The sequence below is a fragment of the Vibrio sp. R15-SG3-ISO1B genome (assembly GCF_059833835.1).
Window position 1 is genome coordinate 1 of the sequence record NZ_JCBDGG010000004.1, and the last position, 54,065, is coordinate 54,065.

General features: G+C 49.8%; 51 protein-coding genes, 1 tRNA gene, 3 rRNA genes and 1 riboswitch. Of the genes, 38 read left to right on the top strand and 17 right to left on the bottom strand.

The genetic code is table 11. The annotated features are described in order from the left end of the window. The 3 genes from AC6R0S_RS00900 to AC6R0S_RS00910 all read left to right on the top strand — a co-directional run. Window positions 1-1,879 (top strand): 23S ribosomal RNA (locus AC6R0S_RS00900); the annotation flags it as partial. An 85-nt stretch (window positions 1,880-1,964) separates the two neighbouring features. Next, a 5S ribosomal RNA gene (gene rrf, locus AC6R0S_RS00905) occupies window positions 1,965-2,080 on the top strand. A gap of 56 nt (window positions 2,081-2,136) precedes the next feature. Then, window positions 2,137-2,213: transfer RNA gene (locus AC6R0S_RS00910), tRNA-Asp, on the top strand. A gap of 523 nt (window positions 2,214-2,736) precedes the next feature. Here AC6R0S_RS00910 and AC6R0S_RS00915 read toward each other — a convergent pair. The 4 genes from AC6R0S_RS00915 to hemC are packed head-to-tail and all read right to left on the bottom strand — an operon-like array spanning window position 2,737 to window position 6,833. Continuing rightward, window positions 2,737-3,915, bottom strand: a complete 1,179-nt coding sequence (locus AC6R0S_RS00915) for a heme biosynthesis protein HemY (RefSeq protein ID WP_500637032.1) — start codon at window positions 3,913-3,915, stop codon at window positions 2,737-2,739. Then, window positions 3,915-5,144, bottom strand: coding sequence for a uroporphyrinogen-III C-methyltransferase (locus AC6R0S_RS00920; protein WP_500637033.1), 1,230 nt, complete (start codon window positions 5,142-5,144; stop codon window positions 3,915-3,917). The genes AC6R0S_RS00915 and AC6R0S_RS00920 overlap by 1 nt, the downstream gene beginning before the upstream one ends. After that, the gene (locus AC6R0S_RS00925; RefSeq protein WP_500627796.1) at window positions 5,144-5,890 is read right to left on the bottom strand and encodes a uroporphyrinogen-III synthase; all 747 of its coding nucleotides are present in this window, start codon (window positions 5,888-5,890) and stop codon (window positions 5,144-5,146) included. The genes AC6R0S_RS00920 and AC6R0S_RS00925 overlap by 1 nt, the downstream gene beginning before the upstream one ends. A 4-nt stretch (window positions 5,891-5,894) precedes the next feature. Then, a complete protein-coding gene (gene hemC / locus AC6R0S_RS00930) occupies window positions 5,895-6,833 on the bottom strand; it encodes a hydroxymethylbilane synthase (protein WP_500637034.1) in 939 nt (312 codons plus the stop codon). A gap of 356 nt (window positions 6,834-7,189) precedes the next feature. Between hemC and AC6R0S_RS00935 the strand changes: the two genes are divergently transcribed. Beyond that, entirely contained in the window at window positions 7,190-9,718 is a 2,529-nt protein-coding gene (locus AC6R0S_RS00935; RefSeq protein WP_500637035.1) for a class I adenylate cyclase, read from the top strand. Between the two features lie 62 nt (window positions 9,719-9,780). On the opposite strand, the gene cyaY is transcribed toward AC6R0S_RS00935, so the two are convergent. Further along, window positions 9,781-10,095 (bottom strand): iron donor protein CyaY, encoded by a 315-nt coding sequence (gene cyaY, locus AC6R0S_RS00940; protein ID WP_500633494.1) that lies wholly within the window; start codon window positions 10,093-10,095, stop codon window positions 9,781-9,783. A gap of 75 nt (window positions 10,096-10,170) precedes the next feature. On the opposite strand from cyaY, the gene lptM reads away from it, so the two are divergent. From lptM to yigB, 6 genes are all read left to right on the top strand, one after another. After that, window positions 10,171-10,287, top strand: coding sequence for an LPS translocon maturation chaperone LptM (gene lptM / locus AC6R0S_RS00945; protein WP_420378243.1), 117 nt, complete (start codon window positions 10,171-10,173; stop codon window positions 10,285-10,287). A 67-nt stretch (window positions 10,288-10,354) separates the two neighbouring features. Then, entirely contained in the window at window positions 10,355-11,608 is a 1,254-nt protein-coding gene (lysA, locus tag AC6R0S_RS00950; protein ID WP_500632137.1) for a diaminopimelate decarboxylase, read from the top strand. A gap of 10 nt (window positions 11,609-11,618) precedes the next feature. Further along, window positions 11,619-12,449 carry a diaminopimelate epimerase gene (gene dapF, locus AC6R0S_RS00955; RefSeq protein WP_334555615.1) on the top strand — a complete coding sequence of 277 codons (831 nt, stop codon included), beginning with the start codon at window positions 11,619-11,621 and terminating at the stop codon, window positions 12,447-12,449. Between the two features lie 42 nt (window positions 12,450-12,491). After that, window positions 12,492-13,202 carry a DUF484 family protein gene (locus AC6R0S_RS00960; RefSeq protein ID WP_487902824.1) on the top strand — a complete coding sequence of 237 codons (711 nt, stop codon included), beginning with the start codon at window positions 12,492-12,494 and terminating at the stop codon, window positions 13,200-13,202. Beyond that, a complete protein-coding gene (gene xerC, locus AC6R0S_RS00965) occupies window positions 13,174-14,121 on the top strand; it encodes a tyrosine recombinase XerC (RefSeq protein WP_500628062.1) in 948 nt (315 codons plus the stop codon). The genes AC6R0S_RS00960 and xerC overlap by 29 nt, the downstream gene beginning before the upstream one ends. Then, a complete protein-coding gene (yigB, locus tag AC6R0S_RS00970) occupies window positions 14,118-14,837 on the top strand; it encodes a 5-amino-6-(5-phospho-D-ribitylamino)uracil phosphatase YigB (protein ID WP_500637036.1) in 720 nt (239 codons plus the stop codon). The genes xerC and yigB overlap by 4 nt, the downstream gene beginning before the upstream one ends. 46 nt (window positions 14,838-14,883) lie before the next feature. On the opposite strand, the gene AC6R0S_RS00975 is transcribed toward yigB, so the two are convergent. Together AC6R0S_RS00975 and AC6R0S_RS00980 are read right to left on the bottom strand one after the other, a co-directional pair. Continuing rightward, the gene (locus AC6R0S_RS00975) at window positions 14,884-15,498 is read right to left on the bottom strand and encodes a tRNA-uridine aminocarboxypropyltransferase (protein ID WP_500637037.1); all 615 of its coding nucleotides are present in this window, start codon (window positions 15,496-15,498) and stop codon (window positions 14,884-14,886) included. Beyond that, window positions 15,495-17,048 carry a COG3650 family protein gene (locus AC6R0S_RS00980; RefSeq protein ID WP_500637038.1) on the bottom strand — a complete coding sequence of 518 codons (1,554 nt, stop codon included), beginning with the start codon at window positions 17,046-17,048 and terminating at the stop codon, window positions 15,495-15,497. The genes AC6R0S_RS00975 and AC6R0S_RS00980 overlap by 4 nt, the downstream gene beginning before the upstream one ends. Before the next feature lie 38 nt (window positions 17,049-17,086). On the opposite strand from AC6R0S_RS00980, the gene AC6R0S_RS00985 reads away from it, so the two are divergent. Further along, the gene (locus AC6R0S_RS00985) at window positions 17,087-17,560 is read left to right on the top strand and encodes an EVE domain-containing protein (RefSeq protein WP_500637039.1); all 474 of its coding nucleotides are present in this window, start codon (window positions 17,087-17,089) and stop codon (window positions 17,558-17,560) included. Here the strand turns inward: AC6R0S_RS00985 and AC6R0S_RS00990 are convergent. Continuing rightward, entirely contained in the window at window positions 17,557-18,384 is an 828-nt protein-coding gene (locus tag AC6R0S_RS00990; protein WP_500637040.1) for a Cof-type HAD-IIB family hydrolase, read from the bottom strand. The genes AC6R0S_RS00985 and AC6R0S_RS00990 overlap by 4 nt on opposite strands. A gap of 182 nt (window positions 18,385-18,566) precedes the next feature. Further along, the gene (locus tag AC6R0S_RS00995; RefSeq protein WP_500637041.1) at window positions 18,567-19,577 is read right to left on the bottom strand and encodes an alpha/beta fold hydrolase; all 1,011 of its coding nucleotides are present in this window, start codon (window positions 19,575-19,577) and stop codon (window positions 18,567-18,569) included. Between the two features lie 79 nt (window positions 19,578-19,656). Here AC6R0S_RS00995 and rhtB point away from each other — a divergent pair, with 79 nt between their 5' ends. The 7 genes from rhtB (at window position 19,657) to AC6R0S_RS01030 (ending at window position 25,966) form a co-directional block, all read left to right on the top strand. Continuing rightward, complete coding sequence (rhtB, locus tag AC6R0S_RS01000) at window positions 19,657-20,274, top strand: homoserine/homoserine lactone efflux protein (protein ID WP_334555606.1); 618 nt, start codon at window positions 19,657-19,659, stop codon at window positions 20,272-20,274. 23 nt (window positions 20,275-20,297) lie between these two features. After that, window positions 20,298-21,524 (top strand): EAL and HDOD domain-containing protein, encoded by a 1,227-nt coding sequence (locus AC6R0S_RS01005; RefSeq protein WP_500632146.1) that lies wholly within the window; start codon window positions 20,298-20,300, stop codon window positions 21,522-21,524. 150 nt (window positions 21,525-21,674) lie between these two features. Then, the gene (locus AC6R0S_RS01010) at window positions 21,675-22,016 is read left to right on the top strand and encodes a metalloregulator ArsR/SmtB family transcription factor (RefSeq protein ID WP_487902831.1); all 342 of its coding nucleotides are present in this window, start codon (window positions 21,675-21,677) and stop codon (window positions 22,014-22,016) included. Window positions 22,017-22,065: 49 nt separating this feature from the next. Next, the gene (locus tag AC6R0S_RS01015) at window positions 22,066-23,067 is read left to right on the top strand and encodes an ArsJ-associated glyceraldehyde-3-phosphate dehydrogenase (RefSeq protein ID WP_500632147.1); all 1,002 of its coding nucleotides are present in this window, start codon (window positions 22,066-22,068) and stop codon (window positions 23,065-23,067) included. Between the two features lie 12 nt (window positions 23,068-23,079). Further along, window positions 23,080-23,568 carry a cyclin-dependent kinase inhibitor 3 family protein gene (locus AC6R0S_RS01020; RefSeq protein WP_500637042.1) on the top strand — a complete coding sequence of 163 codons (489 nt, stop codon included), beginning with the start codon at window positions 23,080-23,082 and terminating at the stop codon, window positions 23,566-23,568. 64 nt (window positions 23,569-23,632) lie between these two features. Next, window positions 23,633-24,853 (top strand): organoarsenical effux MFS transporter ArsJ, encoded by a 1,221-nt coding sequence (gene arsJ / locus AC6R0S_RS01025; RefSeq protein WP_500632149.1) that lies wholly within the window; start codon window positions 23,633-23,635, stop codon window positions 24,851-24,853. A 99-nt stretch (window positions 24,854-24,952) separates the two neighbouring features. After that, the gene (locus AC6R0S_RS01030; RefSeq protein ID WP_500637043.1) at window positions 24,953-25,966 is read left to right on the top strand and encodes an acyltransferase; all 1,014 of its coding nucleotides are present in this window, start codon (window positions 24,953-24,955) and stop codon (window positions 25,964-25,966) included. Here the strand turns inward: AC6R0S_RS01030 and AC6R0S_RS01035 are convergent. Continuing rightward, window positions 25,963-26,292, bottom strand: a complete 330-nt coding sequence (locus AC6R0S_RS01035) for a DUF2500 domain-containing protein (protein WP_334555599.1) — start codon at window positions 26,290-26,292, stop codon at window positions 25,963-25,965. The genes AC6R0S_RS01030 and AC6R0S_RS01035 overlap by 4 nt on opposite strands. Before the next feature lie 260 nt (window positions 26,293-26,552). Between AC6R0S_RS01035 and AC6R0S_RS01040 the strand changes: the two genes are divergently transcribed. The 3 genes from AC6R0S_RS01040 to AC6R0S_RS01050 all read left to right on the top strand — a co-directional run bounded on the left by AC6R0S_RS01040 (window position 26,553) and on the right by AC6R0S_RS01050 (window position 29,161). Then, window positions 26,553-26,921 (top strand): DUF4145 domain-containing protein, encoded by a 369-nt coding sequence (locus tag AC6R0S_RS01040; protein WP_487902836.1) that lies wholly within the window; start codon window positions 26,553-26,555, stop codon window positions 26,919-26,921. Window positions 26,922-27,859: 938 nt separating this feature from the next. Then, window positions 27,860-28,483 carry a lysoplasmalogenase gene (locus AC6R0S_RS01045; protein WP_500632151.1) on the top strand — a complete coding sequence of 208 codons (624 nt, stop codon included), beginning with the start codon at window positions 27,860-27,862 and terminating at the stop codon, window positions 28,481-28,483. A 93-nt stretch (window positions 28,484-28,576) separates the two neighbouring features. Further along, window positions 28,577-29,161, top strand: coding sequence for a YhgN family NAAT transporter (locus AC6R0S_RS01050; RefSeq protein ID WP_500637044.1), 585 nt, complete (start codon window positions 28,577-28,579; stop codon window positions 29,159-29,161). A gap of 94 nt (window positions 29,162-29,255) precedes the next feature. Here the strand turns inward: AC6R0S_RS01050 and AC6R0S_RS01055 are convergent, their stop codons facing one another. Beyond that, window positions 29,256-29,528, bottom strand: coding sequence for a DUF1145 domain-containing protein (locus AC6R0S_RS01055; RefSeq protein WP_334555595.1), 273 nt, complete (start codon window positions 29,526-29,528; stop codon window positions 29,256-29,258). 27 nt (window positions 29,529-29,555) lie between these two features. Next, on the bottom strand, window positions 29,556-30,161 hold the full coding sequence (gene rsmD, locus AC6R0S_RS01060) for a 16S rRNA (guanine(966)-N(2))-methyltransferase RsmD (protein ID WP_500633481.1): 606 nt from the start codon (window positions 30,159-30,161) through the stop codon (window positions 29,556-29,558). 207 nt (window positions 30,162-30,368) lie between these two features. Here rsmD and ftsY point away from each other — a divergent pair, with 207 nt between their 5' ends. From ftsY to glpG, 6 genes are all read left to right on the top strand, one after another. Further along, complete coding sequence (gene ftsY / locus AC6R0S_RS01065; RefSeq protein WP_500637045.1) at window positions 30,369-31,544, top strand: signal recognition particle-docking protein FtsY; 1,176 nt, start codon at window positions 30,369-30,371, stop codon at window positions 31,542-31,544. A gap of 30 nt (window positions 31,545-31,574) precedes the next feature. Next, window positions 31,575-32,252, top strand: a complete 678-nt coding sequence (gene ftsE, locus AC6R0S_RS01070) for a cell division ATP-binding protein FtsE (protein ID WP_500637046.1) — start codon at window positions 31,575-31,577, stop codon at window positions 32,250-32,252. Beyond that, window positions 32,239-33,207, top strand: coding sequence for a permease-like cell division protein FtsX (gene ftsX / locus AC6R0S_RS01075; RefSeq protein ID WP_500627814.1), 969 nt, complete (start codon window positions 32,239-32,241; stop codon window positions 33,205-33,207). Before ftsE ends, ftsX begins: the two co-directional genes overlap by 14 nt. A gap of 167 nt (window positions 33,208-33,374) precedes the next feature. Continuing rightward, window positions 33,375-34,232, top strand: coding sequence for an RNA polymerase sigma factor RpoH (rpoH, locus tag AC6R0S_RS01080; protein ID WP_334555590.1), 858 nt, complete (start codon window positions 33,375-33,377; stop codon window positions 34,230-34,232). A 419-nt stretch (window positions 34,233-34,651) separates the two neighbouring features. Continuing rightward, window positions 34,652-34,975, top strand: coding sequence for a thiosulfate sulfurtransferase GlpE (glpE, locus tag AC6R0S_RS01085; protein WP_334555589.1), 324 nt, complete (start codon window positions 34,652-34,654; stop codon window positions 34,973-34,975). Between the two features lie 42 nt (window positions 34,976-35,017). Then, a complete protein-coding gene (gene glpG, locus AC6R0S_RS01090) occupies window positions 35,018-35,857 on the top strand; it encodes a rhomboid family intramembrane serine protease GlpG (protein WP_500637047.1) in 840 nt (279 codons plus the stop codon). A 69-nt stretch (window positions 35,858-35,926) separates the two neighbouring features. On the opposite strand, the gene AC6R0S_RS01095 is transcribed toward glpG, so the two are convergent. Continuing rightward, window positions 35,927-36,334 carry a flagellar basal body-associated protein FliL gene (locus AC6R0S_RS01095; RefSeq protein WP_500632156.1) on the bottom strand — a complete coding sequence of 136 codons (408 nt, stop codon included), beginning with the start codon at window positions 36,332-36,334 and terminating at the stop codon, window positions 35,927-35,929. A 165-nt stretch (window positions 36,335-36,499) separates the two neighbouring features. On the opposite strand from AC6R0S_RS01095, the gene AC6R0S_RS01100 reads away from it, so the two are divergent. Then, entirely contained in the window at window positions 36,500-37,042 is a 543-nt protein-coding gene (locus tag AC6R0S_RS01100) for a chorismate lyase (protein ID WP_334555586.1), read from the top strand. Further along, the gene (gene ubiA, locus AC6R0S_RS01105; protein ID WP_500637048.1) at window positions 37,039-37,893 is read left to right on the top strand and encodes a 4-hydroxybenzoate octaprenyltransferase; all 855 of its coding nucleotides are present in this window, start codon (window positions 37,039-37,041) and stop codon (window positions 37,891-37,893) included. The genes AC6R0S_RS01100 and ubiA overlap by 4 nt, the downstream gene beginning before the upstream one ends. A gap of 92 nt (window positions 37,894-37,985) precedes the next feature. On the opposite strand, the gene plsB is transcribed toward ubiA, so the two are convergent. Continuing rightward, window positions 37,986-40,424, bottom strand: a complete 2,439-nt coding sequence (gene plsB / locus AC6R0S_RS01110; RefSeq protein WP_334555584.1) for a glycerol-3-phosphate 1-O-acyltransferase PlsB — start codon at window positions 40,422-40,424, stop codon at window positions 37,986-37,988. A gap of 307 nt (window positions 40,425-40,731) precedes the next feature. Here plsB and lexA point away from each other — a divergent pair, with 307 nt between their 5' ends. From lexA to dinF, 3 genes are all read left to right on the top strand, one after another. Next, on the top strand, window positions 40,732-41,352 hold the full coding sequence (lexA, locus tag AC6R0S_RS01115; protein ID WP_500632159.1) for a transcriptional repressor LexA: 621 nt from the start codon (window positions 40,732-40,734) through the stop codon (window positions 41,350-41,352). A gap of 125 nt (window positions 41,353-41,477) precedes the next feature. Further along, the gene (locus AC6R0S_RS01120; RefSeq protein WP_500637054.1) at window positions 41,478-42,290 is read left to right on the top strand and encodes a class I SAM-dependent methyltransferase; all 813 of its coding nucleotides are present in this window, start codon (window positions 41,478-41,480) and stop codon (window positions 42,288-42,290) included. A 42-nt stretch (window positions 42,291-42,332) separates the two neighbouring features. Continuing rightward, on the top strand, window positions 42,333-43,679 hold the full coding sequence (dinF, locus tag AC6R0S_RS01125) for an MATE family efflux transporter DinF (RefSeq protein WP_500637049.1): 1,347 nt from the start codon (window positions 42,333-42,335) through the stop codon (window positions 43,677-43,679). A gap of 80 nt (window positions 43,680-43,759) precedes the next feature. Here the strand turns inward: dinF and sthA are convergent, their stop codons facing one another. Further along, window positions 43,760-45,160 (bottom strand): Si-specific NAD(P)(+) transhydrogenase, encoded by a 1,401-nt coding sequence (sthA, locus tag AC6R0S_RS01130; protein ID WP_500637050.1) that lies wholly within the window; start codon window positions 45,158-45,160, stop codon window positions 43,760-43,762. A gap of 292 nt (window positions 45,161-45,452) precedes the next feature. Between sthA and fabR the strand changes: the two genes are divergently transcribed. Beyond that, on the top strand, window positions 45,453-46,094 hold the full coding sequence (fabR, locus tag AC6R0S_RS01135; RefSeq protein WP_334555580.1) for an HTH-type transcriptional repressor FabR: 642 nt from the start codon (window positions 45,453-45,455) through the stop codon (window positions 46,092-46,094). Beyond that, window positions 46,094-46,465, top strand: a complete 372-nt coding sequence (locus AC6R0S_RS01140; RefSeq protein WP_500632160.1) for a YijD family membrane protein — start codon at window positions 46,094-46,096, stop codon at window positions 46,463-46,465. The genes fabR and AC6R0S_RS01140 overlap by 1 nt, the downstream gene beginning before the upstream one ends. Before the next feature lie 63 nt (window positions 46,466-46,528). On the opposite strand, the gene trmA is transcribed toward AC6R0S_RS01140, so the two are convergent. Next, entirely contained in the window at window positions 46,529-47,638 is a 1,110-nt protein-coding gene (gene trmA, locus AC6R0S_RS01145) for a tRNA (uridine(54)-C5)-methyltransferase TrmA (RefSeq protein WP_500637051.1), read from the bottom strand. Between the two features lie 166 nt (window positions 47,639-47,804). Beyond that, window positions 47,805-48,001: riboswitch (cobalamin riboswitch) on the top strand. A 51-nt stretch (window positions 48,002-48,052) separates the two neighbouring features. Between trmA and AC6R0S_RS01150 the strand changes: the two genes are divergently transcribed. The 3 genes from AC6R0S_RS01150 to murI are packed head-to-tail and all read left to right on the top strand — an operon-like array spanning window position 48,053 to window position 51,441. Then, window positions 48,053-49,876, top strand: a complete 1,824-nt coding sequence (locus AC6R0S_RS01150; RefSeq protein WP_500637052.1) for a TonB-dependent receptor domain-containing protein — start codon at window positions 48,053-48,055, stop codon at window positions 49,874-49,876. Window positions 49,877-49,926: 50 nt separating this feature from the next. Then, window positions 49,927-50,610: a Dph6-related ATP pyrophosphatase gene (locus AC6R0S_RS01155; RefSeq protein ID WP_500633039.1), complete on the top strand. Its 684-nt coding sequence runs from the start codon at window positions 49,927-49,929 to the stop codon at window positions 50,608-50,610. A gap of 30 nt (window positions 50,611-50,640) precedes the next feature. After that, a complete protein-coding gene (gene murI / locus AC6R0S_RS01160; RefSeq protein WP_500637053.1) occupies window positions 50,641-51,441 on the top strand; it encodes a glutamate racemase in 801 nt (266 codons plus the stop codon). On the opposite strand, the gene AC6R0S_RS01165 is transcribed toward murI, so the two are convergent. Then, entirely contained in the window at window positions 51,398-51,862 is a 465-nt protein-coding gene (locus AC6R0S_RS01165) for an RNA recognition motif domain-containing protein (protein WP_334555558.1), read from the bottom strand. The two genes, murI and AC6R0S_RS01165, sit on opposite strands and share 44 nt — an antisense overlap. Window positions 51,863-52,408: 546 nt before the next feature. On the opposite strand from AC6R0S_RS01165, the gene AC6R0S_RS01170 reads away from it, so the two are divergent. Then, window positions 52,409-53,962, top strand: a 16S ribosomal RNA gene (locus AC6R0S_RS01170). Window positions 53,963-54,065 lie beyond the last annotated feature (103 nt).

Here is a 54,065-nt window from a genome sequence, read left to right on the forward strand (position 1 = left end):
GGAAACGATGTGGGAAGGCTTAGACAGCTAGGATGTTGGCTTAGAAGCAGCCATCATTTAAAGAAAGCGTAATAGCTCACTAGTCGAGTCGGCCTGCGCGGAAGATGTAACGGGGCTAAGTAATAAACCGAAGCTGCGGCAATACCTTTTAGGTATTGGGTAGGGGAGCGTTCTGTAAGCCGTTGAAGGTGTGTTGTAAAGCATGCTGGAGGTATCAGAAGTGCGAATGCTGACATGAGTAACGATAAAGGGGGTGAAAAACCTCCTCGCCGGAAGACCAAGGGTTCCTGTCCAACGTTAATCGGGGCAGGGTAAGTCGACCCCTAAGGCGAGGCCGAAAGGCGTAGTCGATGGGAAACGGGTTAATATTCCCGTACTTCAACTTATTGCGATGGGGGGACGGAGAAGGCTAGGTGGGCCTGGCGACGGTTGTCCAGGTTCAAGTGCGTAGGCTTGAGAGTTAGGTAAATCCGGCTCTCTTTAAGGCTGAGACACGACGTCGAGCGCCCAAGGGCGTGAAGTCATTGATGCCATGCTTCCAGGAAAAGCCTCTAAGCTTCAGATAAGTTGGAATCGTACCCCAAACCGACACAGGTGGTCGGGTAGAGAATACCAAGGCGCTTGAGAGAACTCGGGTGAAGGAACTAGGCAAAATGGTACCGTAACTTCGGGAGAAGGTACGCTCTTGACGGTGAAGTCCCTCGCGGATGGAGCTATTGAGAGTCGCAGATACCAGGTGGCTGCAACTGTTTATTAAAAACACAGCACTGTGCAAAATCGTAAGATGACGTATACGGTGTGACGCCTGCCCGGTGCCGGAAGGTTAATTGATGGGGTTAGACTTCGGTCGAAGCTCTTGATCGAAGCCCCGGTAAACGGCGGCCGTAACTATAACGGTCCTAAGGTAGCGAAATTCCTTGTCGGGTAAGTTCCGACCTGCACGAATGGCGTAATGATGGCCACGCTGTCTCCACCCGAGACTCAGTGAAATTGAAATCGCTGTGAAGATGCAGTGTACCCGCGGCTAGACGGAAAGACCCCGTGAACCTTTACTACAGCTTGGCACTGAACATTGAGCCTACATGTGTAGGATAGGTGGGAGGCTTTGAAGCAGGTACGCCAGTATCTGTGGAGCCGACCTTGAAATACCACCCTTGTATGTTTGATGTTCTAACTTAGCCCCGTTATCCGGGGTGAGGACAGTGCCTGGTGGGTAGTTTGACTGGGGCGGTCTCCTCCCAAAGAGTAACGGAGGAGCACGAAGGTGGGCTAATCACGGTTGGACATCGTGAGGTTAGTGCAATGGCATAAGCCCGCTTGACTGCGAGAATGACAATTCGAGCAGGTGCGAAAGCAGGTCATAGTGATCCGGTGGTTCTGAATGGAAGGGCCATCGCTCAACGGATAAAAGGTACTCCGGGGATAACAGGCTGATACCGCCCAAGAGTTCATATCGACGGCGGTGTTTGGCACCTCGATGTCGGCTCATCACATCCTGGGGCTGAAGTCGGTCCCAAGGGTATGGCTGTTCGCCATTTAAAGTGGTACGCGAGCTGGGTTTAGAACGTCGTGAGACAGTTCGGTCCCTATCTGCCGTGGGCGTTGGAAGATTGAAGGGGGCTGCTCCTAGTACGAGAGGACCGGAGTGGACGAACCTCTGGTGTTCGGGTTGTGATGCCAATCGCATTGCCCGGTAGCTAAGTTCGGAATCGATAACCGCTGAAAGCATCTAAGCGGGAAGCGAGCCCTGAGATGAGTCTTCCCTGGCACTTTAAGTGCCCTTAAGGGTTGTTCGAGACTAGAACGTTGATAGGCAGGGTGTGTAAGCGCTGTGAGGCGTTGAGCTAACCTGTACTAATTGCCCGTGAGGCTTAACCATACAACACCCAAAGGGTTTTGATGGACTCAATGAAAGAACATTGAATGTGTAAGAACGTAAACAGCTTTCCGAATTAAAGAATTTGCTTGGCGACCATAGCGATTTGGACCCACCTGATTCCATGCCGAACTCAGAAGTGAAACGAATTAGCGCCGATGGTAGTGTGGGGTTTCCCCATGTGAGAGTAGGACATCGCCAGGCTTTGAACATTATCTGTTTAAAGCACGATTGAGATAAGACTTTAAATAGACCACTGCGGAGTGGTAGTTCAGTTGGTTAGAATACCGGCCTGTCACGCCGGGGGTCGCGGGTTCGAGTCCCGTCCACTCCGCCACTTATTAGAAAGCCCAGTCGAAAGACTGGGCTTTTTTACGTTTAACGCTCCCGAAAGTGCTGTGCACTTTTTCGAGGGCAGGGTGTCTGTCTGCTCGAGGCTTTTCTGCAGATAAGAAAAAGCCAGCACGTTGGCTGGCTTCGAAGAGAGAGCAAGGCGAGATTAAAGAATAATGTCTCGCACTTCAGGGTCTTTGCGTTCTAGGTAGTGTGTCGATTTAATGCGACGAATAGTGCGGCAACGTCCACGGATTATCTAGCACCCGCTGCTCGTGCTTTTGTCATCGTGTGCACCTTCTCCATCAAACTTGATGTCGTTGCTCAATTCGTGTCGGATACTAGCGTGAATAAAGGGCAAGCTTTTGGTCTACGATAGGCTTTCAGTATCGCGTTTACCTTGTGGCCAATAGTCCCTTGTCACTATTCAGTAACCATGCTTTAAACGCATTCTTAAGGACAAAAAAACTGGCCGTGTTGGCCAGTTTTGGTATTGGGCTAATGACCCGCTTTATTCACGGTAGAAACTAGGACTGGATAATACTCAGCGCCTTTTTCGATACTTCCTGCGCTGCCTTGTTGAGGTTTTGTTTCTCCAGTACATCTGCCAAGTGTGCGTAGTCGGAAACGTTAGAGCGGATAGATAAGGCTTTTTCAAGATGTTGCTGCGCTTCTTGCCACTGTTCGTTTCTCATTTGCAATTGTGCTAAAGCGCTGTGTGCTTCGGCGTTATTGGCGTCTTTACGCACCATTTCCTCTAGCAGTAGTTTGCTTGGGTGGGTGTCGGACAATTTCATCTCTGGTAGCAAGGTGATCAGTGTGGAGTTCGGGTGCTTTTTCAATGTTTCTTTAATGACGGTGAAGGCTTCGTGATCGGCGTTGCGCGCAATCAACTGTTTCACAAAACACTCTACTAGATGGGCGTCTTGCTTGAGCTTTCTCGGTAGGCTGTTCCAGTGACCAATTAGGCCTTCACTGCCTTTGTTTTCGGCGACATCAGCCAATAAGCCGCATTGCGCTCTTTGGATCAAGGTTTGTTGATCTTGTTCGCTAATCAAGCCAAGTTTGCCTAGCTGGGGCGTCAGATCAATCAGTGGCTGCCACTGTTTCAGTTCTACATAGACTTGCTTAAGTAGGTTAACGATCACCACGTTGTTGGGATGCTGGCCCTTGAGAAGATGTAAGGTTTCCAGTGCGCCAGCGTAGTTGGCCTCTCTCACCTGCTGCTTGGCACGTGTCAGCTCCACCGCTAAGGTAGAACCAGGTTGTTTACCTGCGAGTTCAAGGTAGTGATCGGCCTTTTTGTTGTCTCCGAGACCAATCGCCGCTTCTGAGGCAATCAGGTAACAAACGACAGGCATATCATGATAGTTTGCCCAGCGCGTGACCTTTTTTTCTGCGGTTTTAAAGTCGCCCTCAATCAGTTTAATTAAGCCTTCATTCGTCAATCTGCGAGAGTGGCGCATTTTACGTACGCTAAAGTAATTCCAAGTGGCAGAACTGGCATAGAGCATTTTCTTAACGAGGTACTCAAGAGCAAAGAGGGCGGCCAACGTCGCACTTAAGAAAATCACTAAGGTGGTGACGCTCATCTCAATCGTGGTGTTAGCGATAGAGACTAGGACATAACCTTGTTGCCCCGAGTATTGAGTGCCGACAAACAGCCCCGCACCTAAGATGACAAAGAGGAAAATCAGTCTAAACATTATTTATCCTCCGTAATCAATGTGGTGACTTCGCGGCGTAGGCGATCTCGAATAACGTCAGACAGCACTTCTTGTGTGTCGAGTTTTACCGGGTAATCGACTTGGATGGTTTGTTGGCCTAGCATGCCTAGGGCTTGATTGAACTCACGAACATTGTTGGCATCTTGGTTGAAGAACGCTTGAGACCAGTCACCTGCGGTGGCAAGCGCTGTGGTGTAGATCTTTTGTTGCTCGACATATACTGCTTTGATGGCGGTTTCTAGCTTCGCTTTAATGTTTTCTTTGAGATAGAAATGTTGCTCGGGAGAGAGCAGTGGGATGACATTGCCATCACGAGTTCGGAACGTAATAAAGTTCTCTGAGAACTCTTGTAACGAGGTCATCAGGTTGTCTTTCCAATCTGCCACGTCTTGCGAGACTTGACGAGCTTCCACCGCTTGCGCCTCTGGAAGAATGGCATTGGCGAGCGGTAAGCTATCGACTTGTTGTTGAAGAGCGGTAAGTCGTAGCACCAAGCCTTCTCGATCCACAAGGGGGACCCCTTTGAGTTTGGTGATGTCATTCGCCATGGATTTGCGCAGAGGTACAAGACTTGGGTCATTCAGTGCTGCGATGCGCTGGTCTGCACTTTCCATCAGTTTAGTGGCGCTGACCGCGTCGTGTTCTAAAAACAGTTTTCGTCCAGCGAGCTTGACGAGGTAGTCAGCCTCAGCCAGTAACCAATCATTGGGGCGACGGCCTTTTACGTCTGCCATGGCGAGCTGTAAGCTCTCGATGCTTTTTTGCTGCTGCTCTAGAACGGTATCTGCGCGATGGCTAAGCTCAGTGGCCTTCGATAAGATTTGCTGTTGGTTCTGATCCAACTGAGCCTGCATGGCCTGTTTGGCTTGATTGAGCTCTGATTGCAGCGCAGCGATTTGCGCTTGCTGCTGCTGATTCTTCTCTTGGATGTAAAAGGTGAGTCCGCCCCCAATCAGCACCGCGATAACGATGGCGATCGTAGCTAGCTTCACGCCGCGTTTGCCTTGTTTTTCTTCAAGCTCTTCACTTTGAGGCTTGCTATCGACTGGCGCTGTGTCGTCCGGGCTTGGCTTTGATGCGGTTTCAGGTGAAGTCACATCTTGAGATTCAGTGTCCACCGCGCTGTTTTCCTCGGTCATCGCTGCTTGGTTTGGCGCGGTTTTGTTTTCTTCGGGTTCAACATGTCCATTGTTTTTTTTACTTGTCATTATGTTTTGTCCTGTTGTTTTGGCTGGAGAGCGGCCAGTAAGTCCGAATTAGAGGCACTAGGGGTCGTGATGACATCGACAAAGCCCCATTGGTGTGCGTCTAGAGCTATACGCTCACTAGGAACGTATAGCGTTAATCCAAATAGCCAGGCTTGATAGCGCTTGCCGATTTGCGAGACAAGGTGTTCAAGCTGACCCGAGCTAGTAACGACTAGCTGATCAATGTGCTTATTTTGCCAGAGTGGGACGAGCAAATCTGAGCACAAAGCAATGTTTTCACGACGATAGACTTCTCGATACTCCACTAAGGCCCCTCGTGCCTGTAAGGTATCGAAAATCAAATCTCGGCCACCGTTTCCGCGTAGGATGACAATACGCCTATTGGTGACGTCATGAAGGGGTTCAAGCGCAAGTAGATGCTCGCTATCGCCCACTTGAGGATAGTCTACGTTTTGTTGCGTTTTTGTGCTTAAGATCTGTGCAGTTTTTTGACCAACGGCAATGTATCGCGCTGAATGTGGCCAGTGTTGCTGATGTTGGCGAAGGGTTTGATCGGTAAAGTGCACCGCATGTTGGCTCACGGCAATAATGAGGTCGGCGCGATGTAACGCATGCGCGATATCGCTAAGTTGTCTCCCCGGGTGAAGCGAGATGAGCGGTTGATGCTCACTCGCGACACCGAGGTGTTGCAATTGATGGCAGAGCGATTGGCCTTGCTGACCTGGCCGTGTCACCAATACTGCCATGGCATTACTCTTGTTCTGCGTATAGCTTAGTTAAAATGGTTTTGGCGCCATTATCGAGCAGTTGATTGGCCAGTGTGACTCCCAGTTGCTCCGCTTCGCTTCGAGGACCGCTGATCTCACCACGAACGATGGTGGATCCATCCGGTTCACCGACTAAGGCTCTAAGCCAGATTTGATCGCCATTCAGCAGTGCATAACTGCCGATAGGAACTTGGCAGCCTCCCTCAAGGGTGAGGTTCATGGCGCGTTCACACAACACGCGGTCGACCGTGTCTGGGTGATTGAGAGGCTCAAGTAACGCGATTAAACGCTCGTCATCAAGGCGACATTCGATGCCGACGGCACCTTGTCCAACCGCGGGTAGGGATTGCTCTGGCTCGATGTAACTTTGAATGCGCTCTTCAAGCTTGAGTCGTTTTAAGCCAGCCGCGGCCAAAATGATCGCATCGTACTCACCTGCATCGAGCTTAGAGAGTCGGGTGCCGACGTTGCCGCGTAGCTCTTTGATCACCAAATCGGGACGATACTCTTTTATCTGACACTGACGACGCAAACTGCATGTGCCGACGACTGCGCCTTGTGGTAAATCGTCGATGTTGCTGTACTGATTCGAAACAAAGGCATCGCGTGGATCTTCGCGCTCACAGATGGTGACGAGACCTAAGCCTTGGGGGAACTCCACCGGCACGTCTTTCATTGAGTGCACGGCGAGGTCCGCGCGACCTTCAAGCATCGCCACCTCTAGTTCTTTCACAAACAGCCCTTTTCCGCCGACTTTGGCGAGCGGTGTGTCTAAAATAATGTCGCCTTTCGTGACCATAGTCACCAGATCGACTTCTAGACCAGGGTGAGCGGCTTGAAGGGCGTCTTTCACATAATGAGCTTGCCAAAGAGCAAGGGGGCTTTTGCGCGTTGCAATACGGATCGGAGTCGTTTGAGTCATGATAGAAACAGATAAACCAAATGATGGCTCCATCGTATCACTCTGAGATAAAAATGCTCAATGCAATATGAGTCCTAAGCGGCAATCCTCAATCCGTAGCAAAAAATCATCAAAAAAGTGTGATTGCAATCTCGTTTATGAGCTGCGCTATTGTTACTCATCACGTATCCGGACCACACTGTAGCGCGTAATAAAAAGAGAACGACTCGTCAGTCAAGAGACACAAAATAGTGTTGAATCGATCGTACAATTCTTTACCAGCCCAAAGAAAAGTGTTAAATTGATCACGTTTTGATAGTGCTTTAGAATAATTATTAAACACAGCACGCTGTAGATAATTAACCAAGGAACATCCCTTGCTGGCTTACACCCAATCGCTAATCCATAGACTTGATGATCTCAATCAGCAACGCATTGAACGTGCGTTAGCTCTTATGGATGCGCAGGCCCAGCATGTTTTCCATCTGATTCCTACTCTTCTGCACTACAACCATCCTTTAATTCCCGGCTACTACGCATCCAAAGTCCCCTACGGTATTCGCAATTTTGAATTGAGTGAACCTCAAAGTCAGTTTGTGTCTGACACCGAGCTCACGATCGGTCAACCGCTCGCCACCGCAGACAACCCAATGATTTTGGGTCTGTATACTATGGGCAGCACCTCTTCAATTGGCCAGAGTACCTCCAGTGATTTAGACATTTGGGTGTGCGTGTCCTCGAAGATGAGTGCTGACGAACGAGACAGCTTGACCAACAAATGTCTCTTGATCACCGAGTGGGCGCTGAGCCGTGGCGTTGAAGCCAACTTCTTCTTGATGGACGAAAGCCGTTTTCGCAGCAATAAGTGTGAAGAGATGACCGGGGATAACTGCGGGTCATCGCAGCACCTGTTGTTACTCGATGAGTTTTATCGCAGTGCGGTACGTTTAGCTGGCCAAAGGCTGCTGTGGCAAATCGTGCCACCCGAAATGGAAGAGTGTTACGACGAGTACGTGACGCATCTCTGTAGCCAGAATGTGATTAACTGCTCGGAGTGGATTGATTTTGGTAAATTGAACCGTATCCCGGCAGAAGAGTACTTTGGCTCAAACCTATGGCAACTCTATAAGAGCATCGATTCGCCCTACAAATCGGTATTGAAAGCGATTTTGCTTGAGGCGTACTCGTGGGAGTATCCGCACACCCAGTTGTTGAGCCTTGATACCAAACGCCGCTTCTTCGCGCACAAGCCCGATCTCTATGGGATGGACGCGTACTATTTGATGCTTGAGAAAGTGACGCGCTATTTAGAGCGTATCGGTGATCACACCCGCTTGGATTTGGTGCGTCGTTGTTTCTATCTCAAAACCCATGAAAAACTCTCTCGCCAGCCTGGTGCAGGTTCGGTGGCTTGGCGCCGTGAAGCGCTGTCTGACATGATCCAAAAATGGGACTGGTCACCGAGCGTGATCGCTGAATTGGATGATCGCCGCAACTGGAAAGTCGAGCAAGTGAAAGTGGTACACCACGCCTTGTTAGATGCTTTGATGCAGAGTTACCGAAACCTTATTCAATTTGCACGTCGTAACGACATCACCTCCGCGATTAGCCCACAAGATATCAGTATCTTGGCGCGCAAGTTGTACGCTGCGTTTGAGGTGTTGCCGGGTAAGGTGACGCTGCTGAATCCGCAAATTTCTCCGGATCTGCATGAACCTGATTTGAGCTTTATTGAGGTACGTCCGGGCAGAACGAACAAAGCGGGATGGTACTTGTATAAACAGCCGTTAGAGGCAGAGAAAATCATCGGTCGTGCGCCACTTGAGCACAACGAATACTTGAGTAAATTGGTGGCTTGGTCCTTCTTTAACGGTTTGATCACGGAATCCACCCGTTTGCACTCTGTGATTCGTGATGCCGAGTTGGACATCGATAAGTTCTACCAAATGGTCAGCGATCTACGCAATACCTTCTCACTGCGCAAGCGTCGCCCTACGATGCAGGCGTTGGCGAGTCCGTGTGAGATCAGCCAGTTGGCCATGTTCATCAACTTTGAAAGTGACCCGACCTCAGAACTGAGCGGCCGTGCGCTGAAGTTGGATCAAAAGAGCACAGACATCTTTAGCTTTGGCCCTGACCAAACCTGTCTTGTGGGTAGCGTGGACTTGGTCTATCGCAACTCATGGCATGAAGTGCGTACCTTGCACTTCAAAGGGGAGACCGCCATGTTGGATGCGCTCAAAACGGTACTTGGTAAGATGCACCAAGATGCGTTGCCACCGGAGTCGGTGGATGTGTTCTGCTACAGCAAGAACTTGCGCGGTGTGATGCGCAACATGGTCTACCAGTTATTGGCCGAATGCATTGATTTGCGTTTGAAGCCGGTTGAGCAAGAAAAACGTCGTCGTTTCAAAGCGCTTAAGATTGGTCAACAGACCTATGGCTTGTTCTTTGAACGCCGTGGGGTGTCGGTGCAAATGCTGGAAAACTCAGTCGATTTCTATCGCAGCATTTCAACCAACAAACTGAAAGGCTCGCCCTTGTTGATGCTCGATAAAGAGCAAGATTATCAAATGCCAGAGGTCATTGATGGTTTTGCCAGTGAAGGTTTGATTCAGTTCTTCTTTGAAGACACAGACAAAGGCTTCAACATCTATGTGCTGGATGAGTCAAACCAAGTTGAGGTGTATCACCAATTTAGCGGTGAAAAAGATGAGATGATCGCGAGCGTCAATGGCTTCTACTCATCCGTCAAAACCGAAAGCGAATTGGCGTCTAAATTCATTAACTTCAATTTGCCGCAGTATTATCAAATCGTGCATCCTGAAGAGGGCGACTCTTACATCGTCCCTTATCGCAATGATGGCTCAAACTACTCCAAGCCAAGCCGAGTTGTGAACGCTTGAACCCGCAAAGTAAAGAGATAAAAAAAGAGCACCGCGTGCTCTTTTTTTGATTCTGAATGGGGTTAAGCCCAGTCAATCTCTTCATTGGCGTGCTTTTCACACTCTTCTTTGACCATGGCGATCAACTCTTTGCCTGTTTTTGAACAGATCCATTGCTGCTCGACCAAGGAGAAATGGAAACCACCGGATTTCGATGCGAGCCAGATTTCTTTCATCGGCTCTTGTCGGTTAATGATGATCTGGCTGCGATCGTCAAATTCCAGTGTCATCACGTTACCTGTGACCTCGTAGTCGATGTCCGCGCCTGAGTCATCAATCATTTCTTCAATGATTTGCATTTGAACATCCACCAACTGATGAAATTCAGTCTCGTTCATCCTATCTATCCTATTGCTTTTCTTGATTGTGGTGCGATTATAGGGGGCATTGAACAAATAATCACGATAGAACCCATGAAAAAATCAATCCTTGCTCTGTTTCTTCTTTCAGTGTTAGGTCTGGCAGGATGTGGTCAGACGGGCGGTTTGTACATGCCAGAAGAGACGCAAACGAACGAGCAATCCTCCTAATCGCCACGCGTCCATCGCCATTAACGGTGTTCATCGCAATTAAAACGACTATTTAAGGGAAAGTACTTTGGATTACTTCAATTATCAGGACGATGGCCAGCTCTGGGCCGAAAACGTACCGCTTAGTGATGTGGCTGAGCAGTTTGGTACGCCACTTTATGTCTACTCTCGAGCGACGTTAGAGCGCCATTGGAATGCCTTCGACAAATCGGTGGGTGAGCACCCTCATTTAGTGTGTTACGCCGTGAAAGCGAACTCCAACCTTGGGGTATTGAATACGTTGGCACGTCTAGGGTCGGGTTTTGATATCGTTTCTGGTGGAGAATTGGAGCGCGTGATTGCTGCCGGTGGCGATCCGAGCAAGGTGGTCTTTTCTGGTGTGGGCAAAACGGCACAAGAGATGAAACGCGCACTTGAGCTTGGCATTAAGTGTTTTAACGTTGAGTCTGAGCCGGAACTTGAGCGCTTGAACCAAGTCGCCGCAGAGATGGGGGTGAAAGCGCCTATTTCACTGCGCATTAACCCGGATGTGGATGCGAATACCCACCCTTACATTTCAACAGGTCTGCGTGACAACAAGTTTGGTATTGCATTTGAACGCGCCCCGGATGTCTACAAGTTTGCGCAAAGCTTGAGCAACTTGGAGATCAAAGGCATCGATTGTCACATTGGCTCACAGCTGACAGACATCGACCCATTTATCGACGCGACCGATCGCCTACTGGCATTGATCGATGACTTAAAAGCGCAAGGCATCAACATTGCGCACCTCGATGTCGGTGGTGGTTTAGGGGTCGTCTACCGTGATGAGTTACCACCGCAGCCTTCGGACTACGCCAAAGCGCTACTAGGTCGCTTGGACAATCATCAAGATTTGGAGCTGATTTTTGAGCCAGGTCGTGCGATTGCCGCGAACGCGGGTGTCTTGCTCACCAAGGTCGAGTTTTTGAAGCACACGGAGCACAAAAACTTTGCCATTATCGATGCGGCGATGAACGATTTGATGCGCCCTGCGCTATACCAAGCGTGGCAAAATATCGTTCCAGTGAAACCTCGCGAAGGGGAAGCGGTGACCTACGATTTGGTCGGACCTATCTGTGAAACCGGTGATTTCTTAGGTAAAGATCGCGCCTTGGTACTGAAAGAAAACGACCTGCTTGCGGTGCGCTCTGCCGGTGCATATGGCTTTGTGATGTCATCCAACTACAACACTCGCGCTCGTGTGGCGGAAGTGATGGTTGATGGTGATAAGCTGCATTTGGTTCGCCAGCGTGAAGAGCTGTCCAGTTTGTGGGCGCTAGAAAATATTCTTCCGGAGTAATGAAAGGGTTATGCATTTTCACTTTTCCAAGATGCACGGTTTAGGCAACGACTTTATGGTCGTTGACTGTATTACCCAAAACATCTTTTTCTCACCGGATCTGATCCGCCGTTTGGCGGATCGACATACTGGCGTGGGCTTTGACCAACTGTTGGTGGTCGAAGCGCCGTACGATCCGGAAACCGATTTTCACTACCGAATTTTCAATGCCGATGGCAGCGAGGTTGAGCAGTGCGGTAACGGCGCTCGTTGCTTTGCGCGTTTTGTCCGCATGAAAGGTTTGACCAACAAGTACAGCATCAGTGTCAGCACCAAGAAAGGTAAGATGGTCCTCAATATTGAAGAGGACGATCAAGTGACGGTCAACATGGGCGTTCCAGAGTTTGAGCCGAGCAAGATCCCTTTTAAAGCCAAGCAAACCGAGAAAACGTACATCTTACGCGCTGCAGATAAAACGCTATTTTGTGGAGCGGTGAGCATGGGTAACCCTCATGTTGTGACGGTTGTCGATGACGTTCAAACTGCAGATGTGGATAATCTAGGCCCGCTGCTGGAGTCGCACGAGCGCTTTCCTGAACGCGTGAATGCTGGCTTTATGCAAGTGGTTAACCGCCAAGCGATCAACCTACGTGTGTACGAGCGTGGCGCTGGGGAAACGCAGGCGTGCGGCAGTGGCGCATGTGGCGCGGTGGCCGTCGGTATCGTCCAAGGCTTATTGGACGAGAATGTCAAAGTCTCTCTGCCCGGTGGCGAGCTCAACATTCGCTGGAAGGGGCCAGGTAAACCGCTTTACATGACAGGCCCAGCCACACATGTGTTTGACGGCCAGCTGAGCTGCTAGCTCAATCCACACCTCGATAGATAACAAGTAAAGGGATGAATTGTGTCTCAAATTGAAGCGGACGCACTGACCGCGGAAGTGGTTGCCGAGTACCTTAGTGACAACCCGGATTTTTTCGCCCAGCGTCAAGCGCTGGTGGACAGATTGGCTTTGCCTCACCAAGAGCAAGGCGCTGTCTCTCTCGTCCACGTTCAGCTGAACCGCCAACGTCAGCGTATTGAAGAGCTTGAAGAAGAGATCACGACATTGATGTCGCTGGCGAAAAATAACGATCGCACCTTTCATGAATTTATGGAGCTGCAAGAGCATATTCTGCGCAGCGATAGCTTAAGCTCGGTGCTCAAATCGATCGAAGACATGGCGATATCTCTGGGTTTAGTGGCGTATATTCGCTTGGTGGGTGTGCAGGGCGGACAAGATAAGTATCGCCTGAGCAAAGAGAGTTATCAACGCTTTGCCACCAACCACCTGAATGGCAAGAGTGCCTATCTTGGCCGTATGCGTTCGTGCGATCGTGAACTCTTGTTTGGCCCGCATAGCCCCGCGCCGGAAATGGGATCTTACGTGGTGATGCCACTGAATAAGACCTCGCTCCAAGGTATCTTGGCCTTTTCCAGCTCCGACGGTGGCCATTTTCAGCCACACATGGATACTCTCTTTTTGCGCCATCTGGCGCTCGTCCTTTCTCACCTGATTGATACCCTGCCTTGGCAGGCGCAAGATAATGAGCGACGCTCCACCACCTCTGCCTAATGGTTTGCAGCAGCCCTTACTACGCTTCTACGATTATTTAAGAAGTGAAAAAGGGCTGAGTTTGCATACTCAACGCAACTACAAACAGCAACTGGAAACCATGGCTGCGCACCTAGCGAGTTTGGGTATAAAAAAGTGGACCCAAGTGGATGCGGGCTGGGTTAGACAGGTGGCCGGTAAAGCAATGCGTGAAGGGATGAAAGGAAGCAGTATTGCGACACGTCTTTCTTGTTTGCGTAGCTTTTTTGACTTTTTAGTGCTGAGAGGTGATCTTGCGGCGAATCCAGCCAAAGGCGTCTCTGCGCCGCGCAAACAGCGGCCACTGCCTAAGAACCTTGATGTCGATGAAGTGGGTCAGCTGCTTGAAGTCAATGAAGATGATCCGTTGGCGATACGCGATCGCGCCATGATGGAGCTGATGTATGGTGCTGGCTTACGTTTGGCTGAAATGATCGCCGTGAATGTCAAAGACGTGGGTCTTTCGGACGGTGAAATTCGTGTCGTCGGTAAGGGAGACAAAGAGCGCAAAGTGCCGTTTTCGGGCATGGCTGCCGACTGGGTGGCGAAATGGCTCAAAGTGCGCGGACATTTAGCGCATCCCGATGAGCCTGGGTTATTTGTCTCCAAGCTGGGTGGTCGAATTTCTCATCGCAGCGTACAAAAACGCATGGCGGAGTGGGGGCAGAAGCAGGCCATTGCCAGTCATGTCAGTCCGCATAAATTGCGTCACTCGTTTGCGACGCATGTGCTGGAGTCGAGCAACAATTTGCGTGCCGTGCAGGAGCTCTTGGGACACGAAAACATTTCCACCACCCAAATCTATACGCACCTCGATTTTCAGCACTTGGCGCAGGTCTATGACCAAGCGCACCCAAGAGCGCGAAAAAAGGGCAGGCCGAAAAAAGAGGAGGATGAGTGAAATTTTATCGCCATCTCAAACCCATCAAGGCAATGACGTTCGATCTTGATGACACCCTGTATGATAATTGGCCGATCATTCGTACCTTAGAAGCGCGTATGGTCGAGTGGCTACACCATCACCACCCCGTCAGCGCGACGGTGCCACTGAGTTGGTGGCAGAGCCACAAGCGACGCTTGGCCGAGCGCGATCCTTGGTTGCCTAATGATGTCACTCAGTGGCGCTTTCAGCAGATAGAGAGTGGCTTGGTGAGACTAGGTTATGACGAGCAACAAGCGCACAGCGCTGCTTCGAGCGCGATTGAGGAAGTGCTGAGACTACGCAGTGATTTTAGCGTGCCAGAAGAGACCCATCGTGTGTTAACTCGGCTAGCAGCCCAGATGCCGCTGGTGGCCATCACTAACGGTAACGTTGATGTCGAGCGAATCGGCTTATCGGCGTATTTCACCCTGACGCTCAAAGCGGGGCCGGATGGCTACGCAAAACCGCATGGCGAAATGTTTCGCAAAGCGGCGCAGCATCTGGCGCTGGATGCCGGTAGCATTCTTCATGTCGGCGATCATCTCAATACCGATGTGCAAGGGGCAAAAGCCAGTGGTTTTCAAGCGTGCTGGTTTAATGATACCGCTATCAGCCCAAGGCAGGCTCGACATGCGCGGGTGCTGCCTGATGTAGAAATTAACCAATTGTCGGATTTGCTGTTACTGACCGATTAGTGTCACATGGTGTTTCAGTGTTTCAGTGTTTCAGTGTTTCAGTGTTTCAGTGTTTCAGTGTTTCAGTGCGCAATGCATGGCCACTTTTATCCGCTTGAAAGGCCGCTAAGTAGTAGCTGAAAAACTCTCTCATGCGCGTTGCCTCTTGGGGGGCGCCTAACGCGTGCACGATCTCAGCGCCCACCTCATAGGTGCACAGGTGCCCTTCCGATTGATTGCGTCGCAAGTCGTAGAGAGAAGCGGCTTGAGGCGAGAGCTGCACACAAGGCAGTGATGCGAGCCATGCACTCTTATTGAGCATTTTGCGCGCTTCTTGCCACGTGCCATCCAACACAATAAACAGCGGAGTTGCACCGTGCGTATCAGCGTCGGCGCTCGCTTGCTGAGGCGTTAGGCTTTGCTCACCTGGGTAAAGCAAAAACGGCCGATAGCGTGGGTTTTGCATCAGCGTTAGCAAGGTGTCACAAGGCGAGGTTCGTTGCCACGTATGCACGCTACACATTGACAGAGTATGGCTGAGCAGCCCTCCGGTATTGGTATCGCGCTGCTGCTCGTTTGGGTGCGTCATCAGGGCAATGTGGGCGTTCAATTCAACGCGAGGTTGACGAGCGCACACACATTGATGTCGCAGTTTACATCGCGGGCAAGGGGCACTACTCATTTTAGTATTAGCCCTTCTTGATGCGGCGTGACCCCATCGGAGAAAAGCTGCACTGGGCTGAGCTCATCGTAATTGGCGACAGGTTCAACGCTGGGGTTAAGCGGGTAGCTGATGCCATTGTGACGCAACACGTGTTGATTAGGCACGGCACCGCCGCCACTGACGAACATCACCAAATCTTGCCATTCACCATGGGCCTGAGTGCCGAGGTTAAATGGGGTTTGCACTAAGGTGATTTTACTGTTGAATCGCCACGCTTGTTGGTGCTGTTCAAAAATCAGCAATGTACAGCCGCCAGAGCCACACCAGTCTAGTTGTGCCAGAAGTTCCGGTTGACCATCACCATTGAGATCATAGGTCAGCCAGCGGTATTTCGTCCCGTTTGGGTCGGTATTGTGCATGGCGAAATAGTCGCGAAGTGCTTTATCGACCTGTTCATCAAACTGGGCTGAAGAAGGAATATCATCGCCTTGTGGTAGGCGGGTGAGGCTAGAGCCCTCAGCACCGGACTGCGTGCCTGTTTGCGTCAAGGCCACCTTGGCTTTGTATAACGTTAGCCCGCCATCATTAATCGCATAAATCACGTTGCCAACACGCTCTTTCTTCGCATTCAACTGATGACCATCACGAGTAAAGATACGCTCTGAGAGCAACGGTTGCTGCTGAAGGTGAGTCATCACCACTTGCACCTGATCAGGATTAATCTGCTGCCAAAAGCCGTGTTCCACCGAATCGCCGTCGCCATTGTTATAGGCGTAGGTCGTTATGGCGGTATGGTCAGGGCTGAGTGCCATGGTCACGGTGAAGTGCTGTGCTTTGGTCGAGGCCGCGTGATAGTCATCGACCCAGTGTTGGGTGTTGTCTTGGTTAGCAAGCGTGGCGCAGCCTTGATACTGCTTATCACCGATCGTTAGGGTGGAGGTCCAACCATACAGTCTGTCACTCATGCCATCGACGCAACTGCGTTGATTGAGTTCGAGTGAGCCTTCTTGCCAACTGTAACGGCGACGGGTTTGTTCAAGACGCTTGCGCTCGACGGTGAAGGATTGCGCTTCAAACCCCATACGCTGAAAGACCAATTGGTCTGACTCAAAATGGGCAGACCAAGACGGCTCATTACCAAACGCCCGGGTCGGTTTTAGCGCTTGTTGACAGCGTTTAGGATTTTCAGCGCTAAGAAGGTTAATACTCTCAACCACAAACTTGGCGGCGTAATTGGCCGCAAACCCTTGTTGCCCTGTGGGCTCTAGGTGACCGACGATTTCACCATACAAAGGGCTGTAGGGTGAGCGCACCAGTTTCATGCCTTGAGCAAATCGGTCATTGGAGAGATCCAGCCAGTACTGCTGATTGCTGCCGCAAGGGGTGAGGCTGCGCACCTCGTGGCCGAGCACCACTTCACCGCGTAGCATGAAGGTTTGGGTAGGTGTGGGCGTTTCGCTATCGAGCGTCACATGCGCAGGTTGTACACTGCTGGGTGATGGCTGAGAACTGCACGCTTGTAACAACAATATGATGGACAGAGCGACTGGGTTTCGAAGCGCCTTCATGCTATATCTTCCTTAGCGTAAACGTAATGGATTTTATTATGGCATATTGGTTATTTAAAACTGAACCAGACACCTTCTCTATTGACACTCTTCGTACACAAAAGGTGTCGTGTTGGGAAGGTGTTCGCAATTATCAAGCGCGAAATATGATGCGTGATGAGGTGAAGCTGGGCGATTTGGTGATGATTTACCACAGCTCGTGCAAGAAAGTCGGCGTCGCGGGGATTGCGAAGGTCGTCAAAGAGGCGTACCCCGATCACTTTGCCCATGACCCACAAAGCGCCTATTTTGATGCGAAATCGAGCCCAGACAACCCGCGCTGGTGTATGGTCGATATTGAATTTGTGCGTAAAACCGATCGCTTAATTTCGCTTGCGACGATGAAAGCCATGCCTGAGCTGGAAGCGATGCCCCTGGTGAAAAAGGGCAATCGCTTGTCGATCATGCCGGTCACGGAATCTCAATGGCAGGCTATTTTAGCCCGAGAGTCTCGGGCTGACGGGAGCGCTTAAAACAGGTGGTCGTGCAAGTAATGCGCGACGGCATCGTCTGCGTTGCTGCCGATCACTTCGTTATTGGGCAGCGCATTTTTCACTTTCTGGTGAGAGGTCGCCATGACCAATCCCTTGCCTGCCATCGAGAGCATTTCCACATCGTTCATACCATCACCAAAGGCGATGCAGTTGTCGAGTGTCAGGTTCAGCGACTCGGCCACGACTTTCAGCGCTTCGCCTTTTGACACGTCTGCTGCCATCACTTCCAGACACCAAGGGGTGGAGAAAGCAATACTTAAGCTATCGCCAAATTTGGCGCGAAGTTGGGTTTCAAATTCCACCAAACGGTCATGATCTTTCTCTGGGTGGGTACAAAAAATCTTGGCAATACCCTCGGTTGGCGCGGCATTGGCGCTAAAACGTTGATAACGAAAGCCGGATTCACTGTGGAACTTGGCCAACTCTTCGTCATCGCGATCAAGCAACCACTCCTCATTACGGTACATGTGGATAAAGAGGTTGGGATCTTGCTTGATCACATCGATCACGGCTTGCACCTGATCACTGGGAATATTTTTGCTGTACATCAACTGATCATGCTGATCGTGAACACGCGCGCCATTTGAGGTGATCATGTACGCTGGGATGCCAGCAATTTCACGAATGCCCGCGACATCAACATGGTGGCGTCCAGTGGCGAAGATAAAGGTGTAACCTTTGGCGTGTAGGTCCTTCAATGTTTGTTTGGAGAACGCGCTCAGCTGGTGGTTGGGTGCCAGTAGCGTGCCATCGAGATCAGAAGCGACAATGCGAAAAGGCGTGTCGGTACGTGTGTCGGTCATATCACCCTCTTAATGATTGGTTGCCGTGTGCCATATAGGAGGGCCAACATGTTGTTGGCCAATGGGCAAGAGTGCTTATTCTACGTCATGCATGGCAAGAAAAAGAGGGTAATTTTCTCTGTTGCCCTTTTCCTGTTTTCACACTGCCCATTGACCTGTTTCTGAGAGAGTGCATTGCGAGCTTACACGCTGCCATGTTGGTCAAAGAACGCCAAAATCTCATCTAGGGTGCGGTTGCGGTATTCGTCGCGTTCAAACAGCAGTTCATGGCGCGCTCCGTCAATGGTCACCAGTTTGCTGCGAGGGTTGGTTTTGATGAGTTTACGAGCGAGCTGAGTTTGCGCGTCGTTGGCGACAATCTGATCGTCGCCCGCCTGCAAAATCAGCAGCGGAGTTTTCAGGTGGCGGGTCATCAACAAACACTGTTTGCACGCCATTAAACTCTGCCAGACCCAGCGGGTGCTGGCACCGCCAATTCTCAGTTGTGGCATCTCATCGTAGAGATTACGAAACCACTGGTAGCGCGCCTCACTTTGGCTGAGAAAGTTGCCCTCAAACGGTTTGGGATAATACGCCACTTGGCCGGGGGCAAATCTAGGAGTGGGGTAGACGGCGGTGAGGAACTGGCCAATCATGGGCGCGAAAGGCTTGAGGTAGGGCGCAATATTGACGCCAAACATCGGCGCGCTCAGCGCGGCGGCGTGGAAAAAGGCCTCTTTGTTCTCAATACCTTGGGTCTGTAAGTAACGTGTCACCACATTGCCACCCATTGAGTGGCCGAGAATAAAGCGCTCGTTATAACGCTCTAAGTTAAAGTGCGTCACCATGCTATCTAGGTCAAGGACATAGTCGTCAAACTCCTGCACGAAGCCCATCTCAGTGTCATCGATTAACCGGTCTGACAACCCTTGCCCGCGGTGATCGTAAGAGTAAACATCAAAGCCTTGCTGATAGAGATCGTAAAACAGCTCTTGGTATTTGATTGCGCACTCAATGCGACCATTCACCACCACCACGGCTTTGTTGTGATGCTCTGACGTCAATGCGGCCCAATAGAGCTTCTTTTTATCGCGCATGGCTAGGTAGCCTTCTTGGCGGCTCTGCCATAATTGCGCAATATCGGCATGGATCGCTTGCTCAAAATTTGTCTCTTGAGTATAACGAGGTCTGATGGGTGAAGGAGAAGGATTCATGGTATGGAGACCTATTGCTGCACCAAAGTAGAAACTCAATTATGTTGGGCAAACGCACGTTAGTCGAGAGGAAAACAAAATGGATATGCACTTATGGTTGGCTTATGTGCTGACGGCGATTGTGTTTAGCTTAGCGCCTGGCTCAGGCACAGTGAACTCGATCAGTAATGGCCTTAGCTATGGCACGCGTAAGTCACTTGCGGCCATTGCGGGCTTGCAGCTTGGCCTCGCCATCCATATCACCTTAGTCGGGGCGGGCATTGGTGCGATTGTCGCTCAGTCTGCTCTGGCGTTTAGCATCATCAAATGGGTTGGTGTGGTGTATCTGGTGTGGCTAGGCATTCAAAAATGGCGCGACAAATCAACGCTTGCCACTGCCGAGGTCAGCGCGGCACTGACCAGTGGTCAGCTGCTTCGCAATGCCACTTTGATTAATCTCACCAATCCTAAATCTATCGTGTTTTTGGTCGCTTTGTTTCCCCAGTTTATCGATCCTAAGGGCGATCAGCTGACTCAGCTGTTGGTGTTGGGAGCGACGACAGTGGTGATCGATTCTGTCGTGATGCTGGGATACACCAGTTTGGCAGCTCAAATGGGAAAATTTATTCGTTCCGGTCATGTTATGAGTAAAATCAATAAGCTATTTGGTTCCATGTTTGTCGGTTGTGGGGCATTATTGGCCACTGCAAAAGCATAATAGACACCTGTTAGGTCGTAGTCATGCGTGACACGTATGTGGCCCGCCAGCCAATTTTTAACGCTAAAAGACAAACCGTCGGTTACGAGTTGTTGTTTCGTGATGGAGAAAACAACGCGTATCCGGCGCACATTACTTCCAATCGAGCGACTTATCGCTTGATTGTGGAGAACTTCCTCTCGCTCGGCACCAATCCGTCGTTAGCGAAATCGCGCTGCTTTATCAATTTCCCTTACCAGAGTCTCATCCGCCGTTTGCCCGAATCGCTGCCCAAAGAGCAGATTGTGGTCGAAGTGCTGGAAACCTGCGAGCCAACCGATGAGCTGTTTGATGCCATTAAAGATCTTAGCCGCCAAGGGTATGTGATCGCACTGGATGATTTTGTTTATACCCCGCAGTGGAAACGCTTTTTGCCGTATGTGCAGATCATCAAGTTGGATGTGTTGGCATTGGGTTTGGAGGCGGCGTGTCAAATCGTCAAAGAACAAAAAAATCGTGGTATTAAACGGCAATATTTAGCAGAAAAAGTAGAGACAGAGGCGGAATACGTCGCCGCGCGCTCGGCAGGTTTTAGCTTGTTTCAAGGCTACTTTTTCAGTAAGCCGATTCTCTCCCGGCAGAAATACGTCACACCGGAACACTTGATTGCGATGGAGCTGCTCAAAGAGGTGTGCCAGCCTCGTGTTGATTTTGACAAGGTCGAAGCGATCGTCGCGAAAGACATCGCGTTGTCTTATCAATTGCTGCGGTTCGTCAATACCATGTCGGAGCGGCTGTCGGTCACCATCTCTTCATTTCGCCAAGCCTTGGTTTACCTCGGTGAGGATAAGCTGCGTGTCTTTGTCTCGTTGGCGGTGGCGTCATACATCTCGACCAATAAACCCGCAGAGCTGTATAACTTGTCGTTGCAGCGCGCGCAATTCTGCTTACTGATGTCGTATGACAATCCGTTCCAGCCTTATCGCGATCAAGCCTTCTTAATTGGTTTATTCTCAGTTTTGGATGCGCTGCTGGACTTACCGCTTGAGGATCTGGTGAGTCAGTTGCCACTCAATCGTGCGATTAAATTGGCCCTATTGGAGCGCCAAGGCCCTTACGGCGACTTATTGCTGCTAGAGGAGTGCTACGAACGCTGCGACTGGCACGGTATGCAGCAAGTGTGTAGAAAACTCAACCTCAGCGTGGATGACGTCATGCCGCGTATCAACGAAGCGCAGCGCTGGAGCCAAGACGTCAACCGTCTAGTGTAAAGCGCCTAGTGCCAATCCCCTAGTGACAAGCGCATCCATTTACAGCGCGCCGCGCTTTTTGAAACTTTTATGACATCGCCACTCTCCCTCTTGATCTTCCTCTCCTGATATATAAATATATTTGTATATCCATATATGAGAATGTAGACAATGTTACCTCACCAATTCTTCAAGTTGTTGTCGGACGAGACTCGCGTTCGTTGCTTAATGCTGATCGTGCGCGAAGAGTGTTTGTGTGTCGGTGAGTTAACCGAGGCGCTGCAAGAGAGCCAACCGAAAATTTCTCGTCATCTTGCGTTGCTACGCTCAAACGGCATTTTGGTCGATGTACGTCAGGGCCAGTGGGTCTTTTATCGACTGGCCGCCGATTTGCCGGGATGGATGAACAAATTGATCGATGATCTGGTGGCTTCAAACTGCTTAAAGACGCAGTACCAACAAGATCAACAAAGGTTACACGCGATTCAGGCTCGCCCTGTGTGCTGTGTGTAGCGGTCCAAATGAATGATGAAACAGATTGCCAATTGAGAGAGTGTGCAACATGACAATTAAAGTAGGGATTAACGGATTTGGTCGTATCGGCCGTTTGGCGCTGCGCGCTGCGTTTGATTGGGATGAGCTAGAATTTGTTCAAATCAACGATGTGGCGGGCGATACTGCGACGTTAGCGCACTTGCTAGAGTTCGATTCCGTGCAAGGCCGTTGGCATCATGAAGTGGGCGTTGAGGGCGATAGCATGATCATCAATGGTCAGCGTATCAAGACCACTCAATCGCGCGACATCGATGCCGTTGACTGGTCAGGATGTGATGTCGTGATTGAATCAACGGGCGTGCATCGCAAAACGTCATTTTTGAACCAATACCTTGCGCAAGGCGTGAAGCGTGTTGTGGTCTCTGCACCTGTCAAAGAAGAGGGGGTGGCGAACATCGTGGTGGGCGTAAACGATCATATTTTCGACCCTGAGGTTCATCAGATTGTGACGGCAGCGTCATGTACCACCAACTGTATTGCCCCAGTGGTGAAAGTCATTCATGAAAAACTGGGTATTGAGCAATCTTCGTTCACGACCATTCATGATTTGACCAACACGCAAACCATTTTGGATGCGCCGCATAAAGATTTACGCCGCGCGCGTGCATGCGGGATGAGCCTAATCCCAACCACTACCGGCTCAGCAAAAGCGATCGTCGAAATCTTCCCAGAGTTAGAAGGCAAGATTAACGGTCACGCCGTACGTGTGCCACTGGCTAACGCCTCGCTCACCGACATTATTTTCGATGTGAGCCGAGACACCACCGCTGAAGAAGTGAATGCGCTCCTTAAAGAAGCGTCACAAGGCGAATTACAAGGCATTTTGGGCTTTGAAGAGCGTCCATTGGTCTCAATCGACTACAAGGGTGACCAACGCTCAACCATCGTAGATGCACTCTCGACTATGGTCGTTGGTGGCCGCATGGTCAAAATCTACGCTTGGTATGACAATGAAATGGGTTACGCCACTCGCACTGCTGAGTTGGTACGCAAAGTCGGTTTGGCATAAGGAGGACTGGTCATGACACACCCAACATGGCAACTGGATTTAGAACAAGGTGCGTTGGTGCTGACTCCGTGTCCAGGCACAAAAGACGCAGACCTTGATGCCTCGCTCGAACATCTCAAAGCACAAGGTGTTGAAGCGATCGTCACTGCGCTCGACGATGCGGAATTAGCCAGTAAAGACGTCGCGGCGTTGGGCGAAAAAACCCAAGCGCTCGGTATGCAGTGGTTCCAAATTGAAATAGAAGACGACTGCGCCCCTGGCAGTGAATTTGCGGCTAAGTGGCAACTCGCTAGCCCAACGCTGCACCGTATTGTCGATAATGGCGGCAAAGTAGCGATGCACTGCATGGGCGGATCGGGTCGTACCGGTCTATTCGCTGCCCATCTGTTGCTGGAAAAAAATTGGCCACTAGAGACCATCATTAAAGAAGTGCAGGCGCTGCGCCCGGGCGCATTCACTAAGCCTGTGCAAGTGGATTACATTCAATCCGTAGCTGGCTAACAACCGAAGAGCGCTTTTGGACTATGGCAACTCAAAAGCGCTCAAACATCGCGATAGGTGAATTATGTTCGCTAACCTGAGCAAAAGCGTCCGCCAATACATGTTGGTCACGTTTAATTACTGGAATTTCACCATCACCGATGGCGCCCTGCGTATGTTGGTGGTGCTTTACTTTCATGATCTGGGCTACAGCACGCTCGAAATTGCCTCATTGTTCTTGTTTTACGAGTTCTTTGGCGTCGTCACCAACTTGGTCGGCGGCTGGCTCGGTGCGCGTTTGGGCCTCAACAAGACCATGAATCTAGGGCTGGCGCTGCAAATCGGCGCGTTATTAATGTTGGCGGTGCCGAACGTTTGGCTGACCATCCCTTGGGTGATGGCGGCGCAGGCGTTATCGGGTATTGCTAAAGATCTGAACAAGATGAGCGCGAAAAGTTCGATCAAAACGTTAGTGCCGGATGAGCAGCAAGGTTCGCTGTATAAATGGGTCGCGATTTTAACCGGCTCCAAAAATGCCCTAAAAGGGGCGGGCTTTTTTATCGGTGGTTTACTGCTCTCGCTGGTGGGCTTTAAGTCCGCAGTATTGCTGATGGCAGGCGTGCTGACCTTGGTCTTTATTGGCAGTGTGCTGAGCTTAGACAGTGGTATGGGCAAAGCCAAAAACAAACCCAAGTTTACGCAGATTTTCTCTAAATCAGAGTCCATTAACATCCTCTCGGCAGCGCGCCTATTCTTGTTTGGCGCTCGTGATGTGTGGTTTGTGGTCGCCTTACCTATCTACCTAGGTTCTGTTTTTGGTTGGCAGCATTTGTGGGTGGGGGGATTTCTCGCTGCCTGGACCATCGCTTACGGCATAGTGCAAGGCTTGGCGCCGAAGATCACCGGCAAAGCGCAGGGCCGCGTGCCTGATGGTCATGCAGCGTTAGTCTGGGCCGGGGCTCTCGCCGTCGTGACGGCGGCTATTGCCTATGCCGTGCAGATCGGTTGGCAACCGGAATGGGTGATTGTTGGTGGCTTAATGGTGTTTGGCGCGATATTCGCGGTCAACTCGTCACTGCACTCTTACCTGATTGTCAGTTATGCCAAGGGCGATGGTGTCTCACTGGATGTTGGCTTCTACTATATGGCCAATGCGATGGGGCGTTTGATCGGCACCATTCTTTCTGGCTGGGTATTTCAGGTGGCGGGCTTGGCGGCCTGCTTGTGGGTGTCGTTTGCGTTTTTGGCTCTAACGACGCTGATCTCATTGAAATTACCAAAAGTGAAACAGCCTGCCATTGCTTAATCGCTTGGTAGGAGTCTTCACAAAGCGCTGACGAAGTTTTCCCTTTTGTCAGCGCTTTTCTTGTTATAGTCGAGAGATCCCAGACAAGAGATCCATCCTATGCGCCAACGAGTCCTCTTTTTTGATTTGCTTCGCTGTGTTGCGGCTGTCGCTGTGATTGCCATTCATGTGCTCGCTCCTTACCGGCACGAATTGGGCGTTATCCCTTTTGAGCAATGGTGGACAGCGGTGGCAGTCAACGGGGTGACGCGTTGGGCCGTTCCGGTGTTCATTTTGATCAGTGGCGCCTTGATGCTGAGCGATACTCGCCCGTTTGATTTGCGCTATTACGTTCAGCGCCGTTTGGGTAAGGTGCTGATTCCGTTTGTCGTATGGTCGATTTTTTATGCCTATCTTTCAGGGTGGAGCGCGCAAGGTTTTGATGCTCAGACGGTCAAAGCGGTCCTGTTAGGTAGCGCCCAGCATGAAACTTACTATCACCTTGGCTTCTTCTATTACTTTATCCCGCTTTATTTTGTCATTCCTGTTTTTCAGTATGTGGTGAAGCAGTATGGCGATGGCGCGTTGTGGGCGTATGTCGCCATCTGGCTGCTTACCACGACCTTATATCTATTCCGAATTGATGGGCCATGGAGCCACGAGCTTTGGCTCTATAGTGGGTACTTACCTCTTGGCTACTTTCTCTATCAAAGAGTACCGCTCAACCGAACCTTGTTAGGGGTGAGCATGCTGCTTGGTGGTGTGGCCTTGTGGGTGACGGTGCACATGGTGGTGACGTACAGTGTTGCGTCGGGCGAATACACGGTCGGTCGCTGGCTCTCCTATAAAACCCTCAATGTGGTGTTGGCTGCCAGTATGGTGTTCATGCTGTGTCGAGGGCTGGGAGAACGCTTATCGCCGCAGGTGGCAAAAGGGGTAGGCGTGGTGAGTAAGCACAGTTTGGGGATCTACTTGTTGCATCCTATTTTTTTGTGGCCAATGAAAGAGTACGGTTGGTATCAAGGCCATCCTGCCTGGGTGATCCCATTGTGGATATTGCTTAGCGGCGCGGGCGCACTGCTCATGAGTCATTGCCTTTCTCTATCGAGTAAAACGCGCTGGCTACTCCCCTAACGCTGGCGTGCGAAGTGAAGAAAGGTGTCGCCCTGATAGGTCAGGGTGCCTTTGTCTCCTGGGTTTAGTGCGTGGTAGTAGTGGACGCCGACTTGAAATTCTCGCTTAGGCCCAAGCCGACCTTTTTGCACATAAATCCAGTATTCCAAATCATCTTCGCCGGGGGCGGCATGCTCGACCGGCACACTCTGTTTATCGAGTATCGTGACCTGCGCGCTCTGCTCCTGCGAGCCTTCGCCTTGCATGTGTTGGCGATAAAAGCGAACAAACAGTGCGCCGCTGATCAGCACAAACAGCACAATCGCGACAAACAGAGTAATAGGCATACAACGGGCTCCTCAAAAGTACCGCGTTAGTGTAATCCGCTTCAGGTGGGGATGTCAGATCCAGCCCACATATCTTAGTGACGTTTCAGTGGATTTCTCACATTTCTCGAGCGATATCACAGGCGGTGATGCCGTGTCCGTTCATGTTAGTTACTTGTTGATTCCTTTACACAAATTTACTCGAAACTGTGAAAAATTTGCCAAAACTGGATAGCGCATTGATTGAATTCTCCCTAAACTAACGGAGACGGAGGGAAATTATGTCTGATATTGAGAGTGTCATTACGAGAACTCGTAAAATCGAGAAGCTCCTTCGGACACAATATCACGCAGAGGGGAAAGGCTTGCATCAGCTTGTTACAAGTTGCGAAGAGCGTTTACCTCATGATGTGATTGGCAAGCTGCGTTATATCGCGACGATTCGGAACAAAGTGGTACACGAATACGATTACCAGCTTGAAGACCCAGCGAGTTTTCTCAACACGTGTGATGAGTGTGAAAAAGAACTGATCCCGCGAAGCAGTCGGTTTATTTGGCGAACTGCGATTGTGCTGATGACCATGGCGACCTTAGCGGCGCTGTTCTTCTATTATGCACATTGGGATGTTTTAACTAAGCACCTTGGTTAAAAGGCCATTAATCGATGTTTTGTGATTTGCGGATAAACAGCGCAGGTGTCGATAAGGTCGCCATAGATAGGTGGTAAAACAGGCAAAAACAAAAAAGGGACGCTACGGCGTCCCTTTTTTGTTTTTTACAATTCAGACTAGTACAACATCGGCAGTGTCATTAGGCCAACAACAACCGCGATCATTACAAGTCCTTGTTTTTGTGAAGAAGTAATCATAACACTGCTCCTTAATAGTGATGCTTAACTCTATGCCTTTTAGAATAGCAATAGTTTTGGGGGTTTATCAAGCTATTTTATCCCTATAGAGAAAAAGTGCTGTTAATTTTCTGTTAAAACTGCCGGATTTTGCCTGTTTTTACCCGGTGAATGTTTGGTTTTTGTGTTGGCTTCTATTTGTTCTTGTGTTTAACTTTGCGTTTTAAGTTATTGTATTTTAATGTTTTTGTTCTTATGTATTCGTTCTGTTTTTCTGGTTTTTGTGTTTTATGGGGCTTATTTTTGGCTGGTGGAATTATTTTGGTTAAAGTCGTAGTTTTGTCGTTATGATTATCATTTTTTGTCGTGAATGAGAGGGTGAAGGGTGGCAGCGCACAGTCTAGAAAAGAGATAATTTGTAAAGACGGTTTTTTGTACTCAAAAATTTTCGTTTAAGTTATTAATATAGTTGAATTTGTTTCTGTTTCTCTTATCTGTTCTCTGGGTTTTTGCTTGGAAATGATCGTTTCATTGTTACATCACTCAATAGGGGCTGAGTTCGTCTATTTTTCAGATTGTTCCTACAAGCTGGCGTTTGGCATTGCTTGGTTGCGTTAAGCTTGAGCGCCTTGCAGAGAAAATCGTTGAGAAGCCTAATCAAGATCGAAGTTTTGATGGCGCGATCTGGACATCCGCTATCCCCCGCCTACACTGGCACCTCAGTTTAAAAGAGGTGAACACATGTGGAGCTGGCTGTCGGTCGCATTATCGAGCTTTATTAGTATCTCTGCCGATGAAAGCAATAACCCTAGACAAGCGGCATTGTTTAAAACAATGTCGTTGTTGATGTTGGTCGTCTTATTATGGAGTGATGGCGGCGCTGCGCCAGTCATTGCTGGATGGATTACGTTGGGCCTTCTGGTTTCCGTCGCGGCAGATAGTCTCTATTTGCTCGGCCGGTGGCCAAAGTGGTGTTTTGCTGCGTTTATTGCCGCCCAACTTTGCTATAGCACATCATTTTGGTTACAGCTCTCGGGAGAGATGGTGTGGTGGTTACCGGCCATGCTGCTTGCTATCGGGATTGTTTCCTTCTTCCTTTTGTTACCGAAATTGGACCAACTGATTTTCCCGGTTGTTGTCATGGGCAGCGTGTTATTGCAGCTCAACTGGGCGGCGGGTGAAGTGTGGTTGTCTCAGCACTCGCTCTCCTCAGCGCTGGGTTTTGTTGGGACGCTTGTGCTGACGGTCTCCGCGGCGCTGCTTGCCCTGCATGATTATCGTCATCCAGTGAAAGGGGGGCGTTACCTGATTTCGGGCAGTTATATTTTGGCTCACTCTCTGATTACTGCGGCGATGATCCTCTAGCGTCAACGGGCTGTAACATTGAGGTTACCGCTTTACTGCCAATTTGATCGCGACATTGTTATACTTCGCCGACTTTTTATTTGGAGGTGAGTCATGGACATTTTATCTGCCGCGACCATGCTGTTTTTGATCATGGATCCGCTGGGCAATTTGCCGATTGTATTGTCGATTCTTAAGCACTTAGAGCCGAAACGTCGTCGTCGCGTCCTGATTCGTGAATTGCTGTTCGCGTTAGCGATTTTGCTGCTGTTCCTGTTTGCTGGTAAGGGCATCATGAACTTCCTTCACGTGCAGCCAGAAACCTTGAGTATCTCCGGCGGTATTATCCTCTTTATCATCGCAATCAAGATGATCTTCCCTAGTGCGGGTAGCATTACTGGCTTGGCGGCTGGGGAAGAGCCGTTTATTGTCCCGATGGCCATCCCTATGATTGCGGGCCCATCGGTGATCGCGGCGATTTTGCTGCTCTCTAGTCAACACCCTGACAAACTGCTGCAACTGTCGGGAGCGGTGATGCTCGCTTGGGGCACGACCTTCTTTATCTTGATGTTCTATAACTTCTTCCACCGAATTTTGGGTGAGCGTGGTTTAAAAGCCGTTGAGCGCCTGATGGGGCTGTTGCTGATCATGATTTCAACTCAGATGTTCTTAGATGGTGTTAAAGGCTACCTGGGATAAATCGCTCGCAGCATTACGACGACTTCGCTGTAACGACACACGCCGCCCATTGGGCGGCGTGTGTCGTTACAGAAGATGATGTCTGAAAACGCTATCAGGAGTTTTGCATGTATTTTTGACGAATATGCAGTAAGGCAAACACGCCAAAAAAGAGAAAAGACCACTTCTCCCAAGCGCTGAGGTTGTAGGGCTTAGCGAACGCGCGAATAAAAATCGCAGATTGGATCCCGTGCATGATCAGCATAAAGGCAAACATCGCGTACAGGGCATACGCGGTGTTGCCAGGGAAGGGGGCGATGAGGTTCCACACCAGCACCAACCACACTAGGCTAAATAGGGCTTTTCCGGCCAGAATAAATAGAGGCATCGATCTCGTCCTTTTGTTCTCTGCTTGTTAGTTCTCGGTGTGCTGTCGCTCATACAGACGGTAACACACTTGACCGGCCACCTTTTCGCGGTGCAGGTGCCAATGAGCCGGAATGCAATCGAGCACCAACTCTTTCTCTGTTTCAATATAGATCATCGCATCGTCGGCCAACCAACCGTTTTGTTCGAGTAGGGTCACCACCTCATTCAATAAACCTTGGCGAAACGGCGGATCGATGAAGACAACATGGTGCGGTGTGCCGGCTTGGCGAAGGTACGCCAAGCTGTCGCCGTTGTGCACTTTGAGAGTGTCAGCTTTTAGCGCTTCAGCGTTTGCTTTCAGCTGCTTGAAAGCGGTAGGGTTGAGTTCAATCAGTGTTACCTCATCCGCCTGACGAGAAGCCGCCTCAAACCCTAAGCTGCCAGAGCCTGCGAACAGATCCAGACATTTGGCTCTTGGCACGTCGCGCGCGATCCAGTTAAACAAGGTTTCCTTGACGCGATCGGTGGTGGGGCGCAACCCTTGGGCATCGTGAACAGGCAGCTTTCGCCCGCGCCAAATACCGCCAATGATGCGAACAAAGCCAGTGGATGGCTTATTTTGTGATGTGTTTTGCTGGCGACGTCTTACCATAGATTTTTTGACCGCTAATAAAGTGATACTATATCCAGTCGCTCAAGCAATGAGCGCGGTAATATAGCCCAATTTTCAGTAAGGACAGAGTGTAACGCATCATCTGAATGCAGGGAAAGCGTCACTCGGTCGTTAGCGTGCATTTATACAGGGTATGCAGCCTGTAATGCACGCGAAGTTAATAGTTACTATCTAGGAATGCTCCAGATGTCGGAAAAAAAGAAGCGCGGTTTACTCTCTTGGTTAGGTTTTGGTGACGAAGAGCAGACACAAGCCGAGAGCCGTGAATCAGCACAACAACAAGAAGCGCAGCCTGTCGAGTCGCCCGCCCAAGAGACACAGCCTGATGCCGAGGTGTCGCCAGAGCCTCGTGAGCCAGCCAGTGAGGTTGATGTCGCCCCTGAGGTTGACGCTACACCTGAGGTGGTGGCCCCTCGTGTGGTTGAACAAGAGAAACCGACCGAGAGCTTTTTCGCACGTTTAAAGCGTAGCCTTGCACGCACCAAAGCCAACATAGGTGCAGGCTTTTTTGGTTTGTTCAAAGGTAAGCAGATTGATGACGAGCTATTTGAAGAGCTTGAAGAGCAGCTCTTGATTGCTGATGTCGGCATGGATACCACAGTCAAAATCATTGATTCATTGACAGAAAAAGCCACTCGTCAGCAATTAAAAGATGGTGAAGCGTTGTACGATCTCCTTAAAGACGAAATGGCGGATATCTTGGCCAAAGTCGAGCAGCCATTGGTGGTGGACAGCAGTAAAACGCCGTACGTGATTTTGATGGTCGGCGTGAATGGCGTTGGTAAAACCACGACGATAGGCAAATTGGCCAAGCAGTTCCAAGCACAAGGCAAGAGTGTCATGCTGGCCGCTGGGGATACCTTCCGCGCCGCAGCCGTTGAGCAACTGCAAGTATGGGGTGAGCGCAATAGCGTGCCCGTCGTCGCGCAGCACACCGGTGCAGACAGCGCCTCGGTCATCTATGATGCGATTGAATCTGCCAAAGCGAAAGGCGTAGATGTCGTCATTGCCGACACTGCAGGTCGCCTGCAAAACAAAGCCAACTTGATGGAAGAACTGCGCAAAATTGTGCGTGTCATGAAGAAAATCGATGATTCAGCGCCGCATGAAATTATGCTCACCCTAGATGCGGGTACTGGGCAAAACGCGATCAGCCAAGCCAAGCTATTTAGCGATGTGGCGCCATTAACCGGCATCACGTTGACTAAGTTGGATGGCACGGCCAAAGGTGGCGTTATTTTTGCGCTTGCGGATCAGTTCCAAATCCCGATTCGTTACATCGGTGTCGGGGAAGGCATTGACGATTTGCGCCCATTTGAAACACAAGAATTTATCAACGCACTGTTTAGCCGCGAAGATTAAGCTGACTGAGACCTGTGAGAGGACGTTCGGGTGATAAAATTTCAGCAAGTGAGTAAGGCGTACCGAGGCGGTCGTCAAGCGCTGCAAAAAGTAGACTTTCATTTGCGCCGAGGGGAGATGGCCTTTTTAGGTGGCCACTCCGGTGCAGGGAAAAGCACACTGTTAAAATTGATTTGTGCCATTGAACGTCCAACGGACGGAAAAATCAGTTTCAATGAGCATGACATCACTCGAATTCCAAGCAAAGACATTCCATTTTTACGCCGCAACATTGGCATTGTGTTTCAAGATCATCGTTTATTGATGGATCGCAGTGTCTTCGATAATGTGGCCTTGCCGATGCGTATTGAATCCATCTCGGAAAACGAAATTAAGCGCCGCGTCTCGGCGGCCTTAGACAAAACGGGATTACTGGATAAAGCCAAGTGCCTGCCGAGTCAACTCTCTGGTGGTGAGCAGCAGCGCGTCGGGATCGCTCGAGCCGTGGTCAATCGTCCGACGTTATTACTGGCGGATGAGCCGACCGGCAACCTCGACCCTGATCTCTCCAACCGAGTTGTGCGACTTTTTGAAGAGTTCAATCGTGCAGGCGTCACCATATTGCTTGCCACTCACGACGTCGGGCTGGTCAACACTCGGCCGCAATATCGCCATTTGGAACTGAATCAAGGTTTTTTGAGTGAGGTCGAAGATTATGGCCGCGAATAAGCGAGTGAAGACAAAGCAAGGCCGCGCGAGCCAGAATCGAGTCCAGCGTGATGGCTTTTTGTCGGTGCACTTTAAGCAGGCGCGGTTAGCGTTTGCGGCGCTCTGGTTTCGACCACTGGCAAACTTTTTGACCCTAGCGGTGATCTCCATGGCGCTCGCCATGCCCTCCGCGCTCTATTTGCTCGGTAAAAATATCGCCGCTGCCTCTAGTGACGTGACCAGCCCTTCGCAAGTGAGTGCTTACATTAAGCAGCAGACGCCAGAGCCGAAGGTGATGGTGCTAAAAGATCAGTTAGAGAGCCGAACTGAAGTCGCCAAAGTCGATTACATCTCGCCGCAACAAGGCCTAGAAGACTTTAGCCAGTACTCTGGCTTTGAACAGGCGATCTCATTGCTTGATAACTACGCGCTGCCGGGCGTGCTTATTATTACCCCAAGCAGCGATGACCAAGCGATGATCAAGCGCCTTGCGGCTGAGGTTGCAGAGCAAGAAGACATCGCCGATGTGCGTTTGGACGAAGATTGGCTGACAAAGCTCGATGCGATTAAGACACTGGTCACCGGGATCATCATTACGTTGTCTGTACTGATGCTCTGCTCCGTGTTTTTGATTGTTGGCAACACGCTGCGCTTCAATGTGTTGGCAAATAAAGAAGAGATTCAAACCATGAAGTTGATTGGCGCGACAGACAGCTTTATTTTGCGCCCCTATCTCTACTCGGGGATGTGGTTTGGTTTACTCGGCGCATTGAGCGCATGGATACTGACGGCCATCATTACCATCGTCCTTAATCACAGCGTAGAGCAATTAGCGCTGCTCTATGACAGCCGTTTTCGTCTTATCGGGCTCAGTTGGGATGAGTCGCTCTTACTGATCATGCTTGGCATCTTTCTAGGCTGCTTGGCGGCGAAAGTGTCGGCGCGGCGCCATTTAAAAGAAATTGAACCTGTTTAACAGGGCGTGGTCATAATAATGAAACAAGTATACGGTAGCGTATACTTTCTATTGTGCCTGAGCGTGCTTTATGCATAATGGCAAATCCCAGCTTGAAACTTGTTCATTTTGAGTTCAAGATTGATGGGTTAAATTACACTCCAGATCAGAGATTGATGAGGATTTGAATGACTAACCAAGCGTATCCAATGGCGGTAGTAACTCAAGATAGCTTAGACAGCTACATCCGCTCCGTAAACAGCTACCCAATGCTGACCGCGGACGAAGAGCGTGAACTTGCCGAACGACTACACTATGACGGTGAAATTGAAGCCGCTAAAGGATTGATCCTTTCGCACCTTCGTTTCGTTGTGCATGTGGCTCGTGGTTATTCTGGTTACGGCCTACCTATGGCCGACTTAGTTCAAGAAGGCAACATCGGTTTGATGAAAGCGGTCAAACGCTTCAATCCCGAAGTTGGTGTACGTCTTGTCTCGTTCGCCGTGCACTGGATCAAAGCAGAGATCCATGAATACGTACTTCGCAACTGGCGTATCGTCAAGATCGCCACGACCAAAGCGCAGCGCAAACTCTTTTTCAACCTGCGTAAGTCGAAGAAACGCTTAGGCTGGTTCAACAACGGCGAGGTGGAAACCGTCGCAAGAGAGTTGGGTGTTGAGCCTTCAGAAGTGCGTGAGATGGAATCTCGTCTCGCTGCGCAAGACGCGACATTTGAGCTTTCTAGTGATGACGATGACACCGGTACATCTTACTCGGCTCCGATGCTTTACCTTGAAGATAAAGCCTCTGACGTCGCAGAAAATATCGAAGCGGCCAACTGGGAAGCTCATACCAACAATCGCTTGAGCCTAGCGCTTTCAAGTCTTGATGAACGTAGCCAACATATCGTTCGCTCTCGCTGGTTAGATGACAACAAAGCGACGTTGCAAGAGTTAGCTGATACCTACAGCGTATCTGCTGAGCGTATTCGCCAGCTTGAGAAAAACGCGATGAAGAAGCTCAAAGCCGCAGTCGGCGAGTTTTAATCCGCTAACGCAAAGCGCGAAACACAAACATGAAAAGCCGAGGTCTTGTGACCTCGGCTTTTTGTTTGGATCGTATAAAGCATTTTATATTAACCAGTTGGCGATCATTTCAACGCTCACTCCTGTGTATAACTCTGTGGGGAATTTCTTGGCTAGATGTCAGAAAGCAGGGTGAATAAAGGCCTAATGGCGGGTTTTTCTATGGGGATATGTTTTGAATCACTCACAGAATAGTTATGATCATCACTACATATTGTGGATCTTTTTTAATTCAAACACTTTATCAACGCAATCCACAACTTTATCCACAGATGACGTCATTTTGATCGCTGGTGGATAACCTTATTAACCGACAGTACTTGTCCTCCGTTGGATAGGTTACAATGAGCGCAGACAATAAAAGCATAAAGAGAAAGTAAATGGACCAGTTTCAGCACATCGATGTTGCCTCCGCGCAGCAAATGATTGAGCAGCAAGGCGCCCGCCTAGTGGATATTCGTGATCCACAATCCTTTGCCGTCGCGCATGCTACGCATGCGTATCATCTGACCAACGACACCATGGTGGCCTTTATGGACGAGGTGGAGTTCGATCAGCCGGTTTTGGTGATGTGCTATCACGGGATCAGCAGCCAAGGTGCGGCGCAATATTTAGTGAACCAAGGGTTTGAGCAGGTATACAGTGTGGATGGCGGTTTTGAAGCCTGGCATCGCGCTGGGCTACCCACCGTGCAGACGGCTTAACTTCCATATTTCAGGATAGCCCCAATCTTTCAGGATAACCTAATGGTAAGAGTAACCACCATCAAGAACCCCAGAATGGGCCAGGCGTTTGTTGATTACATGGCGGCTCGTAGAATCACCGTTGGCATGATGCGCGATGAGGAGAGTGACGATTTTGTCTTATTCCTCAAAGAAAGTGAGCATTATGATCTGGTGATGCAGGAGCTTGAGCAATTTCTGGCTAACCCGAATGCAGATAAGTACCACGCTGCGTCGTGGGAGGTGGCGGATACCCGAGTCAATCCTTTCCATTACCGTTCACCCAGTTTCATCGCGATGATCAAAGCAAAAGCAGGGCCGATCACCTTAGCCGTCATGCTGCTATGTGTGGTGATTTTTGTGCTTCAGCAGATAGGTCAAGGTCGAGCGATTTTCCTCGCGCTTCACTTCCCTGCGGACGCTAGCCAGCAATGGCAGCTCTGGCGCTGGCTCAGTCATGCGGTGTTGCATTTTTCGGCGTTGCACATCGTGTTCAATCTACTTTGGTGGTGGCAACTTGGCGGTGATATAGAGCAGCGACTGGGTCAAGGGAAGCTGTTGCAACTGTTTGTCCTGTCGGCGGCACTCTCAGGCGCTGGGCAGTATTGGGTTGAGGGCGCCAACTTTGGGGGGCTCTCTGGCGTGGTGTACGCGTTGGTCGGCTACATCTGGATGATGGGCTACAAGGCGCCCGCGCTCGGTTTGATGATGCCAAAACAGGTGATTGGGTTTATGTTGGTTTGGTTGGTGCTTGGCTTTATGCAGCCCTTTATGGCCATTGCCAATACCGCTCACTTGGCGGGGCTGCTGTCTGGGGTTGGCTTAGGGTTACTCGATGCGAGTAAAGCCAAATACCAAGGGTAGGTAGGCTAAAAAATATAAAACGCCGCGTTAGCGGCGTTAACAGACCTATCGAGATTGACGGGTGCACGTTTACTGGTAGAGATATTTAGTAAACAGCAGATCCGCGATGACGGTTTTTCCGGTTTCCGGCAGTAAAATCGAGTTGAGCTCCTCGACTAGGCTTTTACGCAAGTCTTCGCGTCCTGCCAGCGAGGTGATGGTGTCTTTTGACTGCTGTCCGAGCAACTCGATCACGGCATCACGAATCAAAGGCTGGTGCAGCTCAATCACCGCCAAATCGGCTTGATTAGCAACCATGATGTCAATGCGTACCTGAACATAGCCCAAATCTTTACCCTTGGTATAAAAATTCGTGGTGAGATCCGGCTCCAGCGTGAAATACGCCAGTTGAGGCCCGCCTTCCTTTTCTGCCAAGGAGGGGAGGCTAACGAGCAGACTCGCAGCAACAAAAAGCTGCGCTAGGTAACGTTTCATCATAGTGGGCGATTTTCTTTCTTCTTTTCACGATATTCGAAAGGTCAGAGTCTTGTTACAATGTTGCCTCTGTCTGTGATTAAAAGAGGCGTTGAACACTCGATACCGTGGTTAACGTTGTTATTTAAGCTTTATTTTACGATATAAAGCTGACTATTGAATACTAGTATGAATCCATCAACTTCGCATTGTTTGTCTGCCCTACGAGAGGTCGAATGGCATGATCCCGACCAGTTTAGCTTTCCAACGCCGATCGCCAAAGATTGGTTGTTAGAACAGGGCTCATTGTCACGTTTATTGGAATCGTATTGCCAAACCTTAAGTGTCGATTTGCTGCACAACCGCATTGTGTCATCGGAACGTTTGAATGCCCAAGAGATCGCCTTGTTGAGCCACGAAGCGTGTTTGTTACGTAAAGTGGTATTGAAAGGCGATGAGACCGCTTGGGTGCTAGGGCGGACCTTAATTCCTCAATCCTCACTGCAAGAGCAGCATGTTGACTTGACCGCGCAAGGCGAGATCCCACTTGGACTGACCGTCTTTAGCGCCGACAACGTCAAACGTGATGCACTGCAAGTTGGCTGGGCACAGGTCGAGGGAGGCCGTTTATTGGCGCGCCGCTCCCGATTGTGGATGAACCATAAACCCATGCTGGTTGCCGAGCTGTTTCTGCCTACCGCCCCGATTTACACTAAGGAGAGTGTGCAATGAGCGCTTCAAAAGCCATCGCCTATTGGCAACTGATGCGAATGGACAAACCGATAGGGACGCTACTGCTGCTTTGGCCGACACTATGGGCATTGATCATTGCCGGGCAAGGGCGCCCTGATCCTATGGTGCTGATTGTCTTTGTTCTGGGCGTCATCTTTATGCGCGCCGCAGGGTGCGTGATTAATGACTTTGCTGACCGTCGTGTTGATGGCCATGTTAAGCGTACGCAGCAGCGTCCGTTACCGTCTGGGCGCGTGTCGGCGAAAGAAGCGGTCGGTCTGTTTCTTATCTTGGCCGTGGCCTCATTTCTATTAGTGCTGACCATGAACCCGCTCACCATCCAACTGTCGTTTGTTGGGCTGTTTTTGGCGTTCATCTATCCATTTATGAAGCGCTACACCCATCTACCTCAGCTGTTTCTTGGCTTAGCGTTCAGTTGGTCCATTCCAATGGCTTGGGCTGCGCAGGCGAATACCTTGCCGATGATGGCGTGGTTTATTTTTGCCATTAACGCGCTGTGGACGATTGCTTATGACACGCAATACGCCATGGTTGATCGCGACGATGACTTGAAGATAGGCATTAAGTCGACCGCGATTCTCTTTGGTCGCCGTGATAAAACCATCATTGGCGCGCTGCAACTGACCACGCTAGCGATGCTGATTTATGTGGGTGTCTACTATGCGCTTGGCGCGAGTTACTACTGGAGCTTACTGGTGGTGGGGGCGCTGTTTGTCTTTCAGCAGCATTTGATCCGCCATCGTGAACGAGACTTGTGCTTTCGCGCTTTCCTTAATAACAACTATGTGGGGTTGAGTGTCGCAATAGGACTGGCGGTCGCGTTTTGGTAAGGGTTTCGTCACCCTCCTATTTCGAGAGATAAGAGTCTCTAGATAAGAGAGGAGAATAAGACAAAGGGCACGATCATCGTGCCCTTTGTGGTTTATCGCGTCGCATCCACCGATTGATAAATGCTTTCTTGAATGGTCAAACGCACTTCAGGGTAGAGCATCGAGTAGAGCAATGATGCGTAGGCTTGGCTCTTGTCTAAATCGCAGTTGCCTTCCACATCGAGGTAGCCTTGCTGCTTGAGCGTCGTGAATAACGCCGCAAACACCCCTTTATCGAAGAACTCAGGTGCGTTAATGCCATGCAGTCGACCAAGGCGCTGTGCAATGTCTTGGCTCTGCTGCTCCAAATCGCTCTTGCCTAGTTCTGGGTTGGCCACCAACAAGTTGAGCGCAATTGCGTAGCGCTGCAATGTCTCGCTGATGGTGCGACCAAGCAGGACCAGCACTTGGCTGTTGGCTTGGTTGATGGAGACCTGCTCTTTGTGGTCGATGTTCACCAGGCCTTGGCGCGCAATCTCTTCGATGTAGGACTCGGTGAGTTCATCGAGTCGAGACTCCTCAATACTCAAAAACAGCTCTTGCTTTAAGAACGGGTACACTAAGGCAACGTTTTGTTTGATCTGCTCTAGGCTCATCGCTTGGTGACGCACCAACATTTGGGCAATTAATGAAGGCAAGGCGAGCAGATGGATGATGTTGTTGCGGTAGTAGGTCATCAAAATCGATTGGTTGCGATCGAGTGACACAATCTCGCCCATCGAGTCGGTTTCTAGCACAAACTTATCCAACGTTTCAGCGTGTTGCACTAACGCTTCTGCGCTTTCTGTCGGTACCGTGTAGGTCGATGAGTAAGGCACATTGCGCAAAATCGAGAGATAACAATCGATTTGGCTGACGAGATTATCGCGCGATAACGCTCGCTGCCTTGATGCGAGCAGCGCCGTGGCACACAAGGTCAGCGCATTGGTAGCGGCCGCATCGTTAATGTGGGTCATCATTTTGGTCGCTAGTGTATTGACCACTGGGTTGAGCCACTGTGGCCTAGAAGCGCCCATCGGATCGATATCTTTCGTCCACTCCGGTGCCTGCTCATTGAGGAACTGGTTGAGTGGGATCGGCTCACCAAAGTTGACGTAGCCTTGTCCGAAGTTACGCAGTTTACGGATGGTGCGCAGCACTAAGCTCGCGTTTTCCTTCTCTTTGCGCTTGCCGCGCAGCTCTTTAGCGTACGTCCCCACTTCCATCACGTGCTCGTAGCCGATGTAGACAGGCACAAGCGTCACCGGACGATTGAGTCCACGCAGCATCGCTTGGATGGTCATCGCAAGCATACCGGTTTTGGCTTGCAGCAAACGTCCGGTACGAGAACGCCCGCCCTCAGAGAAGTATTCAACCGAGTAGCCTTTGGCAAACAGTTCAGCAAGGTACTCGCGGAAAATCGTCGAGTAAAGTTTGTTGCCTTTAAAACTGCGACGGATAAAGAAGGCGCCGCCGCGACGGAAAATCGGTCCGGCGGGGAAAAAGTTCAGGTTAATACCAGCCGCGATGTGCGGCGGTACCATGCCCTCGTGATACAAGACGTAAGAGAGCAATAGGTAATCCATATGGCTACGATGGCACGGCACGTAGACAATCTCGTGGCCATCTTGAGCGAGCTTGCGCACCGCTGCGGCATTGTTGATGTTCAAGCCTTGATAGATTCGGTTCCACAGCCAGCCCAAAATGCGATCGCCGCTTTTGACCAAGGAGTAAGAAAAGTCTGCCGCGATTTCATCCATGATGTCATGCGCCGCTTTGCGCGCTTTTTCAATGGAAATGTCTTTGGCTTTCGCTTCATCCTCAATCGCTTTCTCAATCGCTTTGGATTTGAGTAAGCGTTGAAATAGTGCTTGGCGACTCGGTAAGTTTGGCCCAGAGGCGGCCAGTTTCTGACGCGAGAAATGAATGCGCGCCACACGAGCGAGTTTGTGTGCAATCGACGAATCGGTCCCATGCGCATCCGCCATATAGCGTAGAGAGACCACAGGGCTGATGCGTACTAAACAATCTCGACCAGAAAACAGCACCGCTTTGGCTTTTTGTGGGCCGTTTAGCGACTGCAAATAAGGCTTATGCGAAGACTCTCGGCCTGGTTTTCGTCCCCACAGCACGGTGGCAGGGATCATCTGAACGTCCAGTTCGCTATCGAATTTGTGCAGTTCGAGCAGCTCAGAAAATAGCGCCACGGATTCGCGAGGCACATCATCGTCTCGGCTCACCACCGTATTGCGCGCCGAGGTGAATACGTAGCGATGGAAACATTTGCCGTTGATTTCTAGCGGCGTTAACGGATCCGGCAAGCCAAGTCTTTGCGTCTGCTTTTGCAGGGCGAGCAAGTCAACACTTGAGCGGTATGGCAATGCGTAGATAATCGGTTTGTCGACATCGATATTGTGATCAGCAATCGGATCGGAAGGAATCGCCGTCCCTTTGACTAAGACTGACAGTGGCAGCTTTAACAAAGATCGCGAGAAAGAGTGTCCAGAAGACATAAAGGTTCTTAGCCTCAAAAATCAAAAGTATGCCAAAGCGCATTTCCACTTCTGTCACGGCCGTTGGGTGTGAGCGTTTGACGCCTCTCACCGAGCCTCCTGAGAAGTGGAAATAAGCCCAAGCGGGTTTTCAGCTGGCAAGGATAGCAGAAACTGGTCAAACCTTTTAACGATAATTGAGCATGAAAGCATCAATGTGAGGTAAATAGCTTAAGCCCGACCAGAAAATAAAATCCGTCATTAACCCTTTCCTTTTTCTCAATACTGGATATACTCACAGTTAACTGTATAAAAAGACAGGTGACTTATGAAGCCCTTAACGCCGCGCCAACAACAAGTTTTTGACCTCATCAGAAGTAAAATTGATGAGACCGGAATGCCGCCAACCCGCGCTGAAATTGCCCGTGAGCTCGGTTTTCGCTCTGCCAATGCAGCGGAAGAGCACTTGAAAGCGCTCGCACGTAAGCAAGTGATTGAAATTATTCCCGGTGCCTCAAGAGGTATTCGTGTGTTGTTGAACGATGCCGCTAATGACGACGAAGGGCTGCCACTGATTGGCCAAGTCGCTGCGGGCGAACCTATCTTGGCTCAGGAACATGTTGAGGCACACTACCAAGTGGACCCGAGTATGTTTAAGCCACAGGCTGACTTCCTACTGCGCGTTCACGGCGAGAGTATGAAAGACATCGGCATTATGGATGGCGATCTACTAGCAGTTCATAAGACACAAGACGTTCGTGATGGCCAAGTGATTGTCGCGCGTGTCGATGATGACGTGACGGTAAAGCGTTTGGAACGTAAAGGGTCAACGGTACTGCTTCACGCTGAAAATGAAGAATTTTCGCCAATCAAGGTCGATTTAACTAGCCAAAACCTGGCGATTGAAGGTCTAGCGGTTGGCATCATTCGCAATACCGACTGGATGTAATTCGACGTCGAGTCCTCTGAGTCAGTCTTGCCTTTGAGAGCAACATCAAGATGCGTTCGCTTGCGCTTGATGTTGCAATTGATATTCATTATCATTTCTTCATTCGCGATAGAGAGATAATGAGCATGGCTTCCCGGCACCACAACGCGCATTCGCGCTATCAAATCCCCGCCAATCTTTTGCAGCCCTTGTGGCTTCGCAGTCGTGAAAGCCTTGTCGATAATGGCTTGGTTTACGATCCTATCGCCGCTAACGCGTGCCGACATTGTGAGTTAGCGCCAGAGTGTTTATCGGGCGATATTCCTCAAAAACAGCTGCTCCATGCGACCATTACACAGCTGTGTGACCAGCAAGTGAAACACTTTATCCAACATAACCCAGACGGCTGGATTATTAATGTTGGCGCTGGGCTGGATACTCGGTTCTACCGAGTGGACAATGGCCGTTGCCATTGGCTCGAACTGGATGTCACCGAAAATCTATTGTGGCGGCAAAAGCTGTTTCATCGCAGTGAGCGCTACCACCATTTATGCGGCAGTGTTACCGATTTGAGTTGGATGCCGTCTCTACCTATCGGGGAAAAATCGCCAGTGATGATTGTGTGCGAATGTGCACTGCTTGATGGCAATGAACGACAAATTGCCCGTTTCATTCAAGCTATGGGGTGTCACTTTGACAGTGCCAGAGCGTGCTTGGTGTTGGCCGGAGACCTAACCCCCACTGCATTGGGGCAGAAAATGGGTTCATCACATTACGCGCATGGTTATAAGTCGGCCGATGAGACGGTTAGACGCATACTGCCTTGGGCAAGTTCAGTGAAACTCTGTTCGCCTTTAGATCAGCACTGTCATCGTTGGAAGCTGTGGCAGCGATGGCTGAGAAAAATTCATCGCCTCAAGCATCGTTTAACGCCCGTGGTGGTTCAGCTGCGCTGGTGATAGGGGTACACTGGACACATCGTCCTTATGTGAATTCCACCCGTGCAGATCCTTGATACCCTTTCCAATCTCTCTCTTCATAAGAAAGTCTTGTGGCTCGCCATTCCTATGGTGCTGTCCAATATCACAGTGCCTCTGTTGGGGCTGGTTGATGCCGCGGTTATTGGTCATTTAGAACATGCGTGGTATTTAGGCGGTGTCGCGCTAGGCACCACCATGATCAGTGTGACTTTCTGGTTGCTCGGGTTTCTGCGCATGGCCACCACAGGTTTAGCGGCCCAAGCGTATGGCGGGAAGTCAGGGCATGGGTTGGCGCTTGTGTTGACGCAAGGGCTCGCGATGGCGTGGCTTTTTGCGCTGCTGTTTCTCATCGTGCATGCTTCAGTGGCCGATATCGTCTTTCAGTTCAGTGAGGCCAGCGAGCAAGTCAAATTTTATGGTGAACAATACTTTTCCATCCGTGTTTGGAGCGCGCCTGCGGCGTTAGCCAATTTTGTGCTGCTTGGCTGGCTGCTTGGAACACAAAACGCAAAAGCGCCCATGTGGATGGTGGTGATCACCAACGCGACCAATATTGCACTCGATCTGCTGTTTGTGATCGGGTTGGAGTGGCAAGTCGAAGGGGCGGCTTGGGCGTCGGTATTGGCCGATTACACCGGTATGAGTTTTGGTTTTTTCTGCGTATGGCGAACATGGCACCAGCAGAACCTACCGCCTATTGGTGATGTGTTGCGTGCCACCACCCGTGGGCTAAGCCGTTTTATCAGACTGAATCGAGATATCTTCCTTCGCTCGCTCTGCCTACAAGCGGTGTTTACCTTTATGACCTTTCAAGGCGCAAACTATGGCGATGAGATTGTCGCGGCCAATGCCGTCTTGATGAGTTTCTTGATGATGATCTCGTACGCAATGGATGGCTTTGCCTATGCAATGGAGGCAATGGTCGGTAAGGCCATCGGCGCAAAAGATCGTCATCAACTGACGCAGTCATTGCTGGGCTCCTTTTTCTGGAGTCTGATCATTTGCTCCGTACTGACGTTGGTGTTTGCCCAACTGGGATCGCCCTTGATCGCAATGATCACGGATATTGAGTCCGTCCAGCAGCAAGCGCTGCACTTTCTTCCTTGGCTGGTGGCCATGCCGTTGGTTTCTATGTGGTGTTTTCTACTCGACGGTATTTTTGTCGGCGCGACGAAAGGACGAGAAATGAGAAACAGCATGTTTGTCGCGACCTGTGGGTTCTTCATTCTATTCTGGCTGTTTGAGGCGTTGCAAAACCACGCGCTTTGGTTATCGATGCTCTGTTTTATGGCCGCGCGAGGCATGGCATTAGGGTGGGTTTTGTATCGCCAGTGGCGAGCGGGCGCGTTCTTTCCTGAGTCGATTTGAGGGCATGGCTGCGAAGAAAAAACACGGCGCCAAGCAGAGCCTGATGCCGTGTCGAATGAGATGAAAGTCGCGAGTAAGGGTTAAAACAAGCGATTCAAACCATTGAGGGCGGCGACGCGGTAGGCCTCCGCCATGGTTGGGTAGTTAAAGGTGGTATTGACGAAATACTCGATGGTATTCGCTTCGCCTTTTTGTTCCATGATGGCTTGCCCGATATGGATGATCTCAGCCGCTCGCTCACCAAAACAGTGAATGCCTAAAATCTCTTTAGTTTCACGGTGGAAAAGGATCTTCAAACTGCCAATATCTTTGCCTGCAATCTGGGCGCGAGCCAAATGTTTGAACGACGAGCGTCCAACCTCATACGGGACTTTCGCCGCTGTCAGTTCTTGTTCAGTTTTCCCCACAGAGCTGATTTCAGGGATGGTGTAAATGCCGGTTGGGATATCGTCAATCAAGTAGCCATCCGCCTGACCTTTGGTAATGGCCTGCGCCACGAATCGGCCTTGGTCATACGCTGCACTGGCCAAACTTGGATAGCCAATCACATCACCGACCGCATAGATATGCTCAACTGGTGTGCGGTAGTTGGTGTCCACTTTCAACTGACCGCGCGAGTCGGCTTCAAGCCCTACCGCGCTTAAGTTGAGCTTGTCGGTATTGCCGGTGCGGCCGTTGGCGTAGAGCAAACAGTCGGCGCGCATTTTCTTACCCGATTGGAGGTGGACGATCACGCCGTCTTCAGTGCCCTCGATCTTCTCGTAGGTTTCATCGTTGCGAATCACCACGCCGCTATTCCAGAAGTGGTAGGAGAGTGCGTCAGACACTTCGTTGTCCAAAAAGGACAGCAAGCGATCACGTGTATTGATGAGATCGGTTTTTACCCCAAGCCCACGGAAGATAGAGGCGTATTCACAGCCGATCACGCCTGCGCCGTAGATGATGATGTGGCGCGGGTCGTGTTTCAGGCTCAAAATAGAATCGCTGTCGTAAATACGCTCGTGGAGGAAATCGACATCCGCCGGTTGGTAGGGGCGTGAGCCTGTCGCAATCACAAATCTGTCGGCTCTGTAGGTCTCTTCGGTGCCATCGCTTTGCATCACCGCGATGGTGTATTTATCCACAAAGCGCGCCGTACCAAAAATCAACGAGCATTGGTTGCGATCATAAAATCCCTGGCGCAATCGAGTTTGTTTGTCGATGACCGACTTAGCATGACCAAGAATGTTGGAAAAGGTCGAGTGTAAGCTGCTGTTATTGTGGCAAAACAGCGGATTGTTGTTGAATTCAATGATTCGGCTCACCGCGTGACGCAGCGCTTTGGAGGGGATGGTGCCCCAGTGTGTACACCCGCCACCGACACTGCTCTCTTTCTCTACTATCGCGACGTTGAGCCCCGCTTTGGTCAATCCCATAGCCGCCCCTTCACCACCAGGGCCACTACCTATTACGATCACATCAAAGTGGTTGCTCTGAGCCATAGTTTTATCCTTGTTATAGAGTGTTAACATTGCTGTAGCGAGATTTTAACTGATTCCAAGAGGCAAAGAAAAAAAAGCGACCGAGAGAGTCGATGAGATCACGAGAATAGAGTGCGAGAAGTGAATCTTCGGCCTGGCGCACAGGATAGGCGGGCAAGTGAGAGGGAATTTTGCCTTCAATTAAGCGGGCGTGTTTTAATAGCGATTCTTCACTAAACAACGAATTGAGGTTATCTCCGTAAGCCAATCGTTGTATATTGACTGGCATTGAGGTTAAACACAGATACCAACGATGAAATCCATGGGAATACGCGCACAACAAAAAGAGAAAACTCGTCGCTCATTGATTGATGCGGCCTTCAGTCAATTAAGTGCTGATCGGAGTTTCTCGAACCTGAGCTTGCGAGAAGTGGCACGAGAGGCCGGGATTGCACCGACGTCTTTTTATCGCCACTTCAAAGACATGGATGAGTTGGGATTGACCATGGTCGATGAAGGCGGCTTGTTGCTGCGTCAGTTGATGCGCCAAGCGCGGCAGAGAATCGTCAAAGAAGGCAGTGTGATTCGCACCTCGGTCGAGACGTTTATGGAGTTTATCGCAAGTAGCCCCAACGTGTTTCGTTTGCTACTGCGTGAGCGCTCCGGAACGTCTTTTGAGTTTCGTACTGCGGTTGCCCGAGAGATGCAACACTTCTGCGCCGAATTGACCGAGTATTTAATTAGCTCAGGCATGTCTCGTGAAGAGGCATTTACCCAGGCACAAGCGTCCGTGACGCTAGTATTTAGCTCTGGGGCCGAAGCGTTAGATCTAGACAGACGTGAGCGCGATGAACTGGCCGAGCGTCTGATAATGCAGTTGCGAATGATAGCCAAAGGGGCTTATTGGTATCGCAAAGAACGTGAACGTAACCGATTAAAAGGTGGGATAAACTAATGTCGAACGAAACAAACCCAGTCGATCGTGGTTCTGAAAAGAAAACCCTCATTTTGGCATTAATCGCAGGTATGTGCGGTGATGCCATGTTGTCTTGGTTGACGATGAGTGAGGTCTCTTTCTCTATCTTTCCGTTGATCGCTTTGGTGCTCTCCTTACAGGCCTTGTACCAAGAGTATCTCCGTCATCCGGTATCCGAGGATATTCCTCTCGTCGGACTCGCGTGCTTTTTCGTCGGTGCGTTTGGTCACTCCGCATTTGTGAAAGCGCAATACCCAGAGGCCGGTTCAAACTTCTTTTCGATCATCGTCTCACTCTTGTTGCTGCTGTGGATCGGTAAAAAGCTCGGCTACATTGGCGCCGAGCGATAAGTACGCGACCACACATTCCTAAACAACAAACGAGCCCTAAGGCTCGTTTGTTCATTTAAGGGGCTAGTCTTTTTTCTCAAGCATCACACCCGCTTCCATATGGTGGGTGTAAGGGAATTGGTCAAACAGGGCGAATCGAGTGATTTTGTGCGTTTGTGATAACACGTCCAAATTCTCTTTGAGCGTATCAGGGTTGCATGAGATGTAGACGATGCGTTGATAGTTTTGCACCATCTTACAGGTATCGATATCCATGCCTGAGCGAGGCGGATCGACAAAAATGGTGTTGCAGTTATAGCTGCTTAAATCCACATTGGCGTCTTTTAAGCGGCGGAATTCTCGTTTGCCTTCGATCGCTTGAGTAAACTCCTCGGCTGACAATCTGAGGATCTGCACGTTATCTATGTTGTTGGCGGCGATGTTGTACTGCGCAGATTCAACGGAAGGCTTGGCGAGTTCGGTTGCTAATACACGGTCGAAGTTTTGTGCCAGTGCCAGTGAAAAGTTGCCGTTACCGCAGTAGAGCTCAAGCAGATCGCCTTGGCTCTCTTGGGTGCAGTCGACGGCCCATTCCAGCATTTTTTCTGCCACTTTACCGTTAGGCTGCGTAAAGCTGTTTTCGACCTGCTGGTAAACGTAAGGCTGGCCGTTCACATCCAGTTTTTCTACCACATAATCTCTATCGAGCACGATCTTCATTTTACGCGCACGGCCAATCAGGTTGAGGTTGAACCCTTCGTCATTTAAGCGTTGTTTCAGCGCTTTTGCTTCCACTGTCCAGGCATCATCGAGCTGACGATGGTATAGGAGCGAGACTAAGATTTCGCCGCTCAGTGTCGAGAGAAAATCGACTTGAAAGAGCTTGCGGCGCAGTGTGTCGTTATCTTTCATTGCTTCGAGAAGCAGCGGCATTAAGTCATTGATAAGACGACTGGCCGCCGGAAACTGATCAACGCGGTACTTTTCACGAGTCTCCTGGTTAAACATGATGTAATAGAGTTCATCCCCTTCGTGCCACACGCGAAATTCGGCGCGCATGCGATAGTGCTGCTCTGGAGATTTGAACACTTCCAACTCAGGCGCCTCGTAACTGGAAAACATCTCGGTCAAACGAGAGATTTTGTCATCGAGTTGCTGCTGGTAGTGCTGCGGGTTTACATCAAGAGTCGCCATGAATAGTACCTTTGGGGTGATTACCTGGGTGGTGTTTGCCATTTAAGAGCGCAGATTTTATTCAATCCCCGTCTGATGTCCAGTCTTGGTCGCGAAACGGGCGCAATGCGCACTGTAAAACTATAGCTTATAGCCATCTATCACTAGACAAATACCGTCAGGCTCAATACTATGCCTTCAAGCTGGTGCTATCTAGATGTATAGATGGCTGAAAAGGGAATCTGGTGTAAATCCAGAACTGACGCGCAGCGGTAAAAGAGAACGACCCCTCAACACGACACTGCACCACGGGAGGTGTGGGAAGTCGAGGCAGTAGGCCAACAGCTCTTAAGTCCGAATACCTGCCAGCAGCTGAGTTCCATCAACGGCATCCGCCAGAACTCAGTAGGATTTACGCGATTTAGGAACAATATAATGAACAAATCTATTCTAGCGATAGCAGTGGCATCGCTACTTCCTGCTACCTCGAGTTTGGCCCAAGAAGCCGCGGCTGATGAAACTATGGTGGTGACTGCGAATCGTTTTGAGCAACAATTAAAAGACGCACTCGCTCCAGTGGAGGTCGTGACCCGACAAGAAATTGATGCTATTCAAGCAAAATCGCTCTCTGAGGTATTACTACGACTACCGGGGGTTCAGATTGCTAGCCAAGGTGGTGTCGGGCAAAACACAGAGCTTTACGTTCGAGGTCGTTCCACTAAAAATATCTTAGTACTTATTAATGGTGTACGTATCGGCAGTGCTACAACCGGAGCTGCAAATCTTTCGGCAATACCTCTTGATGGTGTTCAGCGTATTGAAGTGATCAGAGGTGCTAGAGCAGCAGTGTATGGTTCAGATGCCGTAAGTGGCGTAGTTAACGTAATCACGACTAACCCGAACGGTTCATCAAGTAAGGTAAGAGCAGGTTTTGGAAGCTTCGGAAGCTATAACGTAGGCGGAACATTATCTTTGGGTGATACACGTACAGGGTGGTTGAACCTGACTGCCACTCACCAGTCTAGTGATGGTTACAACGTACAACCAACGAGTAGTAACCCGATTGATACAGACGATGATGGTTACACAAGTCAATATCTGGTTCTAGATACGGGTAAAAGACTGAATCAACAGTGGCTAATAAAATCAAACGGGTACTATCAAAAGCATAAAGTCGAATATGACAACCCTTGGACTGGTGTAGATAAAACGGATAGTGACTTATACAGCCTGAGCTTTGCCGGAGAGTATACCAGAAACAACTTTGATTCTTCGCTTTCGTTGACCTCGAATCAAGATAAAGCTAAGTCCTATGGCCAAGGTGCTGCCGAGAGCACAATTTCAACCAATAGAGTCGTGGTTAACTGGGATAACAATCTACAAATCAGTGAGCAGCTTACAGTGCTGGGTGGTATAGATTGGTATCAAGATAAAGTGGATAACACCACCAAAGCGATGAACAACGATTCTAGAGACAACGGAGCAGTCTTTGCTGGTGCTATTTATACCCAAGGCATTGTGTCATTGGAAGGTAACGTTAGATACGATGACAATAGTGCTTATGGTAATTACACTACTTATCAGCTTGGTGGTGGCGTCAGTTTAACAGAGGCCATCAAGCTTGTTGCGTTGCATGGCACAGCTTTCAAAGCGCCGACATTTAATGACCTATATTGGCCAAAAGAATGTGGATTTTGGGGGTGCTATGAGGGTAATCCGAATCTTGTCCCTGAAGAGTCTCAAACTTCAGAGATTGCGATTGAAGGTGAGTACGATATTGCAGGTTTCCGTTTAGCGGCTTATCAAAGTGACGTAGATAAAATGATTGCCAGTAACGGCTCAACGAACGTCAACATCAATAAGGCAAAGATTAAAGGAATTGAGGTAGCGACAAGCTTCCATACAGGCCCTATTGATCATCAAGTCTCTTACGACTACCTAGATGCAAAAGATGATACAACCGGGAAAGATCTTGTTAGACGCGCGCGTCACAGCGGTAAGTGGAACTCATCGTACAACATAGCAGCGTGGCGATTTGACCTGAGTTACCTGTATCAAGGGAAGCGTTACGATGACACTTCAAACACCAAAGTGTTAGATCCATACTCTCTAGTAGATATTGCTGGTACTTACTATTTTGATAATGGACTTAGCCTAGGTGCTAAAGTTGGCAACCTTCTAAATGAAGAGTACGAGACAGCAAGCGGTTATAAAACGCCAGAGCGTAACTACTATGTGAACGCGATATACGAATTTTAACCCAAACGCCGCCTCCAATAGCGAGGCGGTTTTTCTTTTTGGGATAATATATGAAAAATGTCATCATCAGTTGGTCCTCTGGCAAAGACTCCACACTTACCTTGGAACGTTTAATAGAATCATCCGAGTATAACGTTATTGGTTTATATACGACCTATGTCAAAGACGAAGTCCCTTTTCAAGCGACGCCGCTGTCTGTCGTCCGTATGCAAGCACAATTGCTCGGTTTGCCGCTGATTGAGATTGCTTTGCCAGAGGTGTTCCCAAGTAACGAGATCTATCAGCAAAGCATCGTCGACGGCTTACGCAAGAGTGGGTTAGCAATAGACTCTGTCGCATTCGGCGATATGTTTTGCAATGGTATCGCCGACTATCGGCGAAGCTATATTGAAGCTGCGGGATGGGAGTGTGTCTTCCCTCTTCTTGGAGAGAGCAGTCAAGCGTTGGCCAAAGAGATCATCGACAGAGGGATACAAACCTTAGTGGTCACAACGGATGCCGAGCAACTTATCCCGGACTACTGCGGCCTTTGGTACAACTCAGCATTCCTACAATCACTACCCGAGACGGTGGATCCGTGTGGAGAAAATGGTGAATTTCATACATTGGTGACACAAACAAGAAGCTATCAAGGCGAGATAGTGCTGGCGTTGACGCACCAAGAGCACGGAGAGCGCTTCTCACATCAACGTTATCAAGCCTCGATATTGCCAATCGATGCAGAGCGAGTATGATCAGCGCATCTTATTGTGTGGAAGTCGCCTGTGTTCTCTCAGCCAAATGTTCTAATTTTTGATTCCGGTGTTGGTGGGCTTTCTGTCTATCAAGAAATCGAGGCGATCCTACCCCAACTCAACTACTACTACGTTTTTGATAACGAAGCGTACCCTTACGGTGAGCTAGAACACAGGGTGTTGATCGATCGCGTAAAGCAAATCGTGTCTCAATGCGTCGGTCGGTTTCGTATCGATCTAGTGGTGATTGCATGTAATACGGCGAGCACCATTGTGCTCCCCACACTTCGTGCCCTGCATACTATTCCCATTGTTGGTGTTGTGCCGGCGATTAAGCCGGCGTCAAACATGGCCAATAAAGCCGTCGGGTTGATTGCGACGCCAGCGACGGTGACGCGAGAATATACCCATGACCTCATTCGCAACTTCTCTCAGAGTAAACCCGTCGAAATGCTAGGCTCGACAAGGCTGGTGGATATGGCTGAAGAGAAGCTACGTGGGCAAGCAGTAGTACTGGAAGAGTTAGAGGAAGTGCTGCTGCCGATCAAAGGTCACATTGATGTTGCCGTACTAGGCTGTACCCACTTTCCGCTCATCAAAGATGAGATCCAACAGGTGCTCGGTGATGGCGTAATCCTAGTGGACTCCGGTCAAGCTATTGCGAGACGCGTAAAACAGCTGCTGGGTCATGAATTAGCAGCGAGTGAGAAGGGCAAGCGGGAGATTTACTCCAGCGCTCCCCCTTGGCAGGAAGAAGCGCTGAACAGAAAACTGCAGAACTTAGGGTTTACTCCTGTTCAGAGTTCTCCGATTGAGATTTTGGATCGTTAGCAATCCTCACCTTTAAGGTACGCTGAAGATAGTCTTTATCATTCAGCGCATCGATTGCAGTTTGCGCATCGTTGGTGGCCATTACCACAAAACCGAAGCCACGACGCTTTCCTGTCCTTTTATCCTTCATTAATCGAACGGCAAATACCTCACCATGTTGAGCAAACAACTCTTTGACGTGAGATTCGTTTGCTTTGTATGGAAGGTTACCAACATATAAGGTCTTGGTGGATGGATCGCTGACTGGTTCTGGCTCTGAATCGGTATTCGAAAATTTAAAAACAAAAGCGCAAGCAAAAACACCGATAACAAAAGTCAACGCAGAAGATAGCTCTTTTCCTTGTGATTCGATAAAGAGAAAGAGCATGCCACCCAATACCGCCAAGGCTACCATCAGAATGGTTGATTTATTTGAACTCATATTGGAATACAACTTTTGGTTGAGAATAAGAAAATCTATTATTAACAAAATAGATACAGGCATATTACGTATAAGGTTGTTGTTTTTCCAACTTATTGATGTGACGTGTCTCAAATGTTGAAATTTTATTCTATTTTCATCGGTTTGATTTAAATTTGAGCAAACAGAAAATAAATTGAAAATAGTGCTTGTCTTCCTTTCAGACCTCCCTATAATGCCGCCTCACCGACACGGAGTGAGACGAAAGTCACAAACCAAATCGGATTCAGAAAAATTCAGCGAATAAAAAAGCTTGACTCTGAAAACGGGAAGCGTAAGATACGCACCCCTAGCAGCGAGACGCAAAGCGACATCGCACTAGACGCTCTTTAACAATATAAACCTATCAATCTGTGTGGGCACTCGTTGATGATAATCCAAATAGTTTCTTCGGAAACAATTTAGGTTTCAATGATACGAAGTGACCATTGAGTCTTCGGACTCAGCACAGTCAATTCAAACATTACTTTATGTAATGTTCAGTATTCATTGAGCCAACAAAACTTTAAATTGAAGAGTTTGATCATGGCTCAGATTGAACGCTGGCGGCAGGCCTAACACATGCAAGTCGAGCGGAAACGAGTTATCAAAGCCTTCGGGTGGCGATAACGGCGTCGAGCGGCGGACGGGTGAGTAATGCCTGGGAAATTGCCCTGATGTGGGGGATAACCATTGGAAACGATGGCTAATACCGCATAATAGCTTCGGCTCAAAGAGGGGGACCTTCGGGCCTCTCGCGTCAGGATATGCCCAGGTGGGATTAGCTAGTTGGTGAGGTAAGGGCTCACCAAGGCGACGATCCCTAGCTGGTCTGAGAGGATGATCAGCCACACTGGAACTGAGACACGGTCCAGACTCCTACGGGAGGCAGCAGTGGGGAATATTGCACAATGGGCGCAAGCCTGATGCAGCCATGCCGCGTGTATGAAGAAGGCCTTCGGGTTGTAAAGTACTTTCAGCAGTGAGGAAGGTGGGTGTGTTAATAGCGCACTCATTTGACGTTAGCTGCAGAAGAAGCACCGGCTAACTCCGTGCCAGCAGCCGCGGTAATACGGAGGGTGCGAGCGTTAATCGGAATTACTGGGCGTAAAGCGCATGCAGGTGGTTTGTTAAGTCAGATGTGAAAGCCCGGGGCTCAACCTCGGAATTGCATTTGAAACTGGCAGACTAGAGTACTGTAGAGGGGGGTAGAATTTCAGGTGTAGCGGTGAAATGCGTAGAGATCTGAAGGAATACCAGTGGCGAAGGCGGCCCCCTGGACAGATACTGACACTCAGATGCGAAAGCGTGGGGAGCAAACAGGATTAGATACCCTGGTAGTCCACGCCGTAAACGATGTCTACTTGGAGGTTGTGGCCTTGAGCCGTGGCTTTCGGAGCTAACGCGTTAAGTAGACCGCCTGGGGAGTACGGTCGCAAGATTAAAACTCAAATGAATTGACGGGGGCCCGCACAAGCGGTGGAGCATGTGGTTTAATTCGATGCAACGCGAAGAACCTTACCTACTCTTGACATCTACAGAACTTAGCAGAGATGCTTTGGTGCCTTCGGGAACTGTAAGACAGGTGCTGCATGGCTGTCGTCAGCTCGTGTTGTGAAATGTTGGGTTAAGTCCCGCAACGAGCGCAACCCTTATCCTTGTTTGCCAGCACTTCGGGTGGGAACTCCAGGGAGACTGCCGGTGATAAACCGGAGGAAGGTGGGGACGACGTCAAGTCATCATGGCCCTTACGAGTAGGGCTACACACGTGCTACAATGGCGCATACAGAGGGCGGCGAACTTGCGAGAGTAAGCGAATCCCAAAAAGTGCGTCGTAGTCCGGATTGGAGTCTGCAACTCGACTCCATGAAGTCGGAATCGCTAGTAATCGTGGATCAGAATGCCACGGTGAATACGTTCCCGGGCCTTGTACACACCGCCCGTCACACCATGGGAGTGGGCTGCAAAAGAAGTGGGTAGTTTAACCTTTCGGGGAGGACGCTCACCACTTTGTGGTTCATGACTGGGGTGAAGTCGTAACAAGGTAGCGCTAGGGGAACCTGGCGCTGGATCACCTCCTTATACGATGATTATCGTTATGAGTGTCCACACAGATTGATGGTTTATGTAGTTTAAGAGATAGAAGATATCCCAATATCTTCAACTTAGTGTCCCGTTCGTCTAG

Coding starts and splice junctions, on each gene's coding strand:
- AC6R0S_RS00915 (WP_500637032.1), bottom strand. CDS start 3,915: ATGTTTAGACTGATTTTCCTCTTTGTCATCTTAGGTGCGGGGCTGTTT.
- AC6R0S_RS00920 (WP_500637033.1), bottom strand. CDS start 5,144: ATGACAAGTAAAAAAAACAATGGACATGTTGAACCCGAAGAAAACAAA.
- AC6R0S_RS00925 (WP_500627796.1), bottom strand. CDS start 5,890: ATGGCAGTATTGGTGACACGGCCAGGTCAGCAAGGCCAATCGCTCTGC.
- hemC (WP_500637034.1), bottom strand. CDS start 6,833: ATGACTCAAACGACTCCGATCCGTATTGCAACGCGCAAAAGCCCCCTT.
- cyaY (WP_500633494.1), bottom strand. CDS start 10,095: ATGAACGAGACTGAATTTCATCAGTTGGTGGATGTTCAAATGCAAATC.
- lptM (WP_420378243.1), top strand. CDS start 10,171: ATGAAAAAATCAATCCTTGCTCTGTTTCTTCTTTCAGTGTTAGGTCTG.
- dapF (WP_334555615.1), top strand. CDS start 11,619: ATGCATTTTCACTTTTCCAAGATGCACGGTTTAGGCAACGACTTTATG.
- xerC (WP_500628062.1), top strand. CDS start 13,174: ATGAGCGACGCTCCACCACCTCTGCCTAATGGTTTGCAGCAGCCCTTA.
- AC6R0S_RS00975 (WP_500637037.1), bottom strand. CDS start 15,498: ATGAGTAGTGCCCCTTGCCCGCGATGTAAACTGCGACATCAATGTGTG.
- AC6R0S_RS00980 (WP_500637038.1), bottom strand. CDS start 17,048: ATGAAGGCGCTTCGAAACCCAGTCGCTCTGTCCATCATATTGTTGTTA.
- AC6R0S_RS00985 (WP_500637039.1), top strand. CDS start 17,087: ATGGCATATTGGTTATTTAAAACTGAACCAGACACCTTCTCTATTGAC.
- AC6R0S_RS00990 (WP_500637040.1), bottom strand. CDS start 18,384: ATGACCGACACACGTACCGACACGCCTTTTCGCATTGTCGCTTCTGAT.
- AC6R0S_RS00995 (WP_500637041.1), bottom strand. CDS start 19,577: ATGAATCCTTCTCCTTCACCCATCAGACCTCGTTATACTCAAGAGACA.
- rhtB (WP_334555606.1), top strand. CDS start 19,657: ATGGATATGCACTTATGGTTGGCTTATGTGCTGACGGCGATTGTGTTT.
- AC6R0S_RS01005 (WP_500632146.1), top strand. CDS start 20,298: ATGCGTGACACGTATGTGGCCCGCCAGCCAATTTTTAACGCTAAAAGA.
- AC6R0S_RS01010 (WP_487902831.1), top strand. CDS start 21,675: ATGTTACCTCACCAATTCTTCAAGTTGTTGTCGGACGAGACTCGCGTT.
- AC6R0S_RS01015 (WP_500632147.1), top strand. CDS start 22,066: ATGACAATTAAAGTAGGGATTAACGGATTTGGTCGTATCGGCCGTTTG.
- AC6R0S_RS01020 (WP_500637042.1), top strand. CDS start 23,080: ATGACACACCCAACATGGCAACTGGATTTAGAACAAGGTGCGTTGGTG.
- arsJ (WP_500632149.1), top strand. CDS start 23,633: ATGTTCGCTAACCTGAGCAAAAGCGTCCGCCAATACATGTTGGTCACG.
- AC6R0S_RS01030 (WP_500637043.1), top strand. CDS start 24,953: ATGCGCCAACGAGTCCTCTTTTTTGATTTGCTTCGCTGTGTTGCGGCT.
- AC6R0S_RS01035 (WP_334555599.1), bottom strand. CDS start 26,292: ATGCCTATTACTCTGTTTGTCGCGATTGTGCTGTTTGTGCTGATCAGC.
- AC6R0S_RS01040 (WP_487902836.1), top strand. CDS start 26,553: ATGTCTGATATTGAGAGTGTCATTACGAGAACTCGTAAAATCGAGAAG.
- AC6R0S_RS01045 (WP_500632151.1), top strand. CDS start 27,860: ATGTGGAGCTGGCTGTCGGTCGCATTATCGAGCTTTATTAGTATCTCT.
- AC6R0S_RS01050 (WP_500637044.1), top strand. CDS start 28,577: ATGGACATTTTATCTGCCGCGACCATGCTGTTTTTGATCATGGATCCG.
- AC6R0S_RS01055 (WP_334555595.1), bottom strand. CDS start 29,528: ATGCCTCTATTTATTCTGGCCGGAAAAGCCCTATTTAGCCTAGTGTGG.
- rsmD (WP_500633481.1), bottom strand. CDS start 30,161: ATGGTAAGACGTCGCCAGCAAAACACATCACAAAATAAGCCATCCACT.
- ftsY (WP_500637045.1), top strand. CDS start 30,369: ATGTCGGAAAAAAAGAAGCGCGGTTTACTCTCTTGGTTAGGTTTTGGT.
- ftsX (WP_500627814.1), top strand. CDS start 32,239: ATGGCCGCGAATAAGCGAGTGAAGACAAAGCAAGGCCGCGCGAGCCAG.
- rpoH (WP_334555590.1), top strand. CDS start 33,375: ATGACTAACCAAGCGTATCCAATGGCGGTAGTAACTCAAGATAGCTTA.
- glpE (WP_334555589.1), top strand. CDS start 34,652: ATGGACCAGTTTCAGCACATCGATGTTGCCTCCGCGCAGCAAATGATT.
- glpG (WP_500637047.1), top strand. CDS start 35,018: ATGGTAAGAGTAACCACCATCAAGAACCCCAGAATGGGCCAGGCGTTT.
- AC6R0S_RS01095 (WP_500632156.1), bottom strand. CDS start 36,334: ATGATGAAACGTTACCTAGCGCAGCTTTTTGTTGCTGCGAGTCTGCTC.
- AC6R0S_RS01100 (WP_334555586.1), top strand. CDS start 36,500: ATGAATCCATCAACTTCGCATTGTTTGTCTGCCCTACGAGAGGTCGAA.
- ubiA (WP_500637048.1), top strand. CDS start 37,039: ATGAGCGCTTCAAAAGCCATCGCCTATTGGCAACTGATGCGAATGGAC.
- plsB (WP_334555584.1), bottom strand. CDS start 40,424: ATGTCTTCTGGACACTCTTTCTCGCGATCTTTGTTAAAGCTGCCACTG.
- lexA (WP_500632159.1), top strand. CDS start 40,732: ATGAAGCCCTTAACGCCGCGCCAACAACAAGTTTTTGACCTCATCAGA.
- AC6R0S_RS01120 (WP_500637054.1), top strand. CDS start 41,478: ATGGCTTCCCGGCACCACAACGCGCATTCGCGCTATCAAATCCCCGCC.
- sthA (WP_500637050.1), bottom strand. CDS start 45,160: ATGGCTCAGAGCAACCACTTTGATGTGATCGTAATAGGTAGTGGCCCT.
- fabR (WP_334555580.1), top strand. CDS start 45,453: ATGAAATCCATGGGAATACGCGCACAACAAAAAGAGAAAACTCGTCGC.
- AC6R0S_RS01140 (WP_500632160.1), top strand. CDS start 46,094: ATGTCGAACGAAACAAACCCAGTCGATCGTGGTTCTGAAAAGAAAACC.
- trmA (WP_500637051.1), bottom strand. CDS start 47,638: ATGGCGACTCTTGATGTAAACCCGCAGCACTACCAGCAGCAACTCGAT.
- AC6R0S_RS01150 (WP_500637052.1), top strand. CDS start 48,053: ATGAACAAATCTATTCTAGCGATAGCAGTGGCATCGCTACTTCCTGCT.
- AC6R0S_RS01155 (WP_500633039.1), top strand. CDS start 49,927: ATGAAAAATGTCATCATCAGTTGGTCCTCTGGCAAAGACTCCACACTT.
- AC6R0S_RS01165 (WP_334555558.1), bottom strand. CDS start 51,862: ATGAGTTCAAATAAATCAACCATTCTGATGGTAGCCTTGGCGGTATTG.